Source organism: Geodermatophilus sp. SYSU D01176, from assembly GCF_054050015.1.
Genome location: NZ_JBJGYN010000013.1, coordinates 56,473 through 101,884, shown reverse-complemented (window position 1 = coordinate 101,884; position 45,412 = coordinate 56,473). Strand labels below are relative to the sequence as shown.

Here is a 45,412-nt window from a genome sequence, read left to right as displayed (position 1 = left end):
CCCCCCCCCCCCCCCCCCCCCCCCCCCCCCCCCCCCCCCCCCCCCCCCCCCCCCCCCCCCCCCCCCCCCCCCCCCCCCCCCCCCCCCCCCCCCCCCCCCCCCCCCCGGCCACGACCGACGGGCGCTTCAGCGGGCGGCGCGGGTCGCGGCCGTCTCGGCCATCAGCCGGTCGAGCAGGCCCTGCGGCAGCGCGGCTCCGAAGTCGGCGGCGAACCGGCGCATCGGCATGGAACCGACCATCCGCAGCAGCACCGCCTGCTCCTCCGGCGAGGCGGCGCCCGCCGGCATGGTGGCGGTCAGGGCCTCCACCAGCGCGGGCCCGGCGGCCGGGTGCGTGAACCACTCCGCCACCGACGACTGCAGCGTCAGCACCCGCACCAGGTCGTCGCCGGCCAGGGTCACCCGGTCCTCGAGGAGGACGGTCTCGGCGTCGTCGCAGACCTGCACCGCGTACTCGCCGGGGGCCACCACCCAACCGCCCTCCACGACGTCCCAGTACGCGAACGCCCGCCGGTCCAGCTCCAGGGGGACCGTCCGCCTCTCCCCCGGCTCGAGCGCGACCTTCGTGAACGCGCGGAGCTCCCGGAGCGGGCGGCGCACCGGCCCGGCCGTCGTCGACACGTACACCTGGACGACGTGCTTGCCGGCCCGGTCGCCGGTGTTGCCCACCGTGACCGAGACGGTGGCCGTGTCGTGGCCGGTGACCTCGACCCGCAGGCCCGAGGTCCCGAACGTCGTGTAGCCCAGGCCATGGCCGAACGGGTACCGCACCGGCCGGCGCTGGGTGACCAGCCCGCGGTAACCGACCATCACGCCCTCGCCGTAGACGACCCTGCCCTGCTCGCCGGGGAAGCACAGGAAGCTCGGGGAGTCCTCCAGCCGCAGCGGCACCGTCTCGGCGAGCCGGCCCGAGGGGGTGGCGACGCCGTAGAGCAGGTCGGCCAGGGCGCCGCCGCCGGCCTGGCCGAGCAGGGCGCCGTCGAGGACCGCGTCGACGTCGTCGTGCCAGCCCTCCAGCGACACGACCCCGCCGTGGGAGAGGACGACGACCGTCCGCGGCGCGGCGGCGGCGACCGCGCGGACGAGCCCGACCTGGGCGGCGGGGAGGTCGATCGTGGTCCGGTCGAAGCCCTCGGACTCCTCGGCCTCCCCCAGGCCGACGAAGACGACGGCGACCTCGGCGTCGCGGACCAGCGCCACGGCCTCGTCGCGCAGCGCCGCGGCGTCGCCGGAACCGTCGAGGTCGAAGCCGGGGGCGAAGGGGACGTCGCCGTCGGCCAGCTCCCGGACGGCGTCGAGGGCGGCGTCGACCCGGGTGGCGTTGACGTTCGAGCTGCCCCCGCCCTGGCAGCGCGGTGCACGGGCGAACTCCCCGACGAGGGCGACGCGGGTCCCCGGCGCGAGCGGCAGCGTGCCGCCCTCGTTGCGCAGCAGGACCGCGCACTCGGCGGCCAGCTCCCGCGCCAGCGCGTGATGGGCCGCGGCGTCGAACCCGTCGGCGGGTGGCCCGACGTACCGGTCGAGGGCGGCCACCCGGGCGGCACTGGCGTCGACGTACGCCTCGTCGAGCTCCCCGGCCCGCACCGCCTCGACCACCCGCCGGTTGCCGGCGCCGCGGTCGCCCGGCATCTGCAGGTCCAGGCCGGCGGCCAGGGCTGCCGCGCGGTCGTCGACCGCGCCCCAGTCGGAGACGACGACGCCGTCGAAGCCCCACTCATCCCGCAGCACCTCGGTGAGCAACCACCGGTGCTGCGAGGCGTAGACCCCGTTGACCTTGTTGTAGGCGCACATGACCGTGGCCGGCGCCGCCTCGGTGACCACCCGCTCGAAGGCCGGCAGGTAGATCTCCCGCAGCGTCCGCTCGTCGACCTCGGCGCTGATCCGCATGCGCTCGGTCTCCTGGTTGTTGGCCGCGAAGTGCTTGACCGAGGCGCCGGCGCCCCGGGACTGCTGCCCGCGCACGTGCGCGGCCCCGAGGACGCCGGACAGCAGCGGGTCCTCGGAGTAGTACTCGAAGTTCCGGCCGCCCAGCGGGGAGCGCTTGGTGTTCACCCCCGGCCCGAGGACGACGTGCACGCCCAGCGCCCGGGCCTCCCGGCCGATCGCCGCCCCGATGCGCTCGGCCACCCACGGATCCCAGCTGTTGCCCACCGCGACCGCCGGTGGGAAGCAGGTGGCCGGCACGTTGTGGCTGATGCCGGGGCCGCCGAGGTCGCCCTCCTGGCGGCGGACGCCGTGCGGACCGTCGGTGAGGACCACCGACGGCAGCCCGGCCGCCTCGACCGGCGGGGTCGACCAGAAGTCCTGGCCGGACAGCAGGGCCGCCTTCTCCTCGAGGGTCAGCCCGGCGAGGCGGGGGTCGGTCGTCACGGGAGCTCCTGGGGGTCGTCGGTGCCGGTGGACGAGGACGAGCGCACCACCAGCTCGCCGCGCGCACCACACGCCGGCCGGCCGGCCGCGGTCATGCCGCCGGCGACTCAGCGGGAGACGTGGGCGCGCGTCGACGGGCGACCCGACCCGTTTCCGCCGGGCACGGACCGACGGTGACCCCGGCGGGGTCGACCCCGGCGGGGCCGCCCGCTCCCAGCCGGCGTCCAGGCGGCTCGCAGGACCGTCCCGGGCGGGGCGGGGACGGTGGGGGCGTGGACGCCGACCGCCGCCGAGGACTGGACGCCGCCCTGCTGCTCGCCGCCCTCGCGGTGGCCTGGCTGACCCTCACCCCGGCCGGCGGCTCCGGGTGGGAGTGGGGCGCCCCGCTCACCGAGCTGCGCTGGTACGCGACCGGCCTGGACTCCGAGACGACGGTGCGGCAGCTCGTCGGCAACCTGCTGCTGCTCGCGCCGCTCGCCGTCCTCACGGTGCTGCGCCGGCCGTCCCTGGGCACCCCGCCGCGGCTGGCCGCGCTCGCCGTGGCCGCCGGCGGCGGCATCGAACTGCTGCAGTGGGTGCTGCCGCTGGGCCGGGTGGTCTCCCCGGTCGACGCGGCGCTCAACGCCACCGGCGCCGTCCTGGCCGGGCTCGTCGTGGCCGTCGCCGCCGGCCGCCCGGGTCAGCGCCCGGCGGCCCGGCTCGGCGGAGGGTGAGAGCGGACCGATGGCGCCCGGCGGGCCTCAGCCCTGCGAGCTGGTGGCCGCGCCGGGCTGCTCGGCGTACCGGCGCCGGGCGTCCTCCAGTGCCTCGATGGCCTTGTCCCGGCGCTCCCAGTTGCGGGTCTCGGCCGACTTGTCGGGTGCCAGGGCCTCGTAGATCTCGAAGAAGTGCCAGATCTCGGCGATCTGGTGCATCGGCACGTCCTCCAGCTGCTGCAGGTGCAGATGCCGCGGGTCGGTCGCGGGGACGCACAGCAGCTTCGCGTCCGGGCCCCGCTTGTCGTGCACCCAGAACACGGCGATGACCCGCGCGCGCACGAGGCACCCGGGGAAGGTGGGCTCGCCCAACAGCAGCAGGGCGTCGATGGGGTCGCCGTCCTCGGCCAGCGTCTCGGGTACGAAGCCGTAGTCGCCCGGATAGCCGGTGGCGGTGAAGAGCATCCGGTCGAGCCGGATGCGGCCGAGGGTCTGGTCGTACTCGTACTTGTTCCGGGACCCCTTGGGGATCTCGACGATCACGTCGGCTTCCACGGACACGCCCTCCTCGGCGGTGCGACCCCGGAGCCCGGGCTGCTCCTCATCGCCAGGCGACCCTGGCCCGGCGCCCGTCGTGCGTCAACCCGGCCACGGCGGTTCGGGGACACCGACCCCGCCGGCTCCGCGTCTGCGCCGCCACACCGGCCCGGTGCGGCACCCTCGGCGCGGTGAGCACCGCGACGAACGGAGCAGCGCGATGAGCCGCGACTTCCAGGTCACCTTCGACGCCCACGACCCGCGGGCGCTGTCGACCTTCTGGCGCGACGTCCTGGGCTACGTCCACCCCGGCCCGCCCGGGGTCGACCTGCCGGAGGGCGCCGACCCGCTGGCCGCGTGGGACGACGTCCTCGCCCGGCTCGGCGTACCGGAGGGTCAGCGGAACACCAGATCGGCCATCGAGGACCCGGACGGGCACGGCCCACGGCTGTTCTTCCAGCAGGTGCCCGAGGACAAGGTCGCCAAGAACCGCGTCCACCTCGACGTCCGCGCGGCTCGCGGGCTGCAGGGAGCGGAGCGGATGGCAGCGCTGGAGGCCGAGTGCGAGCGGCTCGTCGCGCTGGGAGCGACGCGGGTCCGTCGCTTCGAACCCGCTCCCCCGATGAGCACCGGCTTCATCGTGATGACCGACCCCGAGGGCAACGAGTTCTGCCTCGACTGACTGCCCGCACGGCGCACGCCGGCGGTCCGGTCACCCGAGGCCGCGTCCCCTGTGCCGCCCCCCGGGGTGCGTGAGCCACCCGGGGCGGGCCGGCACGGCCACGGGGCCACCGTCGGGCAGCGTCGCCGGGTCGACGCCCACGCCGAGCAGGGTGCGGGTGACCGACTGGGTGGAGTCGAGCAGGTCGTCGAGCGCGCGGGTCAGGTGCTGCCCGGTGACGGCGGTGAGCTGGCCGGCCTCGCGCAGGGCCTCGAGCACGGCCCGGCGGAGCAGCTCCTTCAGGAAGGACGCGGTGACCCCGTCGCTGCGCTCGACCACCGCCTCGACGTCGGCGTCGGAGACCTGCAGCGGGACGTCGCGGCCGTAGAGCTCGAGCAGCCGCCGGCGGGCCCCGGCGTCCGGGAGGTCGATCTCGACGGCGACGTCGACGCGGCCGGGGCGGGCCGCCAGCGCGGGTTCGAGCAGGTCGGCCCGGTTGGTGGTCAGCACGAACAGCAGGTCGGCGTCGGCCGCGGCGCCGTCCATCGCGTCCAGCAGGTCGAACAGCACCGGGCTGCCGCCGGGACCGAACGACCGGTCGGCGGCGACGAGGTCGACGTCCTCCAGGACGACCACCGCGGGCTGGAGCTCGCGAGCCAGCTCGGTCACCGCGCCGACCACGCCCAGCGAGCGGCCGGTGAGCACCAGGCGGGTGTACTCCGTCATCCGGCCGAGGAGATAGCCCGCCGTGTGCGTCTTGCCCGTTCCCGGCGGGCCGAAGAGCAACAGGCCCCGCTTGAGGTGCTGTCCGGCCGCCACGAGCGCAGCCCGGTGTTCTGCGACCCCCAGGGCGTGCCGCTCGATGCGGTCCAGCACCGGCTCCGGCAGCACGACGTCGTCCCGGCCGGTGGCCGGCACGGCGAGGAACTCCAGGCTGACCTGGCCCATCGGGGTCTGCGTCACCTCCAGCAGCTGCCCCCGGTAGACGTTCAGCCGTCGGCTCAGCCGCTCCACCTCGCCCAGCACCGCCTGCGCCTGCCGGACGGGGAGCCCGGCGAGCTCGACGGTCAGCACGGGCTCGTGGTGCTCCACGGGCGCCTGCACCATCAGCACGTACCGGCCCCTGGCATCGGTGACCAACAGCAGCGCCAGCCGCAGGCACGCCAGCGTCGAGTCCGGCCCGTCCGGCAGGTCCACCACACCGGGCGCGCAGAGCCGCAGCGGCGGCAGCGCCTCGCCACTGACCAGTTGCTGCAGCGTGACCCCGCCGTAGTGCGGGGGCAGGGCGATGCCGCGGACCTCGACCCGCCGCCCCTCCTCGGCCGACCACGCGTCGAGCGCGGTCTGCAGGTTGACGTGCTCGAACGGAGGCAGCCGCCGGGTCACCACCGACTCCGCCGCGCCGGCGTCCCCGAGCACGTCCTTGACCAGGGCGGCCACCTCGTTGCGATCCCCGACCTCGGGTGCGTGCACCCACGCCAGCAGGGAACGGACCGCCGCCGCGAAGGCCCGCGCCTCGGCCTCCGAGGCCCCGCCCTGGGACATGCGACCACCCACCTCCCGCCGGAACGACCCGGTCCAGCGGCAGCGTAGAGGCGGACCGGCCCGGGGCACGCGCCGTTCCCGGCGGAGGGGCGCGCGTCAGCGCCAGCGGTACTCGAGCTCCGGGCGGCCCGCGCCGCCGTAGCGGGGCGCCCGGTCGACCAGCCCGGTGTCGGCGAGGTACTCCAGGTAGCGCCGGGCGGTGATCCGGGAGGCGCCGATCAGCTCCGCGGTCTCCGCGGCCGACAGGCCCTCACCGGCGGCCCGGACGGCCGCGACGACGGCGTCGAGGGTCTCCCGGCCCATCCCCTTGGGCAGCGGTGCCGACCGGGCCGGGCGCACGCCGCCGAGCACGCGGTCGACGTCGTCCTGCCCGGCGGCGTCCCCGCCCGCGTGCAGCCGCCGGCGGTAGTCGGCGTAGGCGGCCAGCCGGTCGCGCAGCGCCGGGTAGGTGAAGGGCTTGAGCAGGTATCCGACGACGCCGTGCGCGGCGGCGGCCCGCACCGTGGCCAGCTCGCGGGCCGAGGTGACCGCGAGGACGTCGACCTGCGCCCCGGCGGCGCGGATGCGGCGGCACAGCTCGATGCCGTGCGTGTCGGGCAGGTTCATGTCGAGCAGGACGAGGTCGACCGGCAGCCGGGACAGCGCGTCGAGGGCCGCCGCGCCGGTGCCGGCGACCGCCGCGGTGGTGAAGCCCGGCGTCCGGTCGACGTAGGCGCGGTGGGCCTCGGCGGCGACGGGCTCGTCCTCCACCACCAGCACCCGGACCACGGGGACGCGGCTCACCGGGCGACCCCCGCCGGCACCGGGACCGGCAGGGAGACGGTGAACTCCGCACCCGGCCCGGGCCGCACCGAGATCGTGCCCCCGTGCCGCCGCACCGTCTGGGCGACCAGCGCGAGGCCGAGCCCGCGGCCGAGCCCGGCGGGGGCACCGGTGGTGTCCTTGGTGCTCCAGCCGCGCTCGAACAGCCGCGGCAGGTCCTCCTCGCGCACCCCCGGCCCGGTGTCCTCGACCCGGATCTCCAGCCGGCCGTCGTCGACCGCGGCGGTGAACTGCACCTCCCGCGGCGGGTCCCCGGCGAGCGCGGCGTCGATCGCGTTGTCCAGCAGGTTGCCCACGATCGTCACCAGGTCACCGCCGGGCAGCCCGGTCTCACCCACCACGGTGGCCGGGTCGATCTCCAGCTGCACGCCGCGCTCGTGCGCGGTCGCGGCCTTGCCCAGCAGCAGCGCGGACAGCACCGGGTCGCCGACCGCGTCGACCACCCGGTCGGTCAGTCGCTGGGCGGCGGTGAGCTGGGCGGTGGCGAAGTCGATCGCCTCCTGCGTGCGCCCCAGCTCGACCAGGGAGACGGTCGTGTGCAGCCGGTTGGCGGCCTCGTGCGCCTGCGCCCGCAGCGACTCGGCGAAGGACCGGACGCTGTCCAGCTCGCCGGTGAGCGCCTGCAGGTCGGTGTGGTCGCGCAGGGTGACCACGGTGCCGGCCGAGCGCCCGTCCGGCCGCGGCGGTGCCTGGTTGACCACCAGCACGCGGGTGCCGGTCACGTGCACCTCGTCGACGGCGGTCCGCTGCTGGGTGAGCACCGCGGTGAGCTCCGGCGGCAGGCCCAGCTCGCCGACGTGCCGGCCGGTGGGGTCGTCGGCCAGGTCGAGCAGCCGCCGCGCCTCGTCGTTGACCAGCTGCACCCGCTGCTCGTCGTCCACGAGGAGCAGCCCCTCGCGGACGGCGTGCAGGACGGCGTGGTGGTAGTCGACCATCCGCGCCAGCTGCGCCGGGGACAGCCCGTGCGTCTGCCTCCGCAGCCGCCGGGACAGCGCCACGCTGCCCAGCGCACCGACGGCGAGCGTCGCGGCCGCCGTCCCGAGGATGCCGGGGACGGCGGCGGCGAGGTCCTCCCCGATGGCCTCGACGGTGACCCCGGCCGACACCACGGCCACCACGTCGCCGTCGTCGTCCACCACCGGGCCGGTGGCGCGCACCGACGGGCCGAGCGTGCCGGAGTAGGTCTCGGTGAAGGTCTCCCCGGCCAGCGCCGGGCCGATCGTGCCGATGAACGGCCTGCCGATCTGCGCGGGGTCGGGGTGGGTGAACCGGGTGCGGTCGGGCGCCAGGACGGTGATGAACGACGTCCCGGTGTCGGCGCGCACCTCCTCGACGTAGGGCTGCAGCACCGCCGTCGGGTCCGGCCCGGTCACCGCCGAGCGGACCAGCGGGGAATCGACGAGGCTGGCCACGATCGCGGTGGTCTCCTCCTCGGCCGCCTGCTGGACGGCCTGCTGTGCCTCGCGGTAGGCGACCGCGGTCATGGTCAGCACGACCACGGTCACGACCAGCGCCTGCAGCAGCAGCAGGCGCCGGGCCAGGCTCGCGTCGCCCCGGCGCCGGTGCGAGAGGAAGGCGGGAACGCGCACGCCGCGAGTGTGCCGCGTACCCGGCTCGGCACCGCGACCGGCGTGTACGCAATGAACGAATGCGTGACGGCGGTCACCGCGGCCCGGACCGTTTGTGCCGTGGCCCACCCCCGGGCCGGCACCCACTCCCACACCCCAGGAGCACTCATGGCTTCAGGCACCGTCGCCGACGCGCCGCCTCCCGCGAAGCGGCGGGACCGTACCCACTGGCTGTACATCGCGGTCATCGGCGCGGTGCTGGCCGGCATCGCGGTGGGCTTCGCGTTCCCCGAGTTCGCCGTCTCCCTCAAGTGGCTCGGCACCGCGTTCGTCGGCCTGATCAAGATGCTGATCGCGCCGGTCATCTTCTGCACCATCGTGCTGGGCATCGGCGCCATCCGGCAGGCGGCCAAGGTCGGCCGCATCGGCGGGCTGGCGCTGGGCTACTTCCTGCTCATGTCGACCGTCGCCCTGGCGATCGGCCTGGTGGTCGGCAACGTCCTCAGCCCCGGTGACGGCCTGCAGCTGTCCGACGAGCTGCGCGGCGAGGGCGCCGAGCTGGCCGGCACGGCCCACGAGAGCGGCGGCACGACCGACTTCATCCTCGGCCTGATCCCGACCACGCTGGTGTCGTCGCTGACCGAGGGCTCGGTGCTGCAGGCGCTGCTGGTCGCCCTGCTCACCGGCTTCGCCATCCAGGCCATGGGCCGGGCCGGCGAGCCGATCCTGCGCGGCATCGGGCACTTCCAGCGGCTGGTCTTCCGCATCCTGGCGATGGTCATGTGGGTCGCCCCGATCGGTGCCTTCGGCGCCATCGCCGCCGTCGTCGGCGAGACCGGGATCGACGCGCTGAAGAGCCTCGCCGTGATCATGCTGGGCTTCTACGCCACCTGCGCGCTGTTCGTGTTCCTCGTCCTGGGTCTGCTGCTGCGCCTGGTCGCGAAGATCAACGTCTTCTCGCTGCTGAAGTACCTGGGCCGCGAGTTCCTGCTGATCGTCTCGACCTCGTCGTCGGAGACCGCGCTGCCGCGGCTGATCGCCAAGATGGAGCACGCCGGGGTCAGCCAGCCGGTCGCCGGGATCGTCGTCCCGACCGGGTACTCGTTCAACCTCGACGGCACCGCCATCTACCTGACGATGGCCTCGCTGTTCATCGCCGAGGCGCTGGGCGACCCGCTGTCGATCGGCGAGCAGCTCGGCCTGCTGGCCTTCATGATCATCGCCTCGAAGGGCGCGGCGGGTGTCACGGGCGCCGGTCTGGCCACCCTGGCCGGTGGGCTCTCGGCGCACCGTCCGGACCTGCTCGACGGCGTCGGCCTGATCGTCGGCATCGACCGGTTCATGTCCGAGGCGCGCGCGGTGACCAACTTCGCCGGCAACGCCGTCGCCACCGTCCTCATCGCGACGTGGACCAAGGAGCTCGACCGCGAGCAGCTGTCGGCGGCGCTGTCGGGCCGGGAGCCGTTCGACGAGGCCACCATGCTCGACGAGCACGACGACTACCTGGCCTCCCACGGCGAGGACCTGCCGGCCTCCGGGACCAACGCCGGCCCCGGTCAGCGGGACGCCGGCGAGGCGCAGGCCACGCTGGCGGAGTCCTCGGTGCGCTGACCTCGTCAGCACGACCCCAGGGGCGCCCGGTCCGATCGTGGACCGGGCGCCCCTGCCGTCCGTTCAGGAGTGGGCGGAGTGCCCGTGACCGTGGACGGCGTCGTGGTCGCGGTCCGCCCGGTCGGCGGCCTCCTGCCGCCGGGTGCGGCGGAGGTCGACGACGGCGAGCACGAGCGCCGCGGCGATGCCGGCGAGGGCGACGGCCAGGCCCGCGGCCGCGGCGGCCGGGTAGTCCCGGGCGGTGGCGCCCAGGACGACGTAGAACAGGCCGGGCAGGGCCGCCGTCCCGATGACCGCCCCGAAGCGCTGCGCGGTCTGCAGCCCGCCCCCCGCCGCGCCGGCCATCCGCACGGGGACCTCGCGCAGCGTCATCGTGATGTTCGGCGAGATGACACAGCCGCCGCCCAGGCCACCGACCAGCAGCGCGGGCGCCACCGCCCAGGGGACGGTGTCGGCGGGCACGAGCAGCAGGACGACGACCGTCGCGCCCAGGCCGACCAGCACCCCGACCAGGCCGAGGACGGTGAGCAGCCGCCCGAAGCGCTCGACCAGCCGCCCGGCCACCACCGCGGCGACCGCCGAGCCCAGCGCGAACGGCGTGACCGCCAGCCCCGACTCCAGCGGGGTGAGCCCCAGGCCGGTCTGGAAGAACAGCGCGAAGACCAGCCAGATGCCGCTGAAGCCGACGAAGTAGACGGTGCCCAGCGCCGCGCCCAGGCCGTAGCCGCGGGTCTCGGTGACCAGCCGCGGGTCGAACACCGGTTCCCCGCCGAGACGGACCACCCGACGCTCCCACGCCCCGAAGGCGGCCAGCACCAGGACGCCGACCGGGAAGAGCCACCACAGCCGGGACAGGCCGCCGGACTCGGCCTGCACCAGCGGGAGCAGCAGGGCCAGCGCCCCGGCGCCGAGCAGCAGCACCCCGCCGACGTCGATGTGCCCGCGCCCGCCCGCCCCGCTCCGGGGCAGCAGCCGCCAGGCGAGGACGAACGCGACCACGCCGATCGGCACGTTGACGTAGAAGATCCACCGCCAGTCGGCCACCTGCAGCAGCAGCCCTCCGACGACCGGCCCGACGGCGGTGGACACCCCGACGACCGCGCCGAACATGCCGAACGCCCGGCCGCGCTCGGCGCCGCGGAACAGCTGCTGGATCAGCCCGGAGTTCTGCGGCGCGAGCACCCCGGCGGCCAGGCCCTGCGCCAGCCGCGCGGCGATGAGCAGGCCCACGGTCGGCGCCGCCCCGGCCGCGGCGCTGCACAGCACGAAGCCGGCCAGCCCGACCAGGAACATGCGGCGCCGGCCGAGGGCGTCGCCCAGCCGGCCCGCGGGGACGAGCATCAGGGCGAACGTGAGCGCGTAGCCGGACACCACCCACTGGACCGCCGCCGCCGACGCCCCGAGGTCGCGCTGCAGCGTCGGCAGCGCCACCGACACGATGCTGACGTCGAGCAGGCTCATGAAGCCGGCGACGAGGGTCACCGACAGCGCCCGCCAGCGGCGGGGATCGGGCTCGTACCGGTCGGCGTCGGCCTCGGGGGGCGTGTGGCGGACGTTCGGCCGAGCCGTCACGGGGTCTCCAGGGTGGTGCGGGAGGGATGCCCGGGGGGCTACCCGGTGCCGTCCGTCCTGCACGCGGCAGCCGATGACCTCCGGCACTTCCCGGTCCGGTGGCCACGGCCGGACACTGCGGGCACCTGCGCCCCCGGGAGAGGCCATGCCCGCACTCCGCCGCACGCTCGTGACCGGCGCGCTGGCCGGCTACGTCGCCAGCCGCACGATGGACGCCGTCACCGGCGCCTTCCACGCCCGCCAGAGCGAGGCCTCGCGGCGGCGCGAGGAGGAGATCACGCCGGGCGGCATGCTCGTGCAGCTGGGCCGCCAGCTGGGCGCGGCCGGCGGGCGGGAGCTCGACGACGCGGCCGCCGGCCGGGTGGGGCTGGCCGTGCACCGGACGTTCGGCACCACCTACGGCGTCCTGGCGGCCCTGCTCGCCCGGCGCGGCGTGCACCCGGTCGCCGCCGGGCTGGCCGTCGGTGCCGCCGCCTGGCTCGTGGTGGACGAGGGCACCGCCCTGCCGACGGCCCGGCAGTACCCGCTGGTCAGCCACGCCCGCGGGGTGGTCGGGCACGCCACCGTCGGGCTGACCACCGGCGTCCTGCTGGCGTTGACGGCCGACTGAGCCGGCCCGGGCGCGGAGCTGCCCCCCGGCGCGCGGAGCTACCCCCCGGCGATTTCCGCGGAGATCGCCGGGGGGTCAGGCAGCGGGAGCCGCCTCGGTGAGCGGGAGGCGCACCTGGAAGCGGGTGTCGCCCGGCCGGGAGCGCACCCGCAGGTCGCCGCCGTGCCGGCTGACGACGACGCGGTAGGAGACGTCGAGGCCGAGGCCGGTGCCCTGGCCGACCGGCTTGGTGGTGAAGAACGGCTCGAACACCCGCTGCCGCAGCTCCTCGGGGATGCCCGGGCCGGTGTCGGCGACCTCCACCAGCGCGCAGTCGCCGTCCCGGGCGGTGCGCAGGGTGAGTGTCCCCTCCCCCGCCATCGCGTCGAGCGCGTTGACGATCAGGTTGGTCCACACCTGGTTGAGCTCGCCGGGGTAGCCGGGCACCGCGGGCAGCGACCGGTCGTAGTCCTTGACCACCCGCACGCCCGGCGGGGTCTTGGCGCCGAGCATGACGAGCGTGGCGTCGAGCCCGGCGTGCAGGTCGGTGGGCCGGTGCGGCGCCCGGTCCAGCTGCGAGTACTGGCGGGCGGCGTCCACCAGGCCGGAGATGCGGCCGGTGCTGTCGGCGATCTCCGCCAGCAGCGACTCGGTCTCCACGGCGTAGGCGAGCCAGCGCAGCGCGGGCTCCAGTGCGTCCGGCTCCACGGCGTCGGCGACCCGCTGCAGGTCCGGAGGGCCCAGCCCGGCACCGACGAAGACCCCGGCCAGCTCGTAGGCGCCTCCCACACCGCGGTCGTCGAGCCAGTCGCCGAGCTCGTCCTCCCGGTCGGCGCGCTCCAGCGCCGACACCTCCGGGGCGGTGCCCACCCGCGCGACGAGCTCCTCCTGCAGCCCGGTGAGCGCGCGCAGCACCGCGCCGTCGAGCCGGCCCTCCGACAGCAGCGCCAGCTTGTGCCGCATCCCGGCGAAGCGCTCCCGCAGCGCCGCGGCGGCCCGCGACGCGGCCGCGGCCGGGTTGTTCAGCTCGTGGGTGAGGCCGGCGGTCAGCTTGCCGAGGGCGAGCAGCCGCTCGCGCTGCCCGACCAGCTCCGCGGCGTTGCGCTGGCCGACGAACAGTCCCTCCAGCAGGTGCACCGCCATCGGGTACCAGCGGCGGAACTGCGCGGCGAACTCGTCCGCGGGCAGCTCGAGGAAGCGGCAGTCGGTCACCGCGCGGACCGACGCCAGGTAGCGCTGGTCGACCCGGTCGCCGACGTAGAACTGCACCGCCCCCGAGTAGACGCCGCGGTGCGACGTCCGCACGGTCTCGACCTCGCTGCCGCCGACCAGGCGGGACATGCTGAGCGTCCCCTCCAGCAGGACGGCGAAGCACCGGGCCGGCTGACCCTCGACCGAGACCTCCGCGCCGGCCGGGTACGCGACCACCACCCCGTGCTCGGCGACCCAGGCCAGCTGCTCGTCGTCCAGGTCGGCGAAGAGGAACAGCTCGCGCAGCTCGGCGGGGGTCAGCCGGTTCACCGCTCCTCCAGGTACCGGTGCACGAGGGTCACCGCCATCGCGCCCTCGCCGACGGCGGAGGCCACGCGCTTCACGGACTCGGCCCGCACGTCGCCGGCGACGAACACCCCGGGCAGGCTGGTCTCCAGCAGGTACGGGTCGCGGTCCAGGTCCCAGCCCGCGGGGCGGCGGCCCTCGTGCAGCAGCGCGGGGCCGGTGGGGATGAACCCGCGCTCGTCGCGGACGAGGGCACCGTCCAGCCAGTCGGTGCGCGGCGCGCCACCGATGAAGACGAACAGGTGGCTGGCCGGCAGCGTCTCCCGCTCGCCGGTCCGCCGGTCCTCCACGGTGATCGCCTCCAGGTGCCCGTCGCCCTGCGCGCCGGCCACGGTGGTGCAGGTGCGGACGGCGATCGACCCGATGCCGGCGATCTGCTCGATGAGGTAGGCCGACATCGACGCCTCCAGCGAGGGTCCGCGCACCAGCAGGGTCACCGAGCGGGCGTACCGGGAGAAGAACACCGCCGCCTGCCCCGCCGAGTTGGCCCCACCGACGATGTAGACGTCGCTGTCGGTGCACTCGACGGCCTCGGTCATCGCCGAGCCGTAGTAGACGCCGCGACCGGTGAGGTCGTCGACGCCGTCCACGCCCAGGCTGCGGTAGGAGACGCCGGTGGCCAGGACGACGGCGTGCGCGGCGATGCGGCGGCCGTCGTCGAGGTGCAGCACCCGCTTGGGCCCGTGCGCCTCCAGCGCCACGACGTCGCGGGCCAGCAGCAGCTCGGCGCCGAACTTGACCGCCTGGCGGCGCGCGCGGTCGGCGAGCTGCCCGCCGGAGACGCCGTCGGGGAAGCCGAGGTAGTTCTCGATCCGGCTGCTCTGCCCGGCCTGCCCCCCGGTCGCCTCCCGCTCGACGAGCACGGTGCGCAGCCCCTCGGACGCGCCGTACACGGCGGCACCGAGCCCGGCCGGCCCCCCGCCGACGACCACGAGGTCGTAGAACTCCTCGCGGGCCTCGACCGACAGGCCGGCGACGGCGGCGAGCTCGGCCTCCGTCGGGCGCCGCAGCACCTGCGCGTCGGCGGTGACGACGACGGGGACGTCGTCCGGCCCGGCTCCGGCGGCGGCGAGGATGCGCTGCCCGTCGGGCTCGTCGACGTTGAACCAGCGGTACGGGACGGCGTTGCGGGCCAGCAGGTCGCGGGCGCGGAAGGACGGCGCCGACCAGCGGTGGCCGACCAGCTTGACGCCGTGCACCTCGGGGTCGGGGCTGTCGCGCCAGGCGGTCAGCATCGCGTCGACGGTCGGGTAGAGCTTCTCGTCGGGCGGGTCCCAGGGCTTGAGCAGGTAGGCGTCGACGTCGACGTCGTTGATCGCGGCGATGGCGGCGTCGGTGTCGGCGTAGGCGGTCAGCAGCGCCCGCCGGGCCCGCGGGACCAGGTCCATCGCCCGCTCGAGGAACTCGACGCCGGTCATCTCCGGCATCCGGTGGTCGGCCAGCAGCACCGCCACCGGGTCACCGCGCAGCTTCAGCTCGCGCAGCGCCTCGAGGGCCTCGGCGCCGGAGCCGGCGCGCAGCACCCGGTGGTCCTCGCCGTAGCGCCGGCGCAGGTCACGGGCGACGGCGCGGGAGACCGCCGGGTCGTCGTCGACGGTGAGCAGCACGGGTCGCCCCATGACGGCCTCCAGTCCGGCCCTGCCGGGGGCCGGGTCGGTGCGGGAGGACGGCGTCGTCGCCGGGTGCCGACCACGCTAGCCCGCGCCGTCGCCGCGGCGACAGCCTCAGCGGGCGGCTCAGGTCCGGTGGACCGGCTCGGGGAAGGTCGCGCGGACCGCGGCCATGTCGAGCTCCCGGATGGTGGCGATGAGCAGCTCGACGGAGTCCTCGGGCAGCCAGCCCGGCTCGGCGAACACCGGCACGCCGTCGCGGAACACCATGAGGCTCGGCGCCCGCTGCACCCCGACCGCGGCGGCCAGTGCCGGCTCGGCGCGCAGGTCGACGGTCGCGAAGCGCAGGTCGGGGTGGCGCAGTGCGGCGGCGTCGAAGACCGCGGCGAACGCCTGGCTCGAGCCCGACCCCGCGTCGCGGAAGTCGACCAGCACGATGCCCGCGGCCTGCGTCGCCGCGGCGAACCCGCTCCCGGAGAGGCTGACCGTCCCCATGCTGACCTCCGTCCCCCGGACCGAGTGTGCCCCGCCGCGCCCGCGACGGCTTCCGGGAGCGGGGCGCCGTCCCTACCGTGGGCAGCCCCGGAGAACGGAGGCCGCCGTGCACGCTCCCGTCGCGATCGACCCCTCGGTACCCCCCAGCGGCACCGGCTGCGTCGAGTGCGACGCCACCGGAGGCTGGTGGTTCCACCTGCGCCGGTGCGCCGCCTGCGGCCACATCGGCTGCTGCGACTCCTCGCCGTCGCGGCACGCCCGCGGGCACGCGGCCGAGACCGGCCACCCGGTGATCCGCAGCTTCGAGCCCGGCGAGAGCTGGTTCTGGGACTTCACCCGCGAGCAGGTCGTCGCCGGCCCGGAGCTGGCACCGCCGGTCCACCACCCGCTGGACCAGCCGGCGCCGGGCCCGCGCGGCCGGGTACCCGCCGACTGGCAGCGGCTCCTGCACTGACTGCGGGCCCCGGCCGCCGGCCCGTCGAGTGCCGCGAACTCGTGGCCATCGACCGCCGACGACCACGAGTTCGCCGCACTCGGCGCGGAGCCTCGGGCGCAGGGGGCGGTCAGCCCGCGGCGGACGTCGGACCGTAGGTCAGGTGCGCCACCCCGTTGCTCAGCGCCTCGACACCGAGCAGGGACAGCGGCGTCCGCGGCGCGCCGTCGGGGAACAACCGGATGCCCGTCCCGACGGCCACCGGGTACACGTACAGGTGCAGCTCGTCGACCAGGCCGTCGGCGAGCATCGCGCGCACCAGCGTGGCGCTGCCGCTCACGTACAGGTCCCCGCCCGCCTCGTCCTTGAGCCGGCGCAGGCGACCGGCGTCGTAGCCCCCCACCACGGTCGAGTTCGACCACACCGCCTCGGCGTCGCCGAGGGTGGAGGAGACCACGTACTTGCGGGTGTCGTTGAAGAACGGGGCGCCCTCGTCGTCCTCCGCCGTCCGGGTCGATCAGGCGGGCGCGAACATCTCGAAGGTGCGGCGGCCGAGCAGGATGCCCGACGACGACCCCGTCAGGGCACCGATGGACGCGGCCAGGTCCTCGGGGAACCCGTAGTCGACCGTCCACATGGGGGCGTCGACCACCCCGTCGACGGTCGTGAACTCGTGCACCTTGATCGCGCCCACTGGCCAGCTCCTCAGCTCATCGTCCCGGCCGCGGCGGTCTGCCCGGCCGTGCCTGTCGTGAAGGAGACGATCGCCGATGCCGGTTCTCATCGGTGGGAGGCGCGGGGAGTCCGGCCGCACCCGGCTCAGCGCGCGGTGAGGTAGGCGACGACGAGGTCGCCGAGCATCCGGCGCTGCTGGTCGCGCCGCTCGGGGTCGAGCATGTCCCGGCCGAAGAGGGCACGCCACGTGTACCGGTTGGCCGTGCGGTAGATGCAGAAGCCGCTGATCACCTGGTGCACGTCCAGCGCCTCCACGTCGTCCCGGAAGACGCCGGCCTCCCGGCCGCGGGCGAGGATGCGCCCGAGGACGTCCAGCGCTCGGGTGTTGAGGTTGGACAGCCGCTCGGAGCGGGCGATGTGCTCGGCGCGGTGGATGTTCTCGATGCTGACCAGCCGGATGAAGTCCGGGTGCGCCTCGTGGTGGTCGAAGGTCAGGCCGGCCAGCGCGCGGATGGCCTCGACCGGGTCGAGGTGCTCGACGTCGAGCTGCTGCTCGAGGCCGCGGATCCGGCTGTAGGACCGCTCCAGGACGGCGGTGTAGAGCTGCTCCTTGCCGCCGAAGTAGTAGTAGATCATCCGCTTGGTCGTGCTGGTCTTGGCGGCGATCTCGTCGACCCGCGCCCCGGCGTAGCCCCGGTCGGCGAACTCCTTGGTCGCCACGTCCAGGATCTCCGCGCGGGTGCGCTCCGCGTCGCGCTGCCGCGGGGGCTCCGGGACGGGCCCGACCGGGGGGACGGGCTCGTCGGGCAGCGGCTGGACGGCGGACGACACGGCTGCGGACCTCTTCACGTCGGTGGACTGACCCCGAGCCTAGGACGGTCCCGGGCGGGTCGACCGGTACGCCTGCGCCCGTCCCTCGGAGGAGGCCGGTGGCCGGGCCGACTCGGAGTCGGCCCGGCCACCGGGTGCGGGTACGGGTACGGGTACGGGGATCAGAGCGAGGCGCGGATGCGCTGGTACTCCTCGCGCGGCACGACCGGGGCGTCGTCGCGGCCCAGGTCGTCCATGTGCACCCGGTGGGTCTCCCGGGCCGACCAGGCGGCCGTGGCCGCGATGATCCCGATGCCGAAGGTGATGCCGCCGACGATGAGCGGCACGTTCGACTCGGGCGGGGCGACGATCGCGTACAGGGTGGGCAGGAACGCGGTGATCATGGTGCCCAGGTTCTGCGAGACCGCGAAGGCCGTGACGCGGGTCCGGGTCGGGAACAGCTCCTGGTAGAAGGCCGGGAAGACCGCGTTGTAGCCCTGGTAGACCACACCCCACATGAGGATCGCCAGGACGAAGGCCAGCGTCACGTTGTCCTGGCTGATCGCGTACAGGTAGGCGAAGGACAGCGCCGTCGAGCCGAGCGCGCCGACGATGATGCAGGGCCGCCGGCCGATGCGGTCGGACAGGTTCCCGACGAACGGGATCAGCAGCACGGCGACCGCGTTGCCCACCACGGAGATCCACAGGTAGGTGCCGGTGTCGAAGCCGACGCCGTACGTCTCGTTGGTGGCGTAGGTGGCGCCGAACACGGTCGTCGCCACGGGGACGGCGTTCATCAGCGCCATGCAGACCACGCGGAGCATGTCGCTGCCGCTCTCCCGGACCGCCTGGACGATCGGGGCCTTGGGCACCTCGCCGTGCGCGGCCTCCTCCTGGAAGACGGGGGTCTCGTCGACGCGGCGCCGGATGACGTAGCCGGCGACGACCACGAGGGCGGACAGCAGGAACGGGATGCGCCAACCCCACGACTCGAACTGGTCCTCGGGGAGCACGGCGGCCAGCGGCAGGAACACCGCGGCGGCGAGGATCTGCCCGGCCTGCACGCCCTGCAGGGTGTAGCTGGCGTAGTAGCCACGCCGGCCGAACGGCGCGTGCTCGACGATCATCGCGCTGGCGCCGGAGATCTCGCCGCCGACGGCGAAGCCCTGGATCAGCCGCAGCGCCACGAGCAGCGCCGGGGCCAGGATGCCCACCTGCTGGTAGGTGGGCAGCAGCGCCACCAGGAACGTGGAGACGCCCATCAGCAGCATGCACAGGACCAGCACGTTCTTGCGCCCGTGGGTGTCCCCCCAGTGGCCGAGGACGAACGCGCCGATCGGCCGGGCCACGTAGCCCACCCCGAAGGTGGCCAGCGAGATGATGATGCCGATCTGCGGGTCGGATTCCGCGAAGAAGATCGTCGGGAACACCAGGGCGGCGGCCTGGGCGTAGATGAAGAAGTCGTAGTACTCCAGCGCGCTGCCCATCCAGCCGCTGGCTGCGGCCTTCTTCGGCGTCTTCTTGAACTCGCTGGGCTCGTGCGAGCCGGGGGGTTCGACCACGGAGTCGCGCATCGGTCCTCCTGGGATGGACGGGGAGAGCGCCGGGGGGCGCGGGGACGGCGGTGCTGGGGCGGGTGCTGCTCCGGGCCGGCTACGGCCGACTGTGACCGGGGACACCGACGAGGACGGACACTAGCGACAGATCTGGCTGATGTAACCAGTTCGTACATTGGTGTGGTGCAGATCACAAGCACCTCCGCGGCGGCCCCTTGCGGATCTCGACCGGAGGGTGGCGCCGATCCGCCGGGTGTGGTCTCCTTCACGACAACTCACCAACTGGTACATAAAGGGGAGGCGGTCCGTGTCGGACAGCGCGCAGGGCTACCTGGTCGGTCTGGTCGGCAGCGGCATCGGCCCCTCGCTGACCCCACCGCTGCACGAGCGCGAGGCCGACGAGCTGGGCCTGCGCTACCTCTACCGGCGGCTGGACCTCGACCGGCTGCAGCTCCCGGCGTCGGCGATCGGCGAGATCCTCGCCGCCGCCCGGCTGGCCGGGTACGACGGGCTCAACGTCACCCACCCCTGCAAACAGCTGGTGCTCGAGCACCTCGACGAGCTCTCCCCCGACGCCGCGGCCCTCGGGGCGGTGAACACCGTCGTCCTCCGCGACGGCCGCGCGGTCGGGCACAACACCGACTGGTCCGGCTTCGCGCGGGCCTTCGACCGCGGCCTGCCCGAGGCCCCGCTGCACCGGGTCGTGCTGCTCGGCGCCGGCGGCGCCGGAGCCGCGGTCGCGCACGCGCTGCTCACCCTGGGCACCGGCCGGCTGACCGTCCTCGACGTCGACGGCAGGCGGGCCGGCGAGCTGGCCGCATCGCTGGGCGGGCGCTTCGGTGCCGACCGCACCGAGGGCGGCGACCTCGGTGCGCTGCCGGCCGCGGTGGCGCGTGCCGACGGGCTGGTGCACGCCACCCCGACCGGCATGGCCGCCCACCCGGGCCTGCCGCTGGACGCCGGCCTGCTGCGGCCCGACCTGTGGGTGGCCGACATCGTCTACCGGCCGCTGGAGACCGCGCTGGTCCGCGCCGCCCGGGAGCTGGGCTGCCGGGTGCTCGACGGCGGCGGCATGGCGGTGTTCCAGGCCGTGGACGCCTTCCGCCTGTTCACCGGCGTCGAGCCCGACGCCGGGCGGATGCTGGCCCACTTCACCACGCTGGTCAGCGACGCCCGTGTCGACTGAAGCAAGGACCCCGTCCCGGCCGCGGCGGGCGATCGCCACCGTCTGCCTCTCCGGCACCCTCGAGGACAAGATCGCCGCGGCGGCCGCCGCCGGGTTCGACAGCATCGAGGTCTTCGAGCCGGACCTGGTCGCCTCGCCCTGGTCCCCGGCCGAGCTGGCCGCCCGCTGCGCCGACCTCGGCCTGTCGATCGACCTCTACCAGCCCTTCCGGGACCTGGACTCCACCGACCCCGACCGCGCCGCCCGCAACCTGCGCCGCGCCGAGCACAAGTTCGACGTCATGGCCGCGCTCGGCGTCGACACCGTGCTGGTCTGCTCCTCGGTCGCGCCGGACGCCGTGGAGGACGTCGACCGGCTGGCCGAGCAGCTGGCCGCGGCCGCCGCCCGCGCCGGCGAGCGCGGCCTGCGGATCGCCTACGAGGCGCTGGCGTGGGGCCGGCACGTCTCGACGTGGGAGCGGTCGTGGGACGCCGTCCGCCGCGCGGACTCCCCCGCGCTCGGGCTGTGCCTGGACAGCTTCCACGTGCTCTCCCGCGGCGGGGACCCGGCCGGCTTCGCCGCCGTCCCCGGGGAGAAGCTCTTCTTCCTGCAGCTGGCCGACGCGCCGCGGCTGGCGATGGACGTGCTGCAGTGGAGCCGCCACCACCGCCTCTTCCCCGGCCAGGGCGCCTTCGACCTGTCCGGTTTCCTCGCCGCCGTGCTCGCCACCGGCTACGCCGGGCCGCTGTCGCTGGAGGTCTTCAACGACGTGTACCGGCAGGCCGACCCCACCCGGACGGCGGTCGACGCGATGCGCTCGCTGCAGTGGCTGGAGGAGGCGCTCGCGCTGCGCGACCCGGCGTCCGGCCTGACCCCGCCCCCGGCCGCGCCGCCGCTGTCGGGCTGGTCCTTCACCGAGCTCGGCGTCGACGGGATCTCCGGGCCGCGGGCGGCCGAGCTGCTCGCCGCGCTCGGTTTCACCCACACCGGCCAGCACCGCTCCAAGCCGGTGCAGCTGTGGGAGCAGGGCCGCGCGCGGGTCCTGCTGAACGCCTCGGTCGTCCGCCCTGCTGCCACCGGCGTCGCCTCGGTCGCCGCGCTCGGGCTGGAGAGCGCCGACCCCGGCCGCTCGGCCGAGCGCGCGGAGGCGATGAGCGCGCCGGTCCTCCCCCGCACCCGCGGCGCGGCGGAGGCCGAGCTGTCGGCCGTGGCCGCACCCGACGGCACGCAGGTCTTCTTCACCCGCACGGTGCCCGAGGGCTGGCCCGCCGACTTCCTGCCCACCGGGCAGCAGGCCGGGCCGGGTGTCGGGGTCACCGGCGTGGACCACGTGGGCCTGACCCAGCCGTTCGACTCCTTCGACGAGGCCGGGCTGTTCTACCGGGCGGTGCTGGGACTCGAGCCGCAGGAGGTCACCGAGCTGGCCGCGCCGTTCGGGCTGGTGCGCACCCGCGCGGTCACCGACCCCGACCGGTCGGTGCGGCTGGCGCTGTCGGCGGCGACGCTGCGCCGCGGCGGCTGGGCGCCGGGCGTGCCCGAACCGCAGTACGTCGCGCTGGCCACCGACGACCTGGTCGCCACCGCCCGGGTCCTGCGGGACGCCGGGGCGCCCCTGCTGCCGCTCCCGGCCAACTACGCCGACGACCTCGAGGCCCGCTTCGACCTGCCCGCCGACGTGCTCGCCGCGGTCCGCGAGCACGGCCTCATGTACGAGGAGGACGCCGCGGGCGGCTACCTGCACGTGGCCACCGAGCTGCTCGGTGACCGGGTGTTCTTCGAGGTGGTGCAGCGCCTCGGCGGCTACGACGGCTACGGCACCGCCGACGCGCCGGTGCGCATGGCCGCCCACCGCCGGCGGCGGCAGGCCGCCGTCGCCCCCGCGCTGCGCTGACCGGCGCCGCGACCCCCCGGGACGCCCGGTCCCGGCAGCGGCGGTGTGGGTGGTGGAACCGCCGTCCGCAGCGACGCGCCGACGGCTGACCAGCAGCGTCTTCCCCGACGCGGCCGGGCGCGGGAGGGTCGGGTCCTCCCCAGTCCTGGAGGCCACGGCATGAGCACCCCGACGCGGATGGACCCGACCTTCTACCGCAGCGCGGCCGAGGCGATCGCCGCGCCGACCGAGCAGCTGGCCTACGTGGTCGCCTTCGACCGCGCCGGACAGAAGCCCGACGCGCTCACCGTCGTCGACACCGACCCGGACTCCCCCACCTACGGCCAACTGGTCGGCTGGGCGGAGCTGCCCACCGTCGGCGACGAGCTCCACCACTTCGGCTGGAACGCCTGCTCCAGCGCGCTCAAGCACGAGGGCCACGACATGGGGCACGACGGCCTGCAGCGCCGCTACCTGCTCCTGCCGGGCCTGCGCAGCTCGAACGTCCACGTCTACGACACCCAGCCCGACCCGCGCTCGCCGCGGCTGCACAAGACCATCGAGGCCCGGGAGCTGGCCGAGAAGGCGGGCTACTCGCGGCCGCACACGCTGCACTGCGGGCCGGACGGCGTCTTCCTCACCTGCCTCGGCGGGACCAGCGACGGCGACGGGCCCGGCGGGATCGCGCTGCTGGACCACAGCACCTTCGACGTCCTGCGGGCGTGGGAGACCGACCGCGGCCCGCAGTACCTGGCCTACGACGCCTGGTGGCACCTCAACCAGAACACGCTCGTCTCCAGCGAGTGGGGCACCCCGGCGATGGTCGAGGACGGGCTGGTCCCCGAGCTGCTGCTCGGCGGGAAGTACGGCCACGCCCTGCACTTCTGGGACCTCGCCGAGGGCCGGCACCGGCAGACGGTCGACCTCGGGGTGGAGCACCAGATGGTGCTCGAGCTGCGGCCGTCCCACGACCCGGACGCCACCTGGGGCTTCGTCGGGGTCGTCGTCTCCACCGCCGACCTCTCGGCGTCGGTGTGGCGCTGGTCCCGCGACGGCGAGGAGTGGACGGCGGAGAAGGTCATCACGATCCCCGCCGAGCCCGCCGACCCGGACGACCTGCCCCCGGCGCTCAAGCCCTTCTCGGCGGTGCCCCCGCTGGTCACCGACATCGACCTGTCGGTCGACGACCGGATGCTCTACGTGTCCTGCTGGGGCATCGGTGAGCTCAAGCAGTACGACGTCTCCGACCCGTCGGCGCCGCGGGAGGTGGGCTCGGTGCACCTCGGCGGCATCGTCCGGAGGACCGCGCACCCCGCGGCGCCGGGCGAGCCGCTGGCCGGCGGCCCGCAGATGGTGGAGGTCAGCCGCGACGGGCGGCGGATCTACGTCACCAACTCGCTGTACGGCGCCTGGGACGACCAGTTCTTCCCCGACGGGTGCGGCTCCTGGATGGCGAAGATCGACACCGATCCGCAGGCCGGCGGGCTCACCCTCGACGAGCGGTTCTTCCCGAGCGGCTCCGACTGGCGGGGCCTGCGGCCGCACCAGGTGCGGCTGCAGGGCGGGGACGCGTCCTCGGATTCGTACTGCTACCGGTGAGGACCCCCTCCCTCCCCACCACTCGTTCCTCGCGGCGGGCCCCTGGGAGGGGGCCGTCAACCGGTGAAGGCGAGGGTCTCCGCCAGCCGGCGGGGCGTCACCGTCTTCAGCCGGGCGACGGCGTCGGCCAGCGGCACCAGCTCGATCTCCGTGCCCCGCAGCGACACCATCCGACCCACCCGGCCCTCGTGCGCCGCGATGGTGGCGTGCAGGCCGAAGCGGGTGGCCAGCACCCGGTCGAAGGACGTCGGGGTGCCGCCGCGCTGCACGTGACCGAGGACGGTGGTGCGCACCTCCTTGCCGGTGCGCGCCTCCAGCTCCTCGCCGAGCTGCTGCGCGACGCCGGTGAACCGCTTGTGGCCGTACTCGTCCACGCCGCCGTCGCGGACCAGCATCGTGCCGGGGATCGGCTGGGCGCCCTCGGCGACCACGCCGATCACGTGCGAGTCGCCGCGGGTGAAGCGGTCCTCGACGATCTTCGCCACCTCGGCGACGTCGAACGGCTCCTCGGGCACCAGCGTGAGGTGGGCGCCGGCGGCCAGGCCCGCGTGCAGCGCGATCCACCCCGCGTGCCGGCCCATGACCTCCACCAACAGCACCCGCTGGTGCGACTCGGCGGTGGTGTGCAGCCGGTCGATCATGTCCGTGGCGATGCTGACCGCGGTGTCGAAGCCGAAGGTCAGGTCGGTGCAGTCGATGTCGTTGTCGATGGTCTTGGGGATCCCGACCACCGGGACGCCGGCCTCCGACAGCAGGTGCGCCGCGGTGAGCGTGCCCTCGCCGCCGATCGGGATGAGCACGTCGACCCCGTGCGCGGCCAGCACGGCCGTCATGTCGGCGAGGCCGGCGTGCAGCTTCTCCGGTGCCACCCGGGCCGAGCCCAGCGTCGTCCCGCCGCGGGTGAGCAGGCCGTCGACGGCGGGGACGTCCAGCGGCGTCGTCCGGTCCTCGAGCAGGCCGCGCCAGCCGTCGCGGAACCCGATCACCGAGCTGCCGTACTGGGTCGTCGCGGTGCGGACGACCGAGCGGATGACGGCGTTGAGGCCGGGGCAGTCGCCCCCGCCGGTCAGGATCCCGATGCGCACCGGGCAGCTCCTCAGGTCGTGGCGGAGCGTCCGACGATACGTCATGACGACATGACGACGACGCGACACGTCCGGAGGCCCCCCACCCGCCCGGATCCCGGCGGTGCGTGCCCTGGACGTGCCGCCGCCCGTCAGGCGCGGCCGTCGTCCTCGTGGGCGAAGAGCACCGAGATGCCGGCGAGGTCGAGCACCTTGCGGAAGCGCGGCGAGGCGGCCCGCAGCACCGCCGGCCGGCCGTCCCGGGCCGCGGACTGCGCCCAGCGGACGAGCAGCGACAACCCGGTCGAGTCGATGTAGCCGACCGAGGCGACGTGGACCGCGACCAGGTCCCGCTCGTCCAGCCCCGCCGCGCGCATGCTCTGCACCAGGGGCTCGTCCACGTCGCCGAGCAGGTGCAGCACCGGGCCGGCGTCCTCCTGCACCACCCGGAAGGAACCGCTCGGCGGCTCGGATCCGGAACCCAGGCGGTGCACGCCCCCCACTCTGGCGGCGCCCGCCGCCTGCGACAAGCGCGATCGGGACGTCGGGTGTCGCCGCCGCTACTGGACCGGCGCGTCGGGGGGCGGCAGCCGGACGCGACGTGCCTCCTCCACCGCGGCCACGCCGTCGACCTGCAGCGTGGCCAGCGGCCGCCCGGCGGGCAGCTGCCCGGAGATCACGCCGACCTCGTCGAGCACCTGGTCCACCTGCAGGCCCTGCTCGCGCAGCGTCTGGGCGACCGCGCTCATCCGGGCGAGGTGGGCGTCGTCGACGGTGACGATCACGGCGGTCACCCCGGCACCGTAGCCCCGGACGGCGATCCGGGGCGGGTCGTCACTGCGGTGCGAGCGGGATCCCCGAGCCGACGTCGGCCGACGGCGCGGTCAGCCGCCGGCTCGCCCGGGTCAGCGTCTGCCACAGCTCCCGGCCCCGCAGCCCGGTCTCCTCCGCCCACAGCGCGGCCAGCCCGGCGACGTGCGGCGTGGCCATGCTCGTCCCGCTGATCGTGTCGTAGCGGTGGGCACCGGCCAGGACGAGAAGACGTCCACCCCGGGCGCGGCCAGGTCGACCTGCCCGCCCGGGAGGGCGGTGCTGCGGGCGGAGAACCGGGCGACGGCGAGGGCGGGGTCCAGCGCGCCGACGGCCAGGACGTCCGGGCTGTTGGCCGGCACGCCGACGAAGCCGACGTCCCCCGCGTGCCGGTCGGCGTTGTTGCCCGCCGCCGCCACGATGAGCGACCCCTGGCCCAGGGCGCGGCGGCCGGCCGCGGTGTAGGCGGGGCTCGGCTCGGGGGTGTCGGCACCCAGCGACATCGAGACGACCTGGCAGCCGTTGCGCACGGCCCACGCGATGCCGGCGAGGATCTCGGCGTCGGTGCCCGAGCCCTCGTCGCTGAGCACCTTCGCGACGAGGACCTCCGCGTCGGAGGCGACCCCGTAGCCGCGGGTCCCCTCGGGGGCGCGCGGGCCGCAGGCGGTGCCCACGCAGTGCGTGCCGTGCCCGTGCCCGTCCTGGGCGGACTCGCCGGGGACGAACGAGGTCGCGGTGACCGCCCGTCCGGTGAAGTCCGGGTGCCCGAGGTCGAAGCCGGTGTCCAGGACGGCGACCCGGATCCCGCGGCCGGTGCGCGGGGAGGCGACGACCTCGGTGGCCTGCAGGCCCCAGGTGTACTGCCGGGTGTCGGCGTACGGCGGGGCACTCGGCTCGGTCGCGTCCCCGGTCATCCCCAGCAGCCGGCCGGCGAGGTCGTCGACGGCGTCCCGGTACCCGGCCAGGTAGCCCTCGGGGACCTCCGGCAGCACGTGGTGGACCAGTTCCGGCGTCACGGCCAGCACCGACCGGTCCCCCGCCAGCCGCCGCGGGTCGACGGCGACCACGGCCAGACCGAGACCCGGGAAGACGACCGCCTCCGCCTGCCGCAGCGCCCGCGCGTCGGCGTCCCCCGGCTCGACGTCCCGGGAGTCGGCGACGTCGCTGACGCCGGCCAGCCGACGCAGCACGGCCGCCGCGTCCTCGTCGGGGTCGGCGAAGACCACCACGGAGCGGCCGGTGGTGGGTGCCGGGACCGGGACGCCGGTGCGGCCCCGCCCCGGCACCCTCCCGGCCGTCGGTCGTCCGATCACGGTCGCCTCCTCGTCCCGGTGGGTGCACACCCGGCCGGAGGCCCCGGTGCCCGCGCACCCATCGTGACGCGGTGCCACCTCGTCCGCACCCTCAGCAGCCGGCGATGGGGCGGGACGCGCGGGTCAGGCGTCCCGCGCGGCGTCGCGCTGCGGATGGCAGCGGACGGCGACGACCGCGACGTCGTCCTCCGGGCGGCTCCCGACGATCCGCTCGATCAGCGCGTCGCACAGCTGGTCCACCGGGATCGCGCCCACCTCGCGGACCGCGTGGACCAGCCGGCCGGTGCCCTCGTCGATCCCGGTGCGGCCCTGCTCGACCAGCCCGTCGGTGTAGAAGAGCAGCGTGTCGCCGGCGCGCACCTCGGCCACGGCATCGGTCCGGGGCCGGGTCGACTCCGCGCCCAGCAGCGTCTGCGGCTCCGCCTCCAGGAGCTCCACCCGGCCGTCGCCGCCCAGCAGCAGCGGCGGCAGGTGCCCGGCCGAGGACCAGCGCAGCACCCGCCGGCCGCTGCCGGCCAGCTCGGGCGGCTGCTCGAGGCGGGCGATCAACGCGGTGGCCAGGGTGCCGATCCGTAGGCCGGTGAGCGCCGCGTCGACCCGGGTGAGCACCCGCGCCGGCTCCTCCTGCCGGTCGAAGGCGATGCCCCGCAGGATGCTGCGCACCTGGCCCATCGCCGCCGCGGCGTCCACGTTGTGCCCGACGACGTCGCCGATCACCAGCAGCGTCGCGCCGCCGGGCTGCTGGAAGGCGTCGTACCAGTCGCCGCCCACGTGCAGCGTGCTGGACGCCGGCAGGTAGCGGACGGCGATATCCAGGTCGTCGGGCTGCGGCGGCGGGGTGAGCATGCTGCGCTGGAGGGTCTCGGCGACGGCGAGCTGGCGGCCGTAGAGCCGGGCGTTGTCGATGGCCAGCGAGGCGCGGCGGGCCACCTCCACCGCCGTGGCGATCTCCATCTCGCTGTGCGGTGGCCGCGCCGAGTCGTTGACCAGGCCGAGGACGCCGAAGGTCTCCGCCCGCGCCCGCAGCGGGACGACGGTGAGCGAGCTGACGTCCAGCCGCTCCCAGGCCGCCCTGACCTCCTCGCTGCCGCCGAACGACGGCTCGATGATCGCCGGGTCGATCACCGGGAGGTGGATCGGCTCGCCGGTGAGCAGCGCCGTCACCATCGGGTTGTCCTCGGCAGCGGTGCGGGTCCGCAGCCTCAGGTAGAGCTCGAGGTCGGCCGCGCGGGCGGGATCGCGGTGCGCCCACCCCTCGTCGGCGGGGGCGCCGTCGTCCCCGAGCACGGTGACGACCGCCCAGTCGCACAACCGGGGGACGACGAGGTCGACCAGCGTGGCCACCGACTCCCGCGGGTCCAGGGTGCTGACCATCGACTCGCTGACCTCGGCGAGGAAGCGGAGCCGGTCGTCCTCCGCCGCGCCGCTGGGCAGGTCGACCGGGCCCTCGGGCACCGGGCCGGTGCTGCGCCGCAGCGAGACGTGCAACCGGTCGCCGGCGCGGTGCGCGGTGGCGTCGAGCCAGGAGCCCGCCGGCGGGTAGTAGCCCCGCCAGGTCACCCGGTCGTCGACGCTGCGGGCGTGCAGCAGGAAGCTGTGGAAGATCGTGCCGGCGAGCTCCGGCAGCGCGATCCAGATGTTGCGGCCGGCCAGCTCCTCGAGCCGGCGGCCGAGCAGGTCGGCGGTCGCCTGGTCGACCGACTCCAGCGTCCAGTCGCCGTCGAAGACGGCCACGGCGGGCGCCCCGGGCGCGGTCTGCCGCTCCGGGACGAGCGCCGAGGGCCCTGCGCCATCCCTCACGTCGTCCCCACGCCTCCGGTCGTCGCAAGTGGCGTTGACGCAGGGAATGTACGCCAGCGGTCCGGCGACCCCCGGGACCCGGCGGGTCAGCCGAGGCGCTACTCCAGGTGCACGGCGACCGTCTCGCCGGCCTCCTTGCCGATCGCCTGCCGGATCTCGGCGGTCACCGGCAGCTTGTGCGTGCCGTCGCCCAGGGCCATGAAGGAACTGCGGAACGGGTGGCCGTCGATCGTGCCGCGCACCCTGACCAGCCCGCGGGTCCCGAAGAACTCCGCGGAGCCGGGCATCTGCACGTAGGTCCAGCCGCCGGGCGCGGAGCTGCGGACCAGGGGCGCGGTGAACGCGGTGTCCAGCGGACCGGAGCGCTGCGGTCGCGGGGTGGTGGTCATGCCCCTCCGACCGCCGCCGGGGCCCGGACTCATCGGGGCGCAGCCCTGTCGTCCCGCTGGTCCCCTGCAGGGTCCCGCCACGAGCTCGCGAGTGGCGGGGGGCAGGGGGTCCTCCCTCAGATGACGGGCAGCCCGGCCAGCCCCGCCGCCAGCCCCAGCAGGGCGCACACCCCGAGGGTCCGCAGCACCGGCCAGCGCAGCCGGAACAGCAGCACGGCCGCGACGACGGCGATCGCCAGCGGCACCGGACGCAGCGTGCCGAGGTCGGGCAGCTCCAGGTGCAGCGGCCCGCGGTCGACGTCGACCGTCTCGGAGAACAGCGTGTGGACGGCGAAGTACACGCCGAGGTTCGCGATCACGCCGACCACCGCGGCGGTGATCCCGGTGAGCGCCGCCGACAGCGACCGGTTGCCGCGCAGCCGCTCCATGTACGGGGCGCCGAGCAGCACGAACAGGAAGCTCGGCACGAAGGTCACCCAGACGACGAGCAGCGAGGCGAGGACGGCGGCGGCCCACGGGTCCAGCGCGCCCGGGTCGCGGTACGCGCCGACGAAGGCGACGAACTGCACCACCATGATCAGCGGCCCCGGCGTGGTCTCGGCCAGCGCGAGCCCGCGCACCATCTCCCGCGGACCCAGCCAGCCGTAGACCTCCACCGCCTGCTGGGCCACGTAGGCGAGCACCGCGTAGGCGCCGCCGAAGGTGACCACCGCGGCGCCGGAGAAGAAGAGCCCCTGCTGGGTGAAGACGCTGCCTGCGCCGGTCAGCAGCGCGACCGCGGCCACCGGCGTGCCCCAGGCCAGCAGGCCGACGGCGAGCACCCGCAGCGTGCGGCGCGTCGTGGGCGGCTCGGCGTGCAGGACGTCGTCGCTGACCACCGGCGGAGGGCCGTCGTCGGCGGCCTCCCCCGCGCGCCCCCGCGGCAGCGCGGCCGGCCGCCAGCGGCCCAGTGCCCAGCCGGTGAGACCGGCCAGGGCGACCACGACCGGGAACGGCACCCCGAACAGCGCCAGGGCGAGGAACGCGGCGACCGCGATCGCGACCAGCGCCCGGTTGTCCAGCGCCCGCTTCGCGACCCGCTGCACGGCCTGGGCGACGACCGCCAGCACGGCCGGGGCGAGCCCCGCGAACACCGCGAGGACGGCGGTGGTGTTCCCGAACCCGACGTACACCGCCGAGAGCACCAGCAGCGCGAGCAGGCCCGGCAGCACGAACAGGCCGCCGGCGACCAGCCCGCCCCGGGTCCCGTGCAGCAGCCAGCCGACGTAGGTGGCCAGCTGCTGGGCCTCGGGTCCCGGCAGCAGCATGCAGTAGTTCATCGCGTGCAGGAACCGGCGCTGGCCGATCCAGCGGTGCTCGTCGACGAGCGTGCGCTGCATGACCGCGATCTGCCCGGCCGGGCCGCCGAAGGTCTGCAGCGAGATGAGGAACCACGCCCGCACCGCGGTGCGGAACGGGACGACCGTCTGCTGCTGAGGCCGGGCGGGGCCGTTCACGTCCATGGGGGTCCTCGGAAGGGTCAGGCCGGCTCGCGGCCGAGCAGCAGGCGGCGGCGGTGGTACTCGTAGAGCCCGTCGAACAGCGCACCGGAGACGGCCAGGGTCTGCTCGTCGGTGCCGGTCATGGACAGACCCCGCAGCAGGACGTCCAGGCCGGGGGCCTCCGGCGCGTCGAAGCGCCCGTCGTCGAGGTCGGCCTCGTGCACCGCCTCGCCGATCCGCCAGAGCACCGGGTCGGTCAGCTGGTAGCGCCGCAGGATCGTCTCGAAGCTGCAGTCCCCGCCCGAGTGGCCGAGCTCGACACCGCGCATGTCGAACGGGGTCGCGTCCGCGGGGACGCCGGCCGGGTCGGCGACGAAGACGAACTCCGCCTCCGGGTCGAGGAAGCGGCGGATGAGCCAGGCGCAAGCGGCCCGGTCGATGTGCACGCCGGCCCGGGTCGCCCACCTCACCGGGCCACCTGCTCGGTCGTGGCGGCCTCGGTCAACGCCCTCAGCGCCCGGGCAGCGTCCTCGCGCTCGGGCGGCGGGAAGAAGTCGCGCCGGCCGATCGCGCGGAACTCGGTGCGCAGCCGGCGCAGTGCCCGGCTGCGCTCGGCCGGCTCCGTCGCGGTCGCCGCGCGGCACTCCCCGGCCAGTGCCCGGTACTCCGCGGCCCGGGCGGCGGCCATCCCGGTGGCGAGCTCGCGCTCCTGCGCGGCGCCGGCCGGTCGGGCCACCCACAGCCCGGCCGTGCCGCCGGCCGCGAGGACGTCGTCGGCCATCCACTCCAGCGACTCGCGGGTGCGGGCGTCCGCCGGCAGCGCCACCAGGCCGTCGGCCAGCTGGGCCACCCCCAGCCGACGCAGCCGCCGCCACAGCGTCGTCCGCGGACCCGAGGGCTCGCGCGGCAACCGGTAGGACAGCAGCACCCACTCCCCGGTCCCGTCCACGCGCCGATGCAACCATGGTTGCAGTGGCCGTGTCCAGCCAGCACGGTCAGGAAGTCGCGCTGCCGGTCGAGCGGGACCGGAAGTCGCCGCGCCCGGTGTCGCCCTTCCAGTCGGCGAAGGACTCACCGGTCAGCTCCTCCAGCAGCTCGATGTCGGGCAGCAGCGGCTCGAGCACCTCGCGGCGCACCTCGACCGGCACCGACGGCCGCGGGGCCCGCCCGGCGTGCAGCGCGGCGACCAGCGGTCGGCTGACCTGGCGCCACACCCGCGGCGGGGCGTACGCGCCGAGCGCCGCGCCGGCGCGGACGGCCCGGGACAGCGCGCGGTAGCGGGCGGTGTCGGCGACGTACGGCTTCACGTTCTCCGGCGGGACGGCGTGCGCGACGCCGGGCGCCACGCCGAGGAAGGCGCTGACCCGGTCGAGGGTCTCCCGAGGGTGGTCGACCACCTGGCGGTAGCGCAGCAGCAGCACCCGGTCGGAGGGCACGTGCCGGTACAGGTCCCGCAGCTGCTCGCCGTAGCGGCCCAGGCCCCGGTAGTGCCAGAACGGCGCCCAGCCGTCGGCGACCCGCCGCTCCTCTCGCCGGACGGCGGTGCGGAAGTCGGTCTCGGGCTCCAGGCCGTCGGCGCGCAGGTGCACCCAGTTCGACCAGGCCCGGTCCACCGGGTCCCGGACGACGGCGATCACCTTGACGTCGGGCACGTCCGCGGCCAGCCGCGCCTGGGCGGCGCGGTCGTACAGGTAGAACGGCGTGCTCTCGCCGCGGACGACGCCCTCCGGGGCGGCGGCGAACAGCGCCAGGTACTCCTCTCGCCGCCAGATCCACTCCCGGGCGCTGTGCGCGTCGCCGGGGCCACGCTGCTGGGACCGCGGCGGCGGCCGGCCGTCGGTGAGGTAGTGCTTCGGCTCCTTGACCGGCGAGAGGTACAGGCCGGGGTGGGTGGCCAGGGCGGCGTGCAGCGCCGTCGTCCCGGCCTTGGGCGCGCCGGCGATGACGAACTCGGGCAGGCGTCCGGTCACGGGGTGGGCCCTCCTCGGTGGTGTGCAGACTGGGCGGCGCCCCCTCCGGTCGACCGTGGAGCCGCCGCGTGCCCAGCCACCCCGTCCCGACGTCCCCGGTCCGCCCACCGGCCCCCGACCGGTTCTGGACCGACGCCGAGGTGGTGCTGGAACCGGAGGACCCACGGCCGGGCTCCTGGGCCGGCGGCCCGTCCGTGCAGCTGGTCGACGGCACGTGGTGGCTGGCCGCCCGGCTGCGCCGGCCGGTCGGTGAGGGCCGCGGGTTCGCCAACGTCGTGTCGCGGTCGGACGACGGCGTCCGCTTCACGCCGGTGATCGCGGTCGGCAAGGAGCGGTTCGGCGCCGAGTCGCTCGAGCGCCCGGCCCTGGCCCACACGCCCGAGGGACGATGGCGGCTCTACGTCAGCTGCGCCACGCCGGGCACCAAGCACTGGCGCGTCGACCTGCTCGAGGCCGTCGACGTGGCGGGGCTGGCGACCGCGGAGCCGCGGACCGTGCTCCCCGGCAGCGACGTGACGGCGGTCAAGGACCCGGTCGTCCGGCACGACGGGCGGCAGTGGCACCTGTGGGCCTCGGTGCACCCCCTCGACGACCCGGACGCCACCGACCGGATGACCACCGAGCACGCCACCAGCGCCGACGGCGTCGACTGGACCTGGCAGGGCACCGCGCTGGCCGGCACGCCCGGGAGCTGGGACGCCCGCGGCGTCCGGTTCGCCACCGTGGTCCTGGACGGCGACCGCACCTGGGCCCTCTACGACGGGCGCGCCGCGGCCGCGGAGAACTGGGAGGAGCGCACCGGGCTCGCGACGGCCGGCGGCGACGGCCGGTTCACCGCAGCGGCGGGCGGCCCGCTGCTGCAGAGCCCGCACCCACCGCACGGGCTGCGCTACGCGGACGTCGTCCCGCTGCCCGGAGGGCGCGCTCGCTGGTTCTACGAGGCCACCCGCGCCGACGGCGCACACGAACTGCGCACGGTGCTGGTGGACGGCTGACCGCGGCATGGGGGTCCTCCTCACATCCCGCAGGCCCGGGCTGGACCGCCGGGACCCTGACACGCCGGGCGAATTGTCGTCAAACCCGACCGACATGGTAGAGATTCACCCGTGCCCGCCGCCCCGGCCCCCTCCGCCGCCCCGCCGCGGCTGGTCCGGCGCGTGCACGTCGACCTCGGCCGGGTCTGGTCCGCCGCCTGTCGCTGACGGCGCTCCGACCCACCGGCCACCGTTCCGCGCGGCCGGACCCGACCCTCCCGAGGAGACCCCGTCGTGACCGGATCCCTGCTGTCCCCTGCCTCGCTGCGCCCGGCCCGGCCGGTCGACCGCCGCACCGGCGCCGCAGCGCTCGCCGCGGCCCTGGCCGCCGCCGAGCGGCACTGGCTGCCGCTCGTCGAGCACCGCGCCGAGAGCCGCTGGAGCGCGCTGCTCGCCCCCGACGCCGCGGCGGACGCGCTCGACCCCTCCCTGCACGCCGACCTGGCACGGGCCCAGGTGTGGCTGCTGTCCTGGCTACCCGGCCAGGGCACCGACCTGCACGACCACGGCGGCTCCGCGGGCGCCTTCGCCGTCGTCCGCGGGACGCTGTCCGAGCGGGTGGGCACCCGCGACGGCAGCGCCGAGCTCTCCGTGGGCCGGGTGCGCCACTTCGGCCCGCACCACGTGCACCAGGTGGACAACCGCGGCGCGGAGCCGACGGTCAGCGTGCACGTCTACACCCCGCGGCTGACCGTCATGCACACCTACCGCGTCGACGGCCGGGTGCTGGTCCGCACGGGCACCGAGCGGGCCGGCGTCGACTGGTGAAGGACCCTCTGCCCCACCACTCGCGAGCCTCGACCGGCCCCGTCCCGAACCCCGCCTCGAGCATGCGGAGGGTGGGGAGGACGGGGTCCTCTCTCAGGAGACGCGGACGGCGGAGACGTCGAACTCGACCTGGATGCGGTCGCTGACCAGCACGCCGCCGGTGTCCAGCGGGGTGTTCCAGGTCAGGCCCCAGTCGCTGCGCTTGATCGCCAGCGCGCCCTCGAAGCCGACCCTCGTGTTGCCGAACGGGTCCTTCGCCGAGCCGGTGAGGGTGAAGTCCACCGACACCGGCCGGGTGGTGCCCCGGATGGTCAGGTCGCCGGTCACCGTGTAGGTCTCCTCGTCGACCTGCTCCACGTCGGTGGAGGTGAAGACGATCTCGGGGTAGGTGTCGACGTCGAGGAAGTCCGCGGAGCGCAGGTGCGCGTCCCGGTCGGCCTGGCCGGTGTCGATGCTGGCCGTCCGGATGCGCAGCGTCACCGAGCTGGCCGCCGGGTTGGCGACGTCGAGGTGCGCCGTCCCGGCGAACTCCCCGAACGAGCCCCGCACGGTGGTCACCATGGCGTGCCGGGCCCGGATCCCGATGCGCGTGTGCGCGACGTCGACCTCGTAGTCCCCGGTGACGTCGACGAGCGCGCTGGTGGCCGCGTCGAAGTCGGTGGGGTCCGCGTCAGGTGCCCGGTGCTTGCCCACGGTGGCCCTCCCTCCCCCTGTACCCGGACCATCCTGGCGGATCGGGTCGGGCGCCGACACGCCAGGGTCCCGCACCGGGCGGTTGCGCGCCTCCGGCCGGAACGACTGTGCAGCCGGCAGCCGCGAGGAGGACCATCGTGCGGGTGGACGACGACGGCCCGGGTCGCCGCGCGGCGGCACGTGCTGCGGAAGCCGCCCAGCGCGCCCGCGAGCTGGCCGAACGGCGCCGGTCGATGGGTGGGCCCGGTGGCTCCCGCCCCGAGGACGTGCTGCAGGCCCAGCAGCGGGCCGCCGAGGCCGCGGACCACGCCGAGGTCGCCCTGCGCCGGGCCACGTCGGGCCACGAGCGGGCCGCAGAGAGCCACGAGGCCGCCGCCGAGGCCCATGAACGGGCCGCGTCGCGGGGCGTCGGCGACGCCGACGAGCACCGCCGCCGGGCCGCCGAGCACCGCAGGGAGGCGGTGGCCGACCGTGCCGCCGCGGCGGCCGATGCCCGGCGCGGCGCAGCACCTGCAGCCGAGGCCCCCGCTCCGCCCGGCTGAGGAGAGAGGTTGCCGTGGACAGCCACACCGACCCGGTGCGCCCCGACCGCACGCGCGCCCGGCCCCTGCCGCCCGCCGAGGCGCTGCACACGCTGGCCGACCTGGAGGTGGCCCACGAGGAGCTGCGGGTCGCCGAGGAGGAGGTGCGGGCCCAGCAGGAGCAGATCGAGGAGCTGCTGACCCGCTACGAGTCCGAGCGCCGGTGGCGCAGCCAGCTGTCCGGGCTGGTACCGGTCGCGCTGGCACAGACCGACGGCGCCGGCAAGCTGGTCGACGCGAACCCGGCGTTGGCGACCTACCTCGAGGTGCCGCTGCCCCGCCTGGCGGGCAAGCCGCTGAGCGTCTACCTGGACCCCCGCGACGTGCCCGCGTTCCGTACCGCGGTCCGGGCCCTGGCCTCGGGCGCGGCCGAGCAGCAGCGCCTGCGGGTCACGCTGCACGGCCGCCGGCACGGGCTGGCCGTCGCCGACCTGTTCGGCTTCACGGACACCGCGGCGGGGCAGACCTCCGACACCCGCCTGCAGTGGGTGCTGATCCCCGCGGAGCGATCGTCCGCCGCGCCACGGAGCACCGGGCCGGCCGTCGAGCTGTCGCCTGCCGACCAGCTGGGGCTGGCCGCCGCGCTCGCCGAGCTGTCCACACTGCCCATCGGGGACGGCGACCGGCAACGACTGCTCACGCGCATGGCGACGCTGGTGCACAGCGCCGTCCCGGCGGCCACCGCGGTGAGCATCACCGTCGGCTCGCCGCTGGACCCCCAGCAGCTCGGCAGCGACTCCACCGTCGCCCAGGAGCTGGACGGCCGGCAGCTGCAGGCCGGGGAGGGCCCGTGCTGGGACGCCCACCTCACCGGCGCGGCGGTGACCGTCTCCGACCTCCGCACCGACGAGCGTTGGCCCCGGCTACGACGGCTCCTCGCCGACAGTCCGGTGCGCAGCGTGCTCGGCCTGCCCCTGCGCGAGGGTGAGCAACCGGTCGGCGTGCTGAACGTCTACTCCGCCGAGGTCGGCGCGTTCGGCGGCGACAGTCGGCGGATCGCCGAGCTCGTCGCCGCGGCCGTCGGCGGGGTGCTGCAGAGCGTGGCCGAGCGGGAGTCCCTGCGGACCCTGGCGACGAACCTGGAGAAGGCGCTCACCTCCCGGGCGACCATCGACCAGGCCAAGGGCGTGCTCATGGCCCGGCTCGGCATCAGCGCCGACGACGCCTTCGCCCGGCTGGTGGCCTTGAGCAACCGGCTCAACGTCAAGCTCCGCGACCTCGCCCAGCTGGTCGTCGAAGGGCACGCCGGAGAGGTGATCGCCGCCGCCGACACGTGACGGCCCCCTGGCGACGTCCTGGGACGGCCCCTCTGCAGGGTCCCGCCGCGAGCCCGGTGACGTCCTGGAACGGCCCCTCTGCAGGGTCCCGCCGCGAGCCCGGTGACGTACTGGAACGGCCCCTCGGCAGGGTCCCGCCGCGAGCCTGCGAGCGGTGGGGGGCAGAGGGGTCCTTCTCCTTCAGGCGATCGGGTCCATGAGGACGACGGCGCCGACCCCCTCGCCCGGTGCCTCGGAGAAGGCGGTCACGGTGACCCGCACCCGCACCGGCCGGCCGCGCCGGTTGACCGCGTCCAGCTCGACGGTGTCGTGGCCACCGTCTCCGCTGTTCGCCTCCCCCACGACCTGCCGGCGCAGCAGCGGGTGCAACCGGGACACCGGCAGGCCCATGTCCAGGTCGAGCACGTGGCGCCCCTGCACCTCGTCCTGGCGCAGGCCCCACAGGTCCTCGGCGGCGGCGTTCCACACCAGCACCCGCAGGTCGGCGTCGACGACCGCCACCCCGGCGCGGAAGCTGCTGAGCACGCCGTTCATGAACCGGTTGACCGTACCCACCTCGTCGGTGGAGGCGCGCAGCTCCTCGTTGGTGGAGTGGAGCTCGTCGTTCATCGACTGGAGCTCCTCGTTCATCGTCTCCAGTTCCTCGTTGGTCGACTGGAGCTCCTCGTTGGTGGTCTCCAGCTCCTCGACCGTGGACTGCAGCTCCTCGTTGGTGGTCTCCAGTTCCTCGTTGGCCGACTGCAGTTCCTCGTAGGCGGTCTCCAGTTGCCGGTTGGCGAACTCCAGCTCCCGCTGCAGCCGCCGGTAGCGGGTGACGTCCTCGAAGACCACCGTCGCACCGAGCATCTCGCCGTCCTCGCGGGCGATCGGCACCACCTGGACGTCGAACAGCTGCGGCTCGTGGCCGATCCGGCGCCGCTCGACGCCGCGCAGCCACACCGGCCGACGGGTCTGGGTCACCTCCTCGATGGAGCTGCGCAGCTCCACCGGGCGGTAGGAGACCTCGAGGTCCTGGAACGGCCGGCCGACGTCGCGCTGCTCGACGCCGAACAGCCGCTCGGCCGCGCGGTTCACCATCGCCAGCCGGCCGTCGCTGTCCAACGCGAGCTGGGCGGCCGGCCCGGACAGCAGCGCCTCGCGACGGAGCCGGGTGAGGTCCTCGGCGCCGTCGGAGGCCGGCAGGCGCACCGGCGGGACGATGGAGCGCCGGTCCGGCGGCGGGGTGCCGTCGCGCTTCCGGAAGAACCGCCGGGTGAGGTCGACCGGAGCGAAGAGCTGGTTGTGCGACAGCAGCATCTCGGCCTTGCCGAGGAACAGCAGCCCGTTCGGGTTGAGGGCGTAGTGCAGCCGGCCGAGGATCCGCGCCTGCGCCTCGGCCGTGAAGTACATGAGCGTGTTGCGGCACAGCAGCAGGTCGATGTGCGAGATCGGCGCGTCCTGCACCAGGTCGTTGCGGCCGAAGATGACCGAGCGGCGCAGGTCCTTGCGGAAGGCGAACCGGCCGTTGTCCGGCGTGAAGTACTCCTGCAGCTGCGCGGGGGTCAGCCCGGCCGTCTCCCGGTCGGTGAACAGCGCCTGGCGGGCGTGGGCCAGCGCCTCCTCGTCGACGTCGGTGGCATAGATCTTCACCCGCTTGCGGAACTCCTCGGCGCCCAGCGCGTCGGCCAGCAGGATGGCCAGGCTGTAGGCCTCCTGGCCCGACGCGCACCCCGCGCTCCACACGCGGATCACCGGCCCGGCGCCGGCCAGCAGCCCGGGCAGCTGCTCGTCGCGCAGGTGCTCCCAGGCCGCACCGTCGCGGAAGAAGCTGGTGACGTTGATGAGGATGGTGTTGAACAGGGGCGTGAACTCGTCGGGGTGCACCTCGAGGAAGTCCTGGTACTCGCCGAAGGAGGCGACCCCGAGTTCGGTCATCCGCCGCTGCACCCGCCGGGCGAGGCTGGGGCGCTTGTAGCCGGTGAAGTCGAAGCCGCGGCGCTCGCGCAGGTAGACGAGCAGCGCCTCGAGGTCGGCGTCCTGGTCGGCCGCGGGGTCGGCCGCGTCGCCCTCGGTGTCCTCGAGGACCGCGTCGTCCAGCGGCGTCCCCGCCGGCTGCTGCTCTGCCACCGGCTCAGCCCTCCCCGACCTCGTCCGGCAGCGCCGAGCCGCTCAGCTCGCCGCGGTGCAGCAGGTCGCGCAGCAGCCCGGCGGCGTTCCGGGCCTCGTCGGAGCGCCGGCGGAACCGCAGGGCGCTGTGCCGGTGGCCGCGCTCCTCCGCCCGCCGGCCCATGTGCTGCGCCAGGGCCGCTCGCTCCTCCAGGCCGCGCAGCGCCATCCACAGCGCTCCCTCCAGCGCCTGGGCCTGCTCCTCGGCCAGCGCCTCCGGGGACCACGCGTGGCCCACCCGGCACCGGTAGCGCTCCATCCCGCCCTCGCGGATCGTGAACAGCGCACCGTGGCAGCTCGGGCACCCCAAACCCGACGGCGTGCCGGGCCGGTCGGCACCGTCGTAGGCGTCGCCGTCGAGTTCGGCCATCGCGGTCTCCGTCTCCATCAGCCCCGACGGCGGTGACACGTCGGCCACGTCGACCTCCTCGGCGAGCAGCCGGTGCAGCAGCTCCGGCATCCCGGCCACCGGGACGACGTGCTCGGCGCCGCCGACGTCGCGCGCGTGCAGCGGCATGCTGGCGTACATCGCGTCGTCCGGGTCCTGCACCACCCCGACCCCGCCGCGGGCACGGACGGCGATCATCCCGGCGGTGCCGTCGTCCAGCGCGCCGGAGAGGACGACGCCGACGACCCGGGGTCCGGCGGCGCGGGCGGCCGAGCGGAACAGGACGTCGACCGCCGGGCGGTGCCCGTTCTCCCGCGGCCCGTGGGACAGCAGGGTGCGGTCGCCGTCGACCATGAGGTGGACGTCGGGGACGCAGACGGTGACCGTGCCGCGCTCCAGGGGCTCGCCGTGCCGGGCCGGGTGGACCGGCAGCGCGCACACCCGGCCGAGGATCGCCGGCAGCGAGCTGCGCGACCCGGACGGCATGTGCAGCACGACCAGGACGGCGGCCGGCAGGTGCGCCGGCAGGCGGCCGAGCAGGTCGCGCAGAGCCTCCACGCCGCCCGCCGAGGCGCCGACCACCACGAGGTCGCGCTGGATCGTCGGCACCGTTCCCCCACCCGTCGCTCGGTCGCTCCACGGACGGTCGCCCCTGCCCGCGGCGCGTGCACCGAACGGTAGTTGCCCGGGTGCACCCGTGGCGCGACCCCGTGCGGGACGCTCAGCGGCCGCGCCAGACCGGGGGCCGCTTCTCGGCGAAGGCCGTGGCGCCCTCCCGCGCGTCCTCGCTGGCGAGGACGGGCGCGACGAGGTCGGCCTGCCGGGCCCAGCCCTCCTCGGCCGTCCAGTCGGCGCTGCCGCGGGCCACCGCCTTGGTCGCGGCCAGGGCCAGCGGGCCGTTGGCCGCGATGGTCGCCGCCAGCGCCAGGGCGCCGTCCAGCGCGCCACCCTCGGGCGTGACCCGGTTGACCAGGCCGACCTCCGCGGCCCGCCGGGCGTCGATCGGGTCGCCGGTCAGCAGCATCTCCATCGCCACGTTGGCCGGCACCCGCCGCGGCAGCAGCAGCGCGCCCCCGCCGGCGGCGACCAGCGAACGCTTGACCTCGGGCACCCCGAAGCGCGCGGTCTCGGCGGCCACCACGAGGTCGCAGGCGAGCACCAGCTCGAAGCCGCCGGCCAGCGCCCAGCCCTCGACGGCGGCGATCAACGGTGTGCGGGGCGGGGTCTGGGTGATGCCGCACAGCCCGCGGCCCTCGATCGCGGGGATCTCCCCGCGCAGGAAGGCCTTGAGGTCCAGGCCGGCGGAGAAGGTGCCGCCCGCGCCGGTGAGGACGCCGACCCGCAGCTCGTCGGACGCGTCGAGCTCGTCGACCGCCGCCGCCACGCCCTCGGCGACCGCGCGGGTGAGCGCGTTGCGCGCCTCGGGCCGGTCGATCGTGATCAGCAGGACGCCGTCGCGCCGCTCGACCCGCACCTCGTCGCTCACCGCGGCTCCTCCCGCTCCGCCTGCACCACCGCGCCCGCCTCCAGCAGGCCGGCCAGCTCGTCCTCGCCGAACCCCCACGCGGCCAGGGCCGCGCGGGTGTCCTGGCCCGGGGTGCGCGGCTCCCCGCGGACGGCGCCCGGGGTGCGCGAGAAACGCGGCGCCGGCGCCGGCTCGGGGTGCCCACCGCGGTCGGCGAACGTGCCGCGGGCGGCCAGGTGCGGGTGGGACGGCGCCTCGGTCAGCCCGAGGACCGGCGTCACGCACGCGTCGGTGCCGGCGAAGGCGTCGGCCCACTCGTCGCGGGTACGGCCGGCGAACGCGGCGGCGACCCGCGCGCGCTGCTCCGGCCACCGGGCGACGTCGAGCTGGCCGCCGTACTCGCCCGCGTCGATGCCCAGGCCCGCGAGCAGCTGCGCGTGGAACTGCGGCTCGATGGCGCCGACGGCGACGTGCCGGCCGTCGGCGCAGGCGTAGGTGCCGTAGAACGGCGCGGCGCCGTCGAGCAGGTTGGCCGCGCGGCGGTCCTGCCACGCCCCGGCACCGAGCAGGCCGTAGACCATCGTGACCAGGGAGCTGGCGCCGTCCACCATGGCCGCGTCGACCACCTGGCCGCGCCCGCTGCTGCCCCGCTCGAGCAGCGCGGCGAGGACGCCGACCACGAGGAACAGCGCGCCGCCGCCGAAGTCCGCGCCGATGTTGAGCGGGACGACGGGGGTCTCCGCCGTCCCGATGGCGTGCAGCGCGCCGGTGAGGCCGAGGTAGTTGATGTCGTGGCCGGCCCGGTCGGCGAGCGGGCCGTCCTGACCCCAGCCGGTCATCCGCGCGTAGACCAGCCGCGGGTTGCGGGCCAGGCACACGTCGGGCCCGACGCCGAGCCGCTCGGTGACGCCGGGACGCAGCCCCTCGACCAGCACGTCGGCGGCCTCGGCGAGCCGGAGGACGACGTCCCGGCCGGCCGGGCTCTTGAGGTCGACGGCGACCGACGGGCGGCTGCGGTTCAGCGCGTCCTGCTCCGCGGGCACCAGCTGCGTGCCGCCACCGGGACGGTCCACCCGGACGACGTCGGCGCCCAGCTCGGCCAGCAGCAGGCAGGCGTAGGGAGCGGGGCCGAGGCCGGCCAGCTCGACGACGCGGATCCCCGCGAGGGGGCCGGTGGGCGGCAGCACGGGCGGACCCTAGCAACGCCCCGCGGCCGGCCCGGTGGGCGAGCCGACCTCAGTCGAAGACGACGACCCCCCGGATGTTCCTGCCGGCCTTCATGTCGTCGAAGCCCTCGGCGACCTGATCCAGCGAGTAGGTGCGCGTGACCAGCTCGTCGAGCTTGAGCGTGCCGGCCGTGTACTGGGCCAGCAGGTTGGGGATGTCCCACCGCGGGTTGCAGCCGCCGAAGAGCGCACCCTGCAGCCGCTTCTGGAACACCGTGAACATGGTGTGGTTGATCGGGATGCCGCCTCCCTGGCGCATGCTCCCGGTCCCGGTGAGGACGACCGTGCCGGCCTTCCGGATCGAGTTCACGGCCTCGGCGATGTGGTCGCCGGTGACGACGCCGACCGCCACGACGGTCGCGTCGGCGCCCTGGCCGTTCGTCAGGGACCGGGCGAGCTCCGTGGCCTCGGCCATGGTGGAGGCGGTGTGCGTCGCGCCCAGTTGCTTGGCGGTCTCGAGCTTGAACCCCACCGGGTCGACGGCGATGACCGCGCGGGCGCCGATGGACCGGGCGGCCTGCACGCTGTTGATCCCGATCCCGCCGACGCCCATGACGATGACCACGTCGCCGTCCCGGGCGTCGGACATGTTGGTGACCGATCCCCACCCGGTGGGGACGCCGCAGGCGACGAGCGCGGCCTTGTCGAGCGGCAGGCCGGGGTCGATCTTCACCGCCGACCGGGCGTCGACCACGGTGTGCTCGCTCAGCGCGGCGAGGCCGTACGCCTGGCCCACCGGCCTGCCCTGGTAGGACATGCGGAAGCTGGTCGGGTCCTCGATCCGGGCGCCGGTGAACAGTCTGGCCCCGAGGTCGCAGAGGTTCTGCCGCCCGGTCGAGCACATCCGGCACCGCCCGCAGACCGCGACGAAGCTGAGCACCACGTGGTCGCCCTCGGCCCACCCGGGGGTGTGGGGCCCGACGCCGACGACGACGCCGGCGCCCTCGTGGCCACCGGCGAGGGGGAGCCGGAGGGGCGGGGCGCTCCCGGGCGGGACGTCGTGGTCGTCGGTGTGGCACAGCCCGACGGCGGCCATCCGGACGAGCAGCTCGCCCTCACGGGGTCCGTCGAGGTCGACCTCGGTGACCTCGTACCGGCCGGGCTGCGTGTGGAGTACTGCACTGCGTGTCTTCACGGCTGCTCCCTCTCTCCTCGACGTCGAGGTCTCGCGGTCCCCGGGGAGGACGCCGCCCGTCCGGCTCGGCGGGCTCCGCGTCGCCGGGACGGTGTGGGAGGAAACAGGGACGGACCGTGTTCATAGCGGACTCGCGGGCCTGGTGTCACCAGGCAACCCCCGGTGCCACGTCCCCGTCCCGGCGCGGACCGGACCCCAGGTCAGGCGCGCGCCGCCGCCAGCAGCCGCGCGCGGGCCGGGCCGAGCGAGGGGCCGTACCAGGTGAGGTCCCGGCCGGAGACCAGCGCCGTGCGGATGCCCGGGAATGCCTCTGGCCCGTCGTCCGCGGTGAAGAGGTAGGGCTCGTCGGGGAGGACGACGACGTCCGGCGCGGCGGCGGTGATGTCGCCGACCGACACCTTCGGGTACCGGTCCTCCGCGCCCGCGAAGACGTTGACCAACCCGAGGCGGACCAGCACGTCGCCGGTGAAGGTGCGGGGGCCGACGACCATCCACGGGTCGCGCCAGACGGGGACGGCGACCCGGAGCCGGGGATCGGGTGGCGGCTGCGCCCACTCCGCGGCCGCCGCCGTCAGCCAGCCCGGCTCCCCCACCCCGAGCACCTCGCCGAACAGCCGGCGCATCGAGGCCAACGCCTCGTCGACCGACTCGATGACGGTCACCCACACCGGGACCCCGGCGGCCCGCAGCCGGTCGACGTCGAGGCGCCGGTTCTCCTCTCGGTTGGCGACGACCAGGTCCGGCGCGAGCGCCGCGATCGCGCCGCGGTCGGGGTTCTTGGTGCCCCGCACCCGCGGCAGGTCCAGGCCGGCGGGGTGGGTGCACCAGTCGGTGGCGCCCACCAGCCGGTCGGGCACGGTCTCCGCCAGCGCCTCGGTGAGCGACGGGACCAGCGAGACCACCCGCCGGGGCGGCCGCGGCAGGTCCACCGGCGTCCCGAGGTCGTCTGTCAGGACCGCCGTCCGATCCCCACGGCCCCGGTGCAGGGGCCCGCCGTGAGCCCGGTCGGCCCCGTCCGGAGGCTCACCCCGAGCGTGCGAGGGGTGAGGGGGACGGGGTCCTGCTCGGGGGGCACGGGGGTCCTTCACACATTCCGGCGGTACTGGCCGCCGACCTCGAAGAAGGCGTCGCTGATCTGGCCGAGCGAGCAGACCCGGACGGCGTCCATCAGCGCGGCGAACACGTTGCCGCCCTCGGCCGCCGCCCGCTGCAGGGCGGCGAGCGCCTCCGGGGCCTCGTCGGCGTGCCGGGCGTGGAAGTCCGCCAGCCGCTTCAGCTGGGACTCCTTCTCGGCCTCGGTGGCGCGGGCGAGCTCCAACGGCTTCGGCGGGGTCTCGTCGCGGTGCGGGTCGAGGAACGTGTTGACGCCGACGATCGGCAGGCTGCCGTCGTGCTTGCGGTGCTCGTAGAGCATCGACTCATCCTGGATCTTGCCGCGCTGGTAGCCGGTCTCCATCGCGCCGAGGACGCCGCCGCGCTCGGCGATCCGGTCGAACTCGGCCAGCACCGCCTCCTCGACCAGGTCGGTGAGCTCCTCGATGACGAACGATCCCTGCAGCGGGTTCTCGTTGCCGGCGAGGCCCCACTCCTTGTCGATGATCATCTGGATGGCCAGCGCCCGGCGGACGGAGTGCTCGCTGGGGGTGGTGACGGCCTCGTCGTAGGCGTTGGTGTGCAGGCTGTTGGCGTTGTCGTAGATGGCGCAGAGGGCCTGCAGCGTCGTCCGGATGTCGTTGAAGTCCATCTCCTGCGCGTGCAGCGACCGGCCCGAGGTCTGCACGTGGTACTTCAGCTGCTGCGAGCGGGGCCCGGCGCCGTAGCGCTCCTTCATCGCGACGGCCCAGATCCGGCGGGCGACCCGGCCGATCACCGAGTACTCGGCGTCCATGCCGTTGGAGAAGAAGAAGGAGAGGCTGGGCGCGAAGTCGTCGATGGCCATGCCGCGCGCCAGGTAGGCCTCGACGTAGGTGAAGCCGTTGGCGAGGGTGAAGGCCAGCTGGCTGATCGGGTTCGCCCCGGCCTCGGCGATGTGGTAGCCGGAGATGGAGACCGAGTAGAAGTTCCGGACGCGGTGCTGGATGAACCACTCCTGGATGTCGGCCATGCAGCGCAGCGCGAACTCGGTGGAGAAGA

General features: G+C 75.3%; 43 protein-coding genes and 1 pseudogene (1 of these 44 cut by a window edge). 12 read left to right on the top strand and 32 right to left on the bottom strand.

The window, feature by feature from the left end:
• Positions 1-126: 126 nt before the first annotated feature.
• Positions 127-2,370 (bottom strand): glycoside hydrolase family 3 C-terminal domain-containing protein, encoded by a 2,244-nt coding sequence (locus tag ACI78Z_RS09870; RefSeq protein WP_457036355.1) that lies wholly within the window; start codon positions 2,368-2,370, stop codon positions 127-129.
• Between the two features lie 272 nt (positions 2,371-2,642).
• On the opposite strand from ACI78Z_RS09870, the gene ACI78Z_RS09865 reads away from it, so the two are divergent.
• The gene (locus tag ACI78Z_RS09865; RefSeq protein WP_457036354.1) at positions 2,643-3,083 is read left to right on the top strand and encodes a VanZ family protein; all 441 of its coding nucleotides are present in this window, start codon (positions 2,643-2,645) and stop codon (positions 3,081-3,083) included.
• Positions 3,084-3,110: 27 nt separating this feature from the next.
• Here the strand turns inward: ACI78Z_RS09865 and ACI78Z_RS09860 are convergent, their stop codons facing one another.
• The gene (locus tag ACI78Z_RS09860; RefSeq protein WP_457036353.1) at positions 3,111-3,620 is read right to left on the bottom strand and encodes an inorganic diphosphatase; all 510 of its coding nucleotides are present in this window, start codon (positions 3,618-3,620) and stop codon (positions 3,111-3,113) included.
• A 202-nt stretch (positions 3,621-3,822) separates the two neighbouring features.
• Between ACI78Z_RS09860 and ACI78Z_RS09855 the strand changes: the two genes are divergently transcribed.
• Positions 3,823-4,284 (top strand): VOC family protein, encoded by a 462-nt coding sequence (locus tag ACI78Z_RS09855; protein WP_457036352.1) that lies wholly within the window; start codon positions 3,823-3,825, stop codon positions 4,282-4,284.
• 30 nt (positions 4,285-4,314) lie between these two features.
• Here ACI78Z_RS09855 and ACI78Z_RS09850 read toward each other — a convergent pair whose 3' ends face one another.
• The 3 genes from ACI78Z_RS09850 to ACI78Z_RS09840 all read right to left on the bottom strand — a co-directional run bounded on the left by ACI78Z_RS09850 (position 4,315) and on the right by ACI78Z_RS09840 (position 8,219).
• On the bottom strand, positions 4,315-5,808 hold the full coding sequence (locus ACI78Z_RS09850) for an AAA family ATPase (RefSeq protein ID WP_457036351.1): 1,494 nt from the start codon (positions 5,806-5,808) through the stop codon (positions 4,315-4,317).
• Between the two features lie 96 nt (positions 5,809-5,904).
• Positions 5,905-6,591, bottom strand: coding sequence for a response regulator (locus ACI78Z_RS09845; RefSeq protein WP_457036350.1), 687 nt, complete (start codon positions 6,589-6,591; stop codon positions 5,905-5,907).
• Positions 6,588-8,219, bottom strand: coding sequence for an ATP-binding protein (locus ACI78Z_RS09840; protein WP_457036349.1), 1,632 nt, complete (start codon positions 8,217-8,219; stop codon positions 6,588-6,590). Before ACI78Z_RS09840 ends, ACI78Z_RS09845 begins: the two co-directional genes overlap by 4 nt.
• A 147-nt stretch (positions 8,220-8,366) precedes the next feature.
• On the opposite strand from ACI78Z_RS09840, the gene ACI78Z_RS09835 reads away from it, so the two are divergent.
• The gene (locus tag ACI78Z_RS09835) at positions 8,367-9,809 is read left to right on the top strand and encodes a cation:dicarboxylate symporter family transporter (RefSeq protein ID WP_457036348.1); all 1,443 of its coding nucleotides are present in this window, start codon (positions 8,367-8,369) and stop codon (positions 9,807-9,809) included.
• 63 nt (positions 9,810-9,872) lie between these two features.
• Here the strand turns inward: ACI78Z_RS09835 and ACI78Z_RS09830 are convergent, their stop codons facing one another.
• Positions 9,873-11,381 carry an MFS transporter gene (locus ACI78Z_RS09830; protein ID WP_457036347.1) on the bottom strand — a complete coding sequence of 503 codons (1,509 nt, stop codon included), beginning with the start codon at positions 11,379-11,381 and terminating at the stop codon, positions 9,873-9,875.
• Between the two features lie 145 nt (positions 11,382-11,526).
• Here ACI78Z_RS09830 and ACI78Z_RS09825 point away from each other — a divergent pair, with 145 nt between their 5' ends.
• Positions 11,527-11,991 (top strand): hypothetical protein, encoded by a 465-nt coding sequence (locus ACI78Z_RS09825; protein WP_457036346.1) that lies wholly within the window; start codon positions 11,527-11,529, stop codon positions 11,989-11,991.
• Positions 11,992-12,066: 75 nt separating this feature from the next.
• Here the strand turns inward: ACI78Z_RS09825 and ACI78Z_RS09820 are convergent, their stop codons facing one another.
• The 3 genes from ACI78Z_RS09820 to ACI78Z_RS09810 form a co-directional block, all read right to left on the bottom strand.
• Complete coding sequence (locus ACI78Z_RS09820; protein ID WP_457036345.1) at positions 12,067-13,491, bottom strand: ATP-binding protein; 1,425 nt, start codon at positions 13,489-13,491, stop codon at positions 12,067-12,069.
• A complete protein-coding gene (locus tag ACI78Z_RS09815; RefSeq protein ID WP_457036344.1) occupies positions 13,488-15,146 on the bottom strand; it encodes an FAD-dependent oxidoreductase in 1,659 nt (552 codons plus the stop codon). The genes ACI78Z_RS09820 and ACI78Z_RS09815 overlap by 4 nt, the downstream gene beginning before the upstream one ends.
• Before the next feature lie 117 nt (positions 15,147-15,263).
• Positions 15,264-15,632, bottom strand: a complete 369-nt coding sequence (locus ACI78Z_RS09810) for a thioredoxin family protein (protein WP_457036343.1) — start codon at positions 15,630-15,632, stop codon at positions 15,264-15,266.
• A gap of 106 nt (positions 15,633-15,738) precedes the next feature.
• On the opposite strand from ACI78Z_RS09810, the gene ACI78Z_RS09805 reads away from it, so the two are divergent.
• The gene (locus tag ACI78Z_RS09805; protein ID WP_457036342.1) at positions 15,739-16,086 is read left to right on the top strand and encodes a UBP-type zinc finger domain-containing protein; all 348 of its coding nucleotides are present in this window, start codon (positions 15,739-15,741) and stop codon (positions 16,084-16,086) included.
• Positions 16,087-16,195: 109 nt separating this feature from the next.
• On the opposite strand, the pseudogene ACI78Z_RS09800 reads toward ACI78Z_RS09805, so the two are convergent.
• The 4 genes and pseudogenes from ACI78Z_RS09800 to ACI78Z_RS09785 all read right to left on the bottom strand — a co-directional run.
• Positions 16,196-16,528 (bottom strand): annotated as a pseudogene (locus tag ACI78Z_RS09800) (dihydrofolate reductase family protein); the annotation flags it as partial.
• Positions 16,529-16,582: 54 nt separating this feature from the next.
• Positions 16,583-16,759, bottom strand: a complete 177-nt coding sequence (locus ACI78Z_RS09795) for a hypothetical protein (RefSeq protein ID WP_457036341.1) — start codon at positions 16,757-16,759, stop codon at positions 16,583-16,585.
• 125 nt (positions 16,760-16,884) lie between these two features.
• A complete protein-coding gene (locus ACI78Z_RS09790) occupies positions 16,885-17,571 on the bottom strand; it encodes a TetR/AcrR family transcriptional regulator (RefSeq protein ID WP_457036340.1) in 687 nt (228 codons plus the stop codon).
• A 161-nt stretch (positions 17,572-17,732) separates the two neighbouring features.
• The gene (locus ACI78Z_RS09785) at positions 17,733-19,124 is read right to left on the bottom strand and encodes an MFS transporter (protein WP_457036339.1); all 1,392 of its coding nucleotides are present in this window, start codon (positions 19,122-19,124) and stop codon (positions 17,733-17,735) included.
• 289 nt (positions 19,125-19,413) lie between these two features.
• Between ACI78Z_RS09785 and ACI78Z_RS09780 the strand changes: the two genes are divergently transcribed.
• From ACI78Z_RS09780 to ACI78Z_RS09770, 3 genes are all read left to right on the top strand, one after another.
• Positions 19,414-20,292, top strand: coding sequence for a shikimate dehydrogenase (locus ACI78Z_RS09780; protein WP_457036338.1), 879 nt, complete (start codon positions 19,414-19,416; stop codon positions 20,290-20,292).
• Entirely contained in the window at positions 20,282-22,162 is a 1,881-nt protein-coding gene (locus ACI78Z_RS09775) for a bifunctional sugar phosphate isomerase/epimerase/4-hydroxyphenylpyruvate dioxygenase family protein (protein WP_457036337.1), read from the top strand. The genes ACI78Z_RS09780 and ACI78Z_RS09775 overlap by 11 nt, the downstream gene beginning before the upstream one ends.
• 159 nt (positions 22,163-22,321) lie before the next feature.
• A complete protein-coding gene (locus ACI78Z_RS09770) occupies positions 22,322-23,740 on the top strand; it encodes a selenium-binding protein SBP56-related protein (protein WP_457036336.1) in 1,419 nt (472 codons plus the stop codon).
• A 56-nt stretch (positions 23,741-23,796) separates the two neighbouring features.
• Here ACI78Z_RS09770 and ACI78Z_RS09765 read toward each other — a convergent pair whose 3' ends face one another.
• The 11 genes from ACI78Z_RS09765 to ACI78Z_RS09715 all read right to left on the bottom strand — a co-directional run bounded on the left by ACI78Z_RS09765 (position 23,797) and on the right by ACI78Z_RS09715 (position 32,567).
• Entirely contained in the window at positions 23,797-24,825 is a 1,029-nt protein-coding gene (locus ACI78Z_RS09765; RefSeq protein ID WP_457036335.1) for an ATP-dependent 6-phosphofructokinase, read from the bottom strand.
• 131 nt (positions 24,826-24,956) lie between these two features.
• Entirely contained in the window at positions 24,957-25,298 is a 342-nt protein-coding gene (locus ACI78Z_RS09760; protein ID WP_457036334.1) for an STAS domain-containing protein, read from the bottom strand.
• Between the two features lie 66 nt (positions 25,299-25,364).
• Positions 25,365-25,598 carry a hypothetical protein gene (locus ACI78Z_RS09755; RefSeq protein ID WP_457036333.1) on the bottom strand — a complete coding sequence of 78 codons (234 nt, stop codon included), beginning with the start codon at positions 25,596-25,598 and terminating at the stop codon, positions 25,365-25,367.
• Between the two features lie 40 nt (positions 25,599-25,638).
• Positions 25,639-25,770, bottom strand: a complete 132-nt coding sequence (locus ACI78Z_RS09750) for a hypothetical protein (RefSeq protein ID WP_457036356.1) — start codon at positions 25,768-25,770, stop codon at positions 25,639-25,641.
• Positions 25,710-26,927, bottom strand: a complete 1,218-nt coding sequence (locus ACI78Z_RS09745; protein WP_457036332.1) for a S8 family serine peptidase — start codon at positions 26,925-26,927, stop codon at positions 25,710-25,712. The genes ACI78Z_RS09750 and ACI78Z_RS09745 overlap by 61 nt, the downstream gene beginning before the upstream one ends.
• Before the next feature lie 123 nt (positions 26,928-27,050).
• Entirely contained in the window at positions 27,051-28,727 is a 1,677-nt protein-coding gene (locus tag ACI78Z_RS09740) for a PP2C family protein-serine/threonine phosphatase (RefSeq protein WP_457036331.1), read from the bottom strand.
• 98 nt (positions 28,728-28,825) lie between these two features.
• Positions 28,826-29,116 (bottom strand): DUF1905 domain-containing protein, encoded by a 291-nt coding sequence (locus ACI78Z_RS09735; RefSeq protein WP_457036330.1) that lies wholly within the window; start codon positions 29,114-29,116, stop codon positions 28,826-28,828.
• A gap of 116 nt (positions 29,117-29,232) precedes the next feature.
• A complete protein-coding gene (chrA, locus tag ACI78Z_RS09730; protein WP_457036329.1) occupies positions 29,233-30,618 on the bottom strand; it encodes a chromate efflux transporter in 1,386 nt (461 codons plus the stop codon).
• Positions 30,619-30,635: 17 nt separating this feature from the next.
• A complete protein-coding gene (locus tag ACI78Z_RS09725; protein WP_457036328.1) occupies positions 30,636-31,067 on the bottom strand; it encodes a chromate resistance protein ChrB domain-containing protein in 432 nt (143 codons plus the stop codon).
• Positions 31,064-31,546: a Chromate resistance protein ChrB gene (locus tag ACI78Z_RS09720; RefSeq protein ID WP_457036327.1), complete on the bottom strand. Its 483-nt coding sequence runs from the start codon at positions 31,544-31,546 to the stop codon at positions 31,064-31,066. Before ACI78Z_RS09720 ends, ACI78Z_RS09725 begins: the two co-directional genes overlap by 4 nt.
• A 46-nt stretch (positions 31,547-31,592) precedes the next feature.
• A complete protein-coding gene (locus ACI78Z_RS09715; RefSeq protein ID WP_457036326.1) occupies positions 31,593-32,567 on the bottom strand; it encodes a sulfotransferase family protein in 975 nt (324 codons plus the stop codon).
• Positions 32,568-32,635: 68 nt separating this feature from the next.
• Between ACI78Z_RS09715 and ACI78Z_RS09710 the strand changes: the two genes are divergently transcribed.
• Positions 32,636-33,562, top strand: a complete 927-nt coding sequence (locus tag ACI78Z_RS09710; protein ID WP_457036325.1) for a hypothetical protein — start codon at positions 32,636-32,638, stop codon at positions 33,560-33,562.
• A gap of 273 nt (positions 33,563-33,835) precedes the next feature.
• The gene (locus ACI78Z_RS09705; RefSeq protein WP_457036324.1) at positions 33,836-34,369 is read left to right on the top strand and encodes a cysteine dioxygenase; all 534 of its coding nucleotides are present in this window, start codon (positions 33,836-33,838) and stop codon (positions 34,367-34,369) included.
• A gap of 93 nt (positions 34,370-34,462) precedes the next feature.
• Here ACI78Z_RS09705 and ACI78Z_RS09700 read toward each other — a convergent pair whose 3' ends face one another.
• Positions 34,463-35,062: a YceI family protein gene (locus tag ACI78Z_RS09700; RefSeq protein ID WP_457036323.1), complete on the bottom strand. Its 600-nt coding sequence runs from the start codon at positions 35,060-35,062 to the stop codon at positions 34,463-34,465.
• A gap of 137 nt (positions 35,063-35,199) precedes the next feature.
• Here ACI78Z_RS09700 and ACI78Z_RS09695 point away from each other — a divergent pair, with 137 nt between their 5' ends.
• Complete coding sequence (locus ACI78Z_RS09695; protein ID WP_457036322.1) at positions 35,200-35,604, top strand: hypothetical protein; 405 nt, start codon at positions 35,200-35,202, stop codon at positions 35,602-35,604.
• A gap of 14 nt (positions 35,605-35,618) precedes the next feature.
• Entirely contained in the window at positions 35,619-36,920 is a 1,302-nt protein-coding gene (locus ACI78Z_RS09690; protein WP_457036321.1) for an ANTAR domain-containing protein, read from the top strand.
• A 180-nt stretch (positions 36,921-37,100) separates the two neighbouring features.
• Here ACI78Z_RS09690 and ACI78Z_RS09685 read toward each other — a convergent pair whose 3' ends face one another.
• From ACI78Z_RS09685 to icmF, 7 genes are all read right to left on the bottom strand, one after another.
• A complete protein-coding gene (locus ACI78Z_RS09685) occupies positions 37,101-39,026 on the bottom strand; it encodes a CheR family methyltransferase (protein WP_457036320.1) in 1,926 nt (641 codons plus the stop codon).
• 4 nt (positions 39,027-39,030) lie between these two features.
• On the bottom strand, positions 39,031-40,062 hold the full coding sequence (locus ACI78Z_RS09680) for a chemotaxis protein CheB (RefSeq protein WP_457036319.1): 1,032 nt from the start codon (positions 40,060-40,062) through the stop codon (positions 39,031-39,033).
• Positions 40,063-40,174: 112 nt separating this feature from the next.
• Positions 40,175-40,939 (bottom strand): crotonase/enoyl-CoA hydratase family protein, encoded by a 765-nt coding sequence (locus ACI78Z_RS09675; protein WP_457036318.1) that lies wholly within the window; start codon positions 40,937-40,939, stop codon positions 40,175-40,177.
• Entirely contained in the window at positions 40,936-42,105 is a 1,170-nt protein-coding gene (locus tag ACI78Z_RS09670; protein ID WP_457036317.1) for a CaiB/BaiF CoA transferase family protein, read from the bottom strand. The genes ACI78Z_RS09675 and ACI78Z_RS09670 overlap by 4 nt, the downstream gene beginning before the upstream one ends.
• 49 nt (positions 42,106-42,154) lie before the next feature.
• Positions 42,155-43,279 carry an NDMA-dependent alcohol dehydrogenase gene (locus tag ACI78Z_RS09665; protein WP_457036316.1) on the bottom strand — a complete coding sequence of 375 codons (1,125 nt, stop codon included), beginning with the start codon at positions 43,277-43,279 and terminating at the stop codon, positions 42,155-42,157.
• 200 nt (positions 43,280-43,479) lie between these two features.
• On the bottom strand, positions 43,480-44,208 hold the full coding sequence (locus ACI78Z_RS09660; RefSeq protein WP_457036315.1) for a helical backbone metal receptor: 729 nt from the start codon (positions 44,206-44,208) through the stop codon (positions 43,480-43,482).
• 155 nt (positions 44,209-44,363) lie between these two features.
• A protein-coding gene (gene icmF / locus ACI78Z_RS09655) for a fused isobutyryl-CoA mutase/GTPase IcmF (RefSeq protein ID WP_457036314.1) crosses the window boundary here: on the bottom strand, positions 44,364-45,412 show its final stretch. It continues 2,185 nt past the right edge of the window; only the last 1,049 of its 3,234 coding nucleotides appear in the window; the start codon falls outside the window, past its right edge; its stop codon occupies positions 44,364-44,366.

Excerpts from the sequence above, each read along its gene's own strand:
- ACI78Z_RS09855 (WP_457036352.1), top strand. The coding sequence starts at position 3,823 with ATGAGCCGCGACTTCCAGGTCACCTTCGACGCCCACGACCCGCGGGCG.
- ACI78Z_RS09785 (WP_457036339.1), bottom strand. The coding sequence starts at position 19,124 with ATGCGCGACTCCGTGGTCGAACCCCCCGGCTCGCACGAGCCCAGCGAG.
- ACI78Z_RS09810 (WP_457036343.1), bottom strand. The coding sequence starts at position 15,632 with ATGGGGACGGTCAGCCTCTCCGGGAGCGGGTTCGCCGCGGCGACGCAG.
- ACI78Z_RS09825 (WP_457036346.1), top strand. The coding sequence starts at position 11,527 with ATGCCCGCACTCCGCCGCACGCTCGTGACCGGCGCGCTGGCCGGCTAC.
- ACI78Z_RS09815 (WP_457036344.1), bottom strand. The coding sequence starts at position 15,146 with ATGGGGCGACCCGTGCTGCTCACCGTCGACGACGACCCGGCGGTCTCC.
- chrA (WP_457036329.1), bottom strand. The coding sequence starts at position 30,618 with ATGGACGTGAACGGCCCCGCCCGGCCTCAGCAGCAGACGGTCGTCCCG.
- ACI78Z_RS09770 (WP_457036336.1), top strand. The coding sequence starts at position 22,322 with ATGAGCACCCCGACGCGGATGGACCCGACCTTCTACCGCAGCGCGGCC.
- ACI78Z_RS09835 (WP_457036348.1), top strand. The coding sequence starts at position 8,367 with ATGGCTTCAGGCACCGTCGCCGACGCGCCGCCTCCCGCGAAGCGGCGG.
- ACI78Z_RS09735 (WP_457036330.1), bottom strand. The coding sequence starts at position 29,116 with ATGACCACCACCCCGCGACCGCAGCGCTCCGGTCCGCTGGACACCGCG.
- ACI78Z_RS09850 (WP_457036351.1), bottom strand. The coding sequence starts at position 5,808 with ATGTCCCAGGGCGGGGCCTCGGAGGCCGAGGCGCGGGCCTTCGCGGCG.